Origin of the sequence: Brevundimonas diminuta 3F5N (assembly GCF_900163625.1) — a bacterium.
GTDB lineage: Bacteria > Pseudomonadota > Alphaproteobacteria > Caulobacterales > Caulobacteraceae > Brevundimonas > Brevundimonas diminuta_A.
In genome coordinates, this window is record NZ_FUIE01000084.1 from 1 (window position 1) to 56,569 (window position 56,569).

At 68.1% G+C, this 56,569-nt stretch carries 51 protein-coding genes, 2 tRNA genes and 1 pseudogene (1 of these 54 cut by a window edge); 38 read left to right on the forward strand and 16 right to left on the reverse strand.

Translation table 11 applies throughout. The annotated features are described in order from the left end of the window. Window positions 1–89: 89 nt before the first annotated feature. Together acs and FM111_RS14820 are read right to left on the reverse strand one after the other, a co-directional pair. Window positions 90–2,027, reverse strand: coding sequence for an acetate--CoA ligase (gene acs / locus FM111_RS14815; RefSeq protein WP_087141693.1), 1,938 nt, complete (start codon window positions 2,025–2,027; stop codon window positions 90–92). A gap of 35 nt (window positions 2,028–2,062) precedes the next feature. Then, on the reverse strand, window positions 2,063–3,415 hold the full coding sequence (locus FM111_RS14820) for a DcaP family trimeric outer membrane transporter (protein ID WP_087141694.1): 1,353 nt from the start codon (window positions 3,413–3,415) through the stop codon (window positions 2,063–2,065). A gap of 182 nt (window positions 3,416–3,597) precedes the next feature. Between FM111_RS14820 and FM111_RS14825 the strand changes: the two genes are divergently transcribed. The 3 genes from FM111_RS14825 (at window position 3,598) to FM111_RS14835 (ending at window position 9,532) form a co-directional block, all read left to right on the forward strand. After that, window positions 3,598–4,212, forward strand: coding sequence for a response regulator transcription factor (locus FM111_RS14825; RefSeq protein WP_087141695.1), 615 nt, complete (start codon window positions 3,598–3,600; stop codon window positions 4,210–4,212). 162 nt (window positions 4,213–4,374) lie between these two features. Further along, window positions 4,375–6,045 carry an MFS transporter gene (locus FM111_RS14830; RefSeq protein ID WP_087141696.1) on the forward strand — a complete coding sequence of 557 codons (1,671 nt, stop codon included), beginning with the start codon at window positions 4,375–4,377 and terminating at the stop codon, window positions 6,043–6,045. Window positions 6,046–6,157: 112 nt separating this feature from the next. Continuing rightward, window positions 6,158–9,532: a hybrid sensor histidine kinase/response regulator gene (locus tag FM111_RS14835; RefSeq protein WP_087141697.1), complete on the forward strand. Its 3,375-nt coding sequence runs from the start codon at window positions 6,158–6,160 to the stop codon at window positions 9,530–9,532. Between the two features lie 3 nt (window positions 9,533–9,535). Here the strand turns inward: FM111_RS14835 and FM111_RS14840 are convergent, their stop codons facing one another. The 3 genes from FM111_RS14840 to FM111_RS14850 all read right to left on the reverse strand — a co-directional run bounded on the left by FM111_RS14840 (window position 9,536) and on the right by FM111_RS14850 (window position 12,908). Beyond that, window positions 9,536–10,981, reverse strand: a complete 1,446-nt coding sequence (locus FM111_RS14840; RefSeq protein WP_087141698.1) for an NAD-dependent succinate-semialdehyde dehydrogenase — start codon at window positions 10,979–10,981, stop codon at window positions 9,536–9,538. A gap of 74 nt (window positions 10,982–11,055) precedes the next feature. Then, window positions 11,056–11,661 (reverse strand): response regulator transcription factor, encoded by a 606-nt coding sequence (locus FM111_RS14845; protein WP_087141699.1) that lies wholly within the window; start codon window positions 11,659–11,661, stop codon window positions 11,056–11,058. Continuing rightward, window positions 11,658–12,908: an ATP-binding protein gene (locus FM111_RS14850; RefSeq protein ID WP_087141766.1), complete on the reverse strand. Its 1,251-nt coding sequence runs from the start codon at window positions 12,906–12,908 to the stop codon at window positions 11,658–11,660. The genes FM111_RS14845 and FM111_RS14850 overlap by 4 nt, the downstream gene beginning before the upstream one ends. 416 nt (window positions 12,909–13,324) lie before the next feature. On the opposite strand from FM111_RS14850, the gene FM111_RS14855 reads away from it, so the two are divergent. From FM111_RS14855 to FM111_RS14915, 13 genes are read left to right on the forward strand one after another with little or no spacing between them, the layout of a single operon-like run. Next, entirely contained in the window at window positions 13,325–14,047 is a 723-nt protein-coding gene (locus FM111_RS14855) for a TorF family putative porin (RefSeq protein ID WP_087141700.1), read from the forward strand. Window positions 14,048–14,096: 49 nt separating this feature from the next. Beyond that, window positions 14,097–16,085: a methyl-accepting chemotaxis protein gene (locus FM111_RS14860; RefSeq protein WP_087141701.1), complete on the forward strand. Its 1,989-nt coding sequence runs from the start codon at window positions 14,097–14,099 to the stop codon at window positions 16,083–16,085. Beyond that, window positions 16,085–16,366: an STAS domain-containing protein gene (locus FM111_RS14865; RefSeq protein ID WP_087141702.1), complete on the forward strand. Its 282-nt coding sequence runs from the start codon at window positions 16,085–16,087 to the stop codon at window positions 16,364–16,366. The genes FM111_RS14860 and FM111_RS14865 overlap by 1 nt, the downstream gene beginning before the upstream one ends. Continuing rightward, window positions 16,363–16,728: a response regulator gene (locus tag FM111_RS14870; RefSeq protein WP_040346123.1), complete on the forward strand. Its 366-nt coding sequence runs from the start codon at window positions 16,363–16,365 to the stop codon at window positions 16,726–16,728. Before FM111_RS14865 ends, FM111_RS14870 begins: the two co-directional genes overlap by 4 nt. Window positions 16,729–16,740: 12 nt before the next feature. After that, window positions 16,741–19,059 carry a chemotaxis protein CheA gene (locus FM111_RS14875; RefSeq protein WP_087141703.1) on the forward strand — a complete coding sequence of 773 codons (2,319 nt, stop codon included), beginning with the start codon at window positions 16,741–16,743 and terminating at the stop codon, window positions 19,057–19,059. 4 nt (window positions 19,060–19,063) lie between these two features. Then, window positions 19,064–19,546, forward strand: a complete 483-nt coding sequence (locus tag FM111_RS14880) for a chemotaxis protein CheW (RefSeq protein ID WP_087141704.1) — start codon at window positions 19,064–19,066, stop codon at window positions 19,544–19,546. After that, complete coding sequence (locus FM111_RS14885) at window positions 19,543–20,409, forward strand: CheR family methyltransferase (RefSeq protein WP_087141705.1); 867 nt, start codon at window positions 19,543–19,545, stop codon at window positions 20,407–20,409. The genes FM111_RS14880 and FM111_RS14885 overlap by 4 nt, the downstream gene beginning before the upstream one ends. Then, complete coding sequence (locus FM111_RS14890; RefSeq protein WP_087141706.1) at window positions 20,406–21,443, forward strand: protein-glutamate methylesterase/protein-glutamine glutaminase; 1,038 nt, start codon at window positions 20,406–20,408, stop codon at window positions 21,441–21,443. The genes FM111_RS14885 and FM111_RS14890 overlap by 4 nt, the downstream gene beginning before the upstream one ends. 8 nt (window positions 21,444–21,451) lie before the next feature. Further along, window positions 21,452–21,841, forward strand: a complete 390-nt coding sequence (locus tag FM111_RS14895) for a response regulator (protein WP_003166009.1) — start codon at window positions 21,452–21,454, stop codon at window positions 21,839–21,841. Further along, window positions 21,838–22,383, forward strand: a complete 546-nt coding sequence (locus FM111_RS14900) for a chemotaxis protein CheD (protein WP_087141707.1) — start codon at window positions 21,838–21,840, stop codon at window positions 22,381–22,383. Before FM111_RS14895 ends, FM111_RS14900 begins: the two co-directional genes overlap by 4 nt. A 1-nt stretch (window position 22,384) precedes the next feature. Next, the gene (locus tag FM111_RS14905) at window positions 22,385–22,759 is read left to right on the forward strand and encodes a hypothetical protein (protein ID WP_087141708.1); all 375 of its coding nucleotides are present in this window, start codon (window positions 22,385–22,387) and stop codon (window positions 22,757–22,759) included. 3 nt (window positions 22,760–22,762) lie between these two features. Next, a complete protein-coding gene (locus tag FM111_RS14910) occupies window positions 22,763–23,350 on the forward strand; it encodes a response regulator (protein ID WP_087141709.1) in 588 nt (195 codons plus the stop codon). Continuing rightward, window positions 23,347–23,799, forward strand: coding sequence for a chemotaxis protein CheE (locus tag FM111_RS14915; RefSeq protein ID WP_087141710.1), 453 nt, complete (start codon window positions 23,347–23,349; stop codon window positions 23,797–23,799). The genes FM111_RS14910 and FM111_RS14915 overlap by 4 nt, the downstream gene beginning before the upstream one ends. Window positions 23,800–23,977: 178 nt before the next feature. On the opposite strand, the gene FM111_RS14920 is transcribed toward FM111_RS14915, so the two are convergent. Together FM111_RS14920 and FM111_RS14925 are read right to left on the reverse strand one after the other, a co-directional pair. Then, window positions 23,978–25,255: a D-amino acid dehydrogenase gene (locus tag FM111_RS14920; protein ID WP_373407982.1), complete on the reverse strand. Its 1,278-nt coding sequence runs from the start codon at window positions 25,253–25,255 to the stop codon at window positions 23,978–23,980. Window positions 25,256–25,408: 153 nt separating this feature from the next. Then, window positions 25,409–27,100, reverse strand: coding sequence for an MFS transporter (locus FM111_RS14925; protein ID WP_179205126.1), 1,692 nt, complete (start codon window positions 27,098–27,100; stop codon window positions 25,409–25,411). Window positions 27,101–27,297: 197 nt separating this feature from the next. Between FM111_RS14925 and trhO the strand changes: the two genes are divergently transcribed. Beyond that, on the forward strand, window positions 27,298–28,227 hold the full coding sequence (gene trhO / locus FM111_RS14930; protein ID WP_256968365.1) for an oxygen-dependent tRNA uridine(34) hydroxylase TrhO: 930 nt from the start codon (window positions 27,298–27,300) through the stop codon (window positions 28,225–28,227). Between the two features lie 267 nt (window positions 28,228–28,494). Further along, the gene (locus tag FM111_RS14935; RefSeq protein WP_087141713.1) at window positions 28,495–30,111 is read left to right on the forward strand and encodes an acyl-CoA dehydrogenase family protein; all 1,617 of its coding nucleotides are present in this window, start codon (window positions 28,495–28,497) and stop codon (window positions 30,109–30,111) included. Window positions 30,112–30,174: 63 nt separating this feature from the next. Here FM111_RS14935 and FM111_RS14940 read toward each other — a convergent pair. The 3 genes from FM111_RS14940 to FM111_RS14950 all read right to left on the reverse strand — a co-directional run bounded on the left by FM111_RS14940 (window position 30,175) and on the right by FM111_RS14950 (window position 31,011). Then, window positions 30,175–30,250 (reverse strand) — tRNA-Ala (locus tag FM111_RS14940). Window positions 30,251–30,342: 92 nt separating this feature from the next. Beyond that, window positions 30,343–30,418, reverse strand: a tRNA-Ala gene (locus FM111_RS14945). Between the two features lie 131 nt (window positions 30,419–30,549). After that, window positions 30,550–31,011 (reverse strand): TIGR02300 family protein, encoded by a 462-nt coding sequence (locus FM111_RS14950; RefSeq protein WP_087141714.1) that lies wholly within the window; start codon window positions 31,009–31,011, stop codon window positions 30,550–30,552. Between the two features lie 133 nt (window positions 31,012–31,144). Between FM111_RS14950 and aroA the strand changes: the two genes are divergently transcribed. From aroA to mscL, 7 genes are all read left to right on the forward strand, one after another. Beyond that, window positions 31,145–32,482: a 3-phosphoshikimate 1-carboxyvinyltransferase gene (gene aroA / locus FM111_RS14955; protein ID WP_256968355.1), complete on the forward strand. Its 1,338-nt coding sequence runs from the start codon at window positions 31,145–31,147 to the stop codon at window positions 32,480–32,482. Then, complete coding sequence (locus tag FM111_RS14960) at window positions 32,475–32,765, forward strand: hypothetical protein (protein ID WP_087141715.1); 291 nt, start codon at window positions 32,475–32,477, stop codon at window positions 32,763–32,765. The genes aroA and FM111_RS14960 overlap by 8 nt, the downstream gene beginning before the upstream one ends. Window positions 32,766–32,794: 29 nt before the next feature. After that, on the forward strand, window positions 32,795–33,052 hold the full coding sequence (locus FM111_RS14965; protein WP_087141716.1) for a hypothetical protein: 258 nt from the start codon (window positions 32,795–32,797) through the stop codon (window positions 33,050–33,052). Between the two features lie 39 nt (window positions 33,053–33,091). Then, window positions 33,092–33,742 (forward strand): (d)CMP kinase, encoded by a 651-nt coding sequence (gene cmk / locus FM111_RS14970; RefSeq protein ID WP_087141717.1) that lies wholly within the window; start codon window positions 33,092–33,094, stop codon window positions 33,740–33,742. Window positions 33,743–33,925: 183 nt separating this feature from the next. Further along, window positions 33,926–35,623, forward strand: a complete 1,698-nt coding sequence (gene rpsA, locus FM111_RS14975; RefSeq protein WP_087141718.1) for a 30S ribosomal protein S1 — start codon at window positions 33,926–33,928, stop codon at window positions 35,621–35,623. A 277-nt stretch (window positions 35,624–35,900) separates the two neighbouring features. Further along, window positions 35,901–36,191 (forward strand): integration host factor subunit beta, encoded by a 291-nt coding sequence (locus FM111_RS14980; RefSeq protein WP_087141719.1) that lies wholly within the window; start codon window positions 35,901–35,903, stop codon window positions 36,189–36,191. A 27-nt stretch (window positions 36,192–36,218) separates the two neighbouring features. Beyond that, on the forward strand, window positions 36,219–36,629 hold the full coding sequence (mscL, locus tag FM111_RS14985) for a large-conductance mechanosensitive channel protein MscL (protein WP_087141720.1): 411 nt from the start codon (window positions 36,219–36,221) through the stop codon (window positions 36,627–36,629). A 24-nt stretch (window positions 36,630–36,653) separates the two neighbouring features. On the opposite strand, the gene FM111_RS14990 is transcribed toward mscL, so the two are convergent. After that, window positions 36,654–37,820: a hypothetical protein gene (locus FM111_RS14990; RefSeq protein WP_087141721.1), complete on the reverse strand. Its 1,167-nt coding sequence runs from the start codon at window positions 37,818–37,820 to the stop codon at window positions 36,654–36,656. 202 nt (window positions 37,821–38,022) lie between these two features. On the opposite strand from FM111_RS14990, the gene FM111_RS14995 reads away from it, so the two are divergent. Then, window positions 38,023–39,789 carry a peptide MFS transporter gene (locus FM111_RS14995; protein ID WP_143276141.1) on the forward strand — a complete coding sequence of 589 codons (1,767 nt, stop codon included), beginning with the start codon at window positions 38,023–38,025 and terminating at the stop codon, window positions 39,787–39,789. Window positions 39,790–39,931: 142 nt separating this feature from the next. Here FM111_RS14995 and FM111_RS15000 read toward each other — a convergent pair whose 3' ends face one another. Continuing rightward, a complete protein-coding gene (locus tag FM111_RS15000; protein WP_087141723.1) occupies window positions 39,932–41,983 on the reverse strand; it encodes a TonB-dependent receptor plug domain-containing protein in 2,052 nt (683 codons plus the stop codon). Window positions 41,984–42,126: 143 nt separating this feature from the next. Between FM111_RS15000 and FM111_RS15005 the strand changes: the two genes are divergently transcribed. The 3 genes from FM111_RS15005 to mnmH are packed head-to-tail and all read left to right on the forward strand — an operon-like array spanning window position 42,127 to window position 45,255. Beyond that, window positions 42,127–43,116, forward strand: coding sequence for a TraB/GumN family protein (locus tag FM111_RS15005; protein WP_087141724.1), 990 nt, complete (start codon window positions 42,127–42,129; stop codon window positions 43,114–43,116). A gap of 31 nt (window positions 43,117–43,147) precedes the next feature. After that, window positions 43,148–44,203, forward strand: coding sequence for a selenide, water dikinase SelD (gene selD / locus FM111_RS15010; RefSeq protein ID WP_087141725.1), 1,056 nt, complete (start codon window positions 43,148–43,150; stop codon window positions 44,201–44,203). Beyond that, window positions 44,203–45,255, forward strand: a complete 1,053-nt coding sequence (gene mnmH / locus FM111_RS15015) for a tRNA 2-selenouridine(34) synthase MnmH (RefSeq protein WP_256968356.1) — start codon at window positions 44,203–44,205, stop codon at window positions 45,253–45,255. Before selD ends, mnmH begins: the two co-directional genes overlap by 1 nt. Here the strand turns inward: mnmH and tldD are convergent. The 4 genes and pseudogenes from tldD to FM111_RS15035 all read right to left on the reverse strand — a co-directional run. Continuing rightward, entirely contained in the window at window positions 45,252–46,682 is a 1,431-nt protein-coding gene (gene tldD / locus FM111_RS15020) for a metalloprotease TldD (protein ID WP_087141726.1), read from the reverse strand. The two genes, mnmH and tldD, sit on opposite strands and share 4 nt — an antisense overlap. 108 nt (window positions 46,683–46,790) lie before the next feature. Continuing rightward, window positions 46,791–47,570 (reverse strand): GIN domain-containing protein, encoded by a 780-nt coding sequence (locus FM111_RS15025; protein WP_087141727.1) that lies wholly within the window; start codon window positions 47,568–47,570, stop codon window positions 46,791–46,793. A 24-nt stretch (window positions 47,571–47,594) separates the two neighbouring features. Next, a complete protein-coding gene (locus tag FM111_RS15030) occupies window positions 47,595–48,161 on the reverse strand; it encodes a DUF1700 domain-containing protein (protein ID WP_087141728.1) in 567 nt (188 codons plus the stop codon). Between the two features lie 119 nt (window positions 48,162–48,280). Next, window positions 48,281–48,592: pseudogene (locus FM111_RS15035) on the reverse strand (PadR family transcriptional regulator); the annotation flags it as partial. Between the two features lie 264 nt (window positions 48,593–48,856). On the opposite strand from FM111_RS15035, the gene coxB reads away from it, so the two are divergent. From coxB to FM111_RS15080, 9 genes are all read left to right on the forward strand, one after another. Further along, window positions 48,857–49,828, forward strand: a complete 972-nt coding sequence (coxB, locus tag FM111_RS15040; protein ID WP_087141730.1) for a cytochrome c oxidase subunit II — start codon at window positions 48,857–48,859, stop codon at window positions 49,826–49,828. 23 nt (window positions 49,829–49,851) lie between these two features. Beyond that, window positions 49,852–51,498, forward strand: a complete 1,647-nt coding sequence (gene ctaD, locus FM111_RS15045) for a cytochrome c oxidase subunit I (RefSeq protein ID WP_087141731.1) — start codon at window positions 49,852–49,854, stop codon at window positions 51,496–51,498. Between the two features lie 65 nt (window positions 51,499–51,563). Continuing rightward, window positions 51,564–52,541 (forward strand): heme o synthase, encoded by a 978-nt coding sequence (cyoE, locus tag FM111_RS15050; protein WP_087141732.1) that lies wholly within the window; start codon window positions 51,564–51,566, stop codon window positions 52,539–52,541. Window positions 52,542–52,546: 5 nt separating this feature from the next. Next, window positions 52,547–52,807 (forward strand): hypothetical protein, encoded by a 261-nt coding sequence (locus FM111_RS15055; protein ID WP_087141733.1) that lies wholly within the window; start codon window positions 52,547–52,549, stop codon window positions 52,805–52,807. Window positions 52,808–52,812: 5 nt separating this feature from the next. Continuing rightward, a complete protein-coding gene (locus FM111_RS15060; RefSeq protein WP_087141734.1) occupies window positions 52,813–53,388 on the forward strand; it encodes a cytochrome c oxidase assembly protein in 576 nt (191 codons plus the stop codon). Between the two features lie 42 nt (window positions 53,389–53,430). Next, entirely contained in the window at window positions 53,431–54,309 is an 879-nt protein-coding gene (locus FM111_RS15065; protein WP_087141735.1) for a cytochrome c oxidase subunit 3, read from the forward strand. A 92-nt stretch (window positions 54,310–54,401) separates the two neighbouring features. Further along, entirely contained in the window at window positions 54,402–54,734 is a 333-nt protein-coding gene (locus tag FM111_RS15070; RefSeq protein ID WP_087141736.1) for a DUF983 domain-containing protein, read from the forward strand. Next, window positions 54,731–55,456, forward strand: coding sequence for an SURF1 family protein (locus tag FM111_RS15075; protein WP_087141737.1), 726 nt, complete (start codon window positions 54,731–54,733; stop codon window positions 55,454–55,456). The genes FM111_RS15070 and FM111_RS15075 overlap by 4 nt, the downstream gene beginning before the upstream one ends. 55 nt (window positions 55,457–55,511) lie before the next feature. Next, window positions 55,512–56,569 carry the 5' portion of a M16 family metallopeptidase gene (locus tag FM111_RS15080; RefSeq protein WP_087141738.1) on the forward strand. It continues 157 nt past the right edge of the window, so only the first 1,058 of its 1,215 coding nucleotides appear in the window; it begins with the start codon at window positions 55,512–55,514; the stop codon falls past the right edge of the window.

Consider the following 56,569-nt stretch of genomic DNA (forward strand, 5'->3'; position numbering starts at 1 on the left):
GAGCAACGCGCGCCGCGCCAACCGGCACGGTCGAGCCCTTGGCCAAAGCACTGGGTCCCGGCGTCCGCCGGGATGAGCGGGTATTGAAGTCAGGCCGCGCGGTTCTTCACCAGATCATCCACCACTGACGGATCGGCCAGCGTCGAGGTGTCGCCCAACGCGCCCAGTTCGTTCTCGGCGATCTTGCGCAGGATGCGCCGCATGATCTTGCCCGAGCGGGTCTTGGGCAGGCCTGGCGCCCACTGGATCACGTCGGGGGCGGCGATGGGGCCGATCTCCTCGCGGACCTGGGCGACCAGGGCCTTGCGCAGGTCTTCGGTGGCCTCGACCCCCTTGTTCAGGGTGACATAGGCGTAGATGCCTTGACCCTTGATGTCGTGGGGGAAGCCGACGACGGCGGCCTCGGCCACGTCGTCGTGCAGGACGAGCGCGCTCTCGACCTCGGCGGTGCCCATGCGGTGGCCCGAGACGTTGATGACGTCATCGACCCGGCCGGTGATCCAGTAGTAGCCGTCCGCGTCGCGGCGGCAGCCGTCGCCGGTGAAATACTTGCCCGGATAGGTCGAGAAATAGGTCTCGAAGAAGCGCTGGTCGTCGCCGTAGACCGTCCGCATCTGGCCCGGCCAGCTGTCGGTGATGCACAGATTGCCCTCGGTCGCGCCGTCCAGCACTGCGCCCTCGGCGTCGACGATTTGAAGCTCGACGCCGGGCAGGGGCTTCGTCGCCGAGCCGGGCTTAAGGTCGGTCGCGCCGGGCAGGGGCGAGATCAGGGCGCCGCCCGTCTCGGTCTGCCACCAGGTGTCGACGATGGGCAGGCGGCCTTCGCCGACGACCTCATGATACCAGCGCCAGGCCTCGGGATTGATCGGCTCGCCGACCGTGCCCAGCAGGCGCAGGGACTTGCGGCTGGACGCCTTCACCGGCGCGTCGCCGTCGCGCATCAGGGCGCGCAGGGCCGTGGGGGCGGTGTAGAAAATATTGACCTGATGCTTGTCCACCACCTCCCAGAAGCGGCTGACGGTGGGATAGTTGGGCACGCCCTCGAACATCAGGGTCGTCGCCGCATTGGCCAGGGCGCCATAGACTACATAGGTGTGGCCCGTGACCCAGCCCACGTCGGCGGTGCACCAGAAGACCTCGCCGGGACGGTAGTCGAACACCAGCTCATGCGTATAGCTGGCCCAGAACAGATAGCCGCCGGTGGTGTGCAGCACGCCCTTGGGCTTTCCGGTCGAGCCGGAGGTGTAGAGGATGAACAGCGGGTCTTCGGCGTTCATCGGCTCGGGCGCGCAGTCAGGCGAGGCCTTTTCCGTCTCGACGCCCCAATCCAGATCGCGGCCCGCGACGAAGGGCACGTCCGCGCCGGTGTGGCGCAGGACGACGACCGTCTTCACGCCCGCGACCTTTTCTAGCGCCTTGTCGACATTGGCCTTCAGCGGCACGCGCTTGCCGGCGCGGCAGCCTTCGTCGGCGGTGATGACGAAGGTCGATTCACAGTCCTCGATCCGCCCGGCGATGCTGTCGGGCGAGAAGCCGCCGAAGATGACCGAATGCACCGCGCCGATGCGGGCGCAGGCCAGCATGGCGTAGGCCGCCTCAGGGATCATCGGCAGATAGATGGTGACGCGGTCGCCCTTCTGGACGCCGTTCGCCTTCAGCACATTGGCCAGGCGGCACACACGCTCATGAAGCTGGCCGAAGGTGACGGCTTCGCTGTCGGTCGGTTCGTCGCCTTCCCACAAGATAGCGACCTCGTCCTTGCGGGCGGGCAGGTGGCGGTCGATGCAGTTGACCGAGGCGTTCAGCACGCCGTCCTCGAACCAGCGGATGCGGAAGTCTTCCTTCTTGAAGGAGACGTCCTTGATCTTGGTCGGGAAGGTCATCCAGTCGAGACGTTCGGCCTGTTCGGCCCAGAAGGCCTCGGGGGTCTCGCGCGCCTGCATCCGGGCCGCTTCATAGCCGGCGCGGTCCATGTGGGCGCGGGCGGCCAGTTCGGCGGGGACGGGATAGATTTCCGGATCAGACACGCGATTTTCCTCCAGGGTCTTTTTCTTTTTCGGCCTTAGAAGCCGTATTTGGCGAACAGGATCAGACGGGTCATGTCGCCGTCCAGTCCTGACTCGAGTTTGCGGTCAGCGAACATCACCTCGGCGCCCACATCAAACGCCGCAACCGGCGACCAGATCAGATTGGCGTGAAGGCTCTGGGCCGAACGGTTGGCGCCGGTTCCGGTCAGGGCTGTATCGTTGTCGACCTTCTGCGTCGACCAGATCAGGCTGGAGCGCCAGCCCGGCGCCCAGACGTGGCGATAGGCGGCGAAGCCCGCGATCACGCCGATGGCCTCCAGATCGCCCGAGGCGTCCAGCACGGCGTCGTTGGAGAAGTTCAGCCCGACATAACGGCCGATGCCTTCGCCGCCCGTCAGCATCAGGCGGATGTCGTCCTGCGCCCCGACCTTGAACTTGGCCGAGGCCGACAGGCCCCAGCCCGTGGCGGTGGAATCGATGTTCGTCGCCGGGTTCTGATACTTCAGCTGGCGCACCAGGCCGGACAACTGCACGTCGCCCCACGGACGGCTGAGGCCATAGCGGGCGGTCAGGTCGGGCAGGCTGTTGTCGTCGGCGATGATGCGGGCGCCGCCGCCGAAGGGGGTGACGGTGGTCTCGGGGTTCTCCAGCGCGATGGAGAAGGGGCCGCGCGTATAGCGGACCTGGGCCTGACGGGCGAAGACCGTGCCCTCGGCCGCGCCGACGAAGTCCGCCGACTCCGGCAGGACGGCGGTGTTCTGGAAGTTGGTCCACTCCTGGCCGATCAGCCAGTTGTCGATGGTGACGAAGGCGCGGCGCAGGGCGGGGTTCGAGCCGCTGGTCGTGCGTTGGTCGCCCGAGCCGGGTAGGGTCTGGAAGTCCATCTCCAGTCGCGTGCCGATCTTGTGGCCGCCGACCACGCCGTCGGTGGTCAGCCAGAAGCGGGTCTGGCGGGCGTTGAAGTCGGTAGCGACGTCCTCGCTGTCGCCGCCGACCGGGATGGAGCCTGGCAGATGATAGTCACGCAGGGCGTCGCCGTTGGCCGGGTCGCCGCCGGAATATTTTGACGCCGTGAAGTCGGTCTTGATGAAGCCACCGAACTTCACCGTGTGGTCGCCGATGCGGAAGCCTTCCTCGCGCGGGGCGCCGGAGACGGGCGTCGGCGCGGGCGCCGAGGCTGTGCGCGTCTCCAGGCGGATGATGTCCTGGGCCTGCGACGCCTGCTGCGTTCGCGCGGCGACGACTTCGGATTTCAGACTGTTCAGCTCGGCTTCGAGCTGGGCGATGCGGGCTTCCAGAGCGGCGCTGGCGTCCTGAGCCAGTGCTGCACCGGGCGCGAGCAGCAGCGCGGCCGCAGCCACGCCGCCGAACAAACGGCAGCTTCCCATGCGTGGTCCTCCCAGACCGTTGTTCCGGACCCGTCTGTCGCAGGCCTCAGAACGGCAGCATTCCGCGCGCTCCGGGTTTGCGGCCATTAGCCATTCGTCTAGTTTCGACCAAAGTCGAGGCGCGGCATGGTGTCGTCGCGACGCGGCCGACGAAACAAGAACCGCGCGTGGGAAGGACACTCATGGATCGCATCGTCGTCGCCGACGACCACCCCTTGTTTCGGGCAGCCCTGAAGTCGGCTGTCGAAAAGGCGTCCGAAGGCGCCCAGATCGTCGAATGCGCCAGCCTGGCCGAGGCTCAGGCCGCTCTGGGCGCGGGGCCGGTGGACCTGCTGCTGCTGGACCTGAAGCTGTCGGACGTGGACGGCATGACGGGCCTGACCCTGATCCGCGCCGATCATCCGGCCGTCCCGGTCGCCGTCGTTTCGGCCAGCGAGGAGGCGCCGACCATCCGCCGCGCCCTGGCGCTGGGGGCGGCGGGCTTCATCCCCAAATCGGCGGCGTTGCCCGAAATGGTCGAGGCCATCCAGGCCATTCTCGAAGGCGAGACCTGGGCGCCTGAGGTCGAGGCGGCGAGCGAGGACGAGGTCGATCTGCAGGCGCGCATCGCCAGCCTGACGCCGTCGCAGCTGCGCATTCTGGAAGGGTTGAAGATCGGGCGGCTGAACAAGCAGATCGCCTTCGACCTTGGCGTCACTGAGGCCACCATCAAGGCGCATCTGACCAGCGTCTTCCGCAAGCTGGGCGTCCAGAACCGGACCCAGGCGGTGATCCTGGCGCAGTCGCTGGAGCTCTGACGCTCTTTATTCGATAGGAAGCGGGCGGCCATTATTCGACCAAGGTCGCTCTGCGCAAACCACCGTTCCTGCTGTCACTCTCCCTTCCGACGCTCGGCGCAAAGCACGTCGGGCGCGAGGGAAACGCGCCGCACATCGCGGCCGCACAGGAAGGGACTGCCCATGACCGACCGCACCATGGGTGCGGCGGACGGCGGCGAGCACACGGTCGACAAGAACGACCGGCTGGTGATTCTCGCCTCCTCCGTCGGCACCGTCATCGAATGGTACGACTTCTATCTTTACGGCTCGCTGGCCGCGATCATCTCCGCCCAGTTCTTCTCGGGCGTGAACGAGACCACCGGCTTCATCTTCGCCCTGATGGCCTTCGCCGCCGGTTTCGCCGTGCGTCCGTTCGGGGCCATCGTCTTCGGACGCATGGGCGACCTGTGGGGGCGCAAGAACACCTTCCTGGTGACCATGCTGCTAATGGGCATTTCGACCTTCGTCGTCGGCCTGCTGCCGCCCTATGCCGCCATCGGCATCGCCGCCCCGATCATCCTTGTGCTGATGCGCCTGATCCAGGGCCTGGCGCTGGGCGGGGAATACGGCGGCGCCGCCACCTACGTCGCCGAGCACGCCCCGCACGGCAAGCGCGGCTTCTACACCTCCTTCATCCAGATCACCGCCACTGTGGGCCTGTTGCTCAGCCTGATGGTGATCCTGGGCGTGCGCTTCGCCGTGGGCGAGGAAGCCTTCGTCGAGTGGGGCTGGCGCATTCCCTTCCTGGTGTCGATCCTGCTGCTGGGCGTGTCCCTGTGGATCCGTCTGAAGCTGTCGGAGAGCCCGGCGTTCAAGCGCATGAAGGCTGAAGGCAAGGGCTCGACCACGCCTCTGAAGGACAGCTTCCTGAAGTGGCCGAACCTGAAGCTGGTGCTGATCGCCCTGTTCGGCCTGGCGGCCGGTCAGGCCGTAGTCTGGTACACGGGTCAGTTCTACGCCCTGTTCTTCCTCGAGAAGACGCTGAAGGTCGATCCGGCTCTGGCTAACATCCTGATCGCCGCCGCCCTGGCGCTGGCGACGCCCTTCTTCGTCTTCTTCGGCTGGCTGTCGGACAAGATCGGGCGCAAGCCGATCATCCTGGTCGGCTGCCTGCTGGCGGCCCTGACCTACTTCCCGCTGTTCAACGCCCTGACCGGCGCCGCCAACCCGCGCCTGGCCGCCGCCGTGGCGGAGTCGCCGGTGACCGTCTACGCCGATCCGGCCGACTGCCACTTCCAGTTCGACCCCGTGGGCAAGACCGTCTTCAACAGCTCGTGCGATCTCGCCAAGACCCATCTGGCCAAGGCGGGCGTCACCTACATCAACGAAGCCGCCCCGGCCGGAACCGTGGCCCAGGTGCGCATCGGCGATCAGGTCGTCGACAGCTTCAACGGCAAGACCATGCCCAAGGCCGACTTCGACGCCCAGAAGAAGACCTGGGACGCCGGCCTGACCGCCGCCCTGACCCAGGCCGGATACCCGGCCAAGGCCGACAGCGCCCTGGTCAACAAGCCTATGGTGATCGGCATCCTGTTCCTGCTGGTGCTGTATGTGACCATGGTCTACGGCCCGATCGCCGCCGCCCTGGTCGAAATGTTCCCGACCAAGGTGCGCTACACCTCCATGTCGCTGCCCTATCACATCGGCAACGGCTGGTTCGGCGGCTTCCTGCCGACCACGGCCTTCGCCATGGTCGCCGCTACGGGCAACATCTACTACGGCCTCTGGTACCCCATCGCCATCGCCGTGCTGACCCTGATCGTCGGCGTCCTCTTCGTGAAGGAAGGCAAGGACGTGGATATCCACGACTGATCGGGCGGCCTCGTAACAACTGACTTTCGCCAACCTGCGGGCGGTCCGGCTTCGGCCAGGCCGTCCTCTTTTTCACTTGCCCGCGTGATCGCGCCCGGCCCAGATGACGCCCATGTTCAGCCTCGCCACCCTGGCCCTGACGGCCTTCTACATGGCCGCCCTGTTCGGCATCGCCTGGTGGTACGAGCGGCCGCAGATCAAGGCGCGGCGCGGGATGTTGGGGCCGTCGCTCTACGCCCTGTCGCTGGCCATCTACTGCACCTCCTGGACCTATTACGGGGCGGTGGGCACCGCCGCGCGCGACGGATGGGAGTATCTGCCCATCTATGGCGGTCCGATCCTGGGGCTGACCCTGCTGCTGCCGCTGTGGCGGCGCATCGCCTCGGCCGCTCGCCGCGAGAACGTCGGCTCGATGGCCGACTTCATCTCGTCCCGCTACGGCAAGAGCCCGGCGCTGGGCGCGGCGGTGGCGGGCGTCGCCATCCTGGGCTCGGTCCCCTACATCGCCCTTCAGCTCAAGTCGCTGTCGATGGCGGGCGAGATGATCACGGCGGGCACGCCCGTCGCCGGATCCGAGAGCCTGACCGTCCTGGTCATGGCGGCGGTGCTGGCCGGGTTCGCCATCCTGTTCGGCGCGCGAAGGCCCGACCTGACCGAGCACAACCGCGGCCTGATCCAGGCCATCGGCATCGAGTCCATCGTCAAGCTGGCCGCCCTGTTGGCTGTCGCCGTCTTCGCCGTCGTTCTACTGGCCGCCTCGCCGTCGCGTCAGGCCGTGACCGACAGCCTGGGCCAGTTGGGCGGCTGGCCGCATATCGACGCCCGCTTTATGGCCATCACCCTGGTGGCGACCCTGGCCATCTTCTGCTTGCCGCGCCAATTCCACGTCGCCTTCGTCGAGGGCGGCGATCCGGCCCAGGTGCGCCGCGCACGTTGGATATTCCCGCTGTATCTGATCCTGACCACGCTGGCGGTCCTGCCGCTGGTGGCGGCGGGCGGGCTGTTCCGGCCCGAGACCAACCCCGACCTGCTGGTGTTGGCCCTGCCGTTCGGCGCCGGGCAGAGCCTGCTGACCGCCGTGGTCTTCGTTGGGGGCTTCTCGGCCGCCACCGCCATGGTCATCGTCGAGGCCGTGGCCCTGTCGGCCATGGTGTCCAACAACCTGGTCCTGCCGTTGATGGGGGCGGGGCGGCGGCGCGGCGCGGTCCAGCCGGACATGGCGCGGACCCTGCTGAACATCCGTCGCCTGGCCATCGTCGGCCTGCTGCTGCTGGCCTGGCTTTATTATCTGGCGATGGACCGTTCCAGCGGACTGGCGGCCATCGGCCTAGTGTCCTTCGCCGCCCTGGCCCAGTTGGCGCCGTCGCTGTTCGGGGCGGTGCTGTGGCGCGGCGGACGGGCCAGCGGCGCTCTGGCGGGATTGGCGGCGGGGATGGCGGTCTGGGCCGTCATGCTGGCCGCGCCGCAATTGGCGCCCGGCTTCGGCCTGAACGTTCCCGCCATGCTGGGGCTGGAAGACCCGTTCGCGGCGGGGGTCTTCCTCAGCCTGTCGCTGAACCTCGGCGTCTTCATCCTGGTGTCGCGGGCGCGGCCGCCGCGCCTGATCGACCGGGTGCAGGCCCGCGCCTTCGTCGACCGGCTCGGCCCCGACTGGATGGAGGGGCGCGGCGGCTCGGCCGGGGCCTCGGTCGGCGACCTGCGCGCCCTGGTCGCCCGCTTCATCGGCGACGAGCGGGCCGAGCGGGCCTTCGCCGCCTGGGCGCGCGAAACCGATGTCAGGCTGAAGGACGCCGACCCGGCCGACGCGACCCTGGCCCGCGCGGCCGAGCGGATGCTGGCGGGGGCCGTCGGCGCCGCCGCCGCCCGCCGCGTCCTGGCCGCCGCCCTGGCCGCCGGAGGCCGCGCGCCCGAGGACGTGGTGCGGATGCTCGACGAGGCGTCCCAGGCCGTCCAGTTCAACCGCGACCTGTTGCAGACCACGCTGGACAACATCGATCAGGGCGTCAGCGTCGTCGACGAAGACCTGCGCCTGACCGCCTGGAACCGCCGCTATGTCGAGATGTTCGGCCTGCCCGCGGGCTTCGTCCACGTCGGCCTGCCCATCGCCGCCGTCTATCGCCTGAACGCCGAGCGCGGCGAGGCGGGCGTGCCGGATCACGAGATCGACGCCTGGGTCGAGCGGCGGCTGGAGGCTCTGGCCCGCCGCATCCCCCACGACCACGAGCGCGAACAGCCCGACGGCCGCATCCTGCGCTCGTCCGGCGCGCCCATCCCCGGCGGCGGCTACGCCACCAGCTACACCGACATCACCGCCCTGCGCCGCGCCGCGCGCGAGCTGGAAGAGGCCAACGAACGGCTGGAGGCCCGCGTCGCCGACCGCACCGAACGGCTGGAGGAGGCCCGCCGCACGGCCGAGGACGCCACCGCCTCCAAGACCCGCTTCCTGGCCGCCGCCAGCCATGACCTGCTGCAACCGCTGCACGCCGCGCGCCTGTTCATCGCCGCCTTGCGAGAAGACGCCGATCTGGCCGGATCGCCCGCGCGCGGCCTGGCGACCAACGCCGACCGCGCCATCGACAGCGCCCACCGCCTGCTGACCGCCCTTCTGAACCTGTCCAAGCTGGAGGCGGGCGGCGTCCAGCCCGCCGTGGCGCCGCTGGCGCTCGGCGGCCTGTTCGACGAACTGGCGCGAGAGTTCGCCCCGGTCGCCCGCGCCAAGGGGCTGACCTTGAAGGTGGCGTCATCGAGTCTGTGGATCGCATCGGACCGCGACCTGCTGCGCTCCATGCTGCAAAATCTGGTCGGCAACGCCATCCGCTACACCGACCGGGGCCGAGTGCTGATCGGCGCCCGGCGTGACGGCGAGCGGGTGCAGATTCTGGTCAGCGACACCGGACGCGGCATCGCCGAGGCCGACCGCCAGGCCGTGTTCGGCGAGTTCGTGCGCCTGCCCGGCGCCCCGGTGGACGAGCCGGGCGCCGGCCTGGGCCTGGCCATCGTGCAGAAGCTGTCGGACCTGCTGGGCCACCCCCTGTCCCTGGCCTCGCGCGTCGGACGCGGCACGACCTTCCGCGTGGCTGTCCCCCGCGCCGCCGCCCGGCCCGAGCCGGAGGTCACGACCGACGACCGCCGCTTGCCGCTGGCGGGCCTGCGGGTGCTGTGCGTGGACAACGAACCCGCTATCCTGGACGCCCTGACGGCCCTGCTGGATCGCTGGGGCGCGCAGGCGGTGACGGCGCGCTCGGTGGCGGCCACGCGGGCGGCTGCGGGGCCGTTCGACGCGGCCCTGGTTGATCTGCACCTGGGCGACGACGAGCCGGACGGCCTCGCCGCCGTGGATTTCCTGCGCGCCCGAGGGGTTCGGCGCATCGCCCTGGTCACCGCCGACACCCGCGACGGACTGAAGGAGCAAGCGGCGGCTGCGGGCGCCATCCTGCTGCCCAAGCCGGTCAAGCCGGCGGCGTTGAAGGCGTTCCTGAGAAGCTGAGGCTTACAGGCCCATGCAGAGGTATTTGATCTCCAGATAGTCCTCGATGCCGTGGCTGGAGCCTTCGCGGCCGAGGCCGGATTGCTTGATGCCGCCGAAGGGGGCGACCTCGGTGGAGATCAGGCCGGTGTTGATGCCGATCATCCCCGTCTCCATCGCCTCGGCCACGCGCCAGACGCGGCTCAGGTCGCGGGCGTAGAAATAGCCCGCCAGACCGAAGATGGTGTCGTTGGCCAAGGCGATCCCTTCCTCTTCCGTCTCGAAGCGGACGACGCCGGAGACGGGGCCGAAGGTCTCCTCGCGGCACATCTTCATGTCCTGGGTCACGCCCGACAGGACGGTCGGCTGGAAGAAGGTCATGCCTAGCTCATGGCGGGCCCCGCCGGTCAGCAGGGTCGCGCCCTTGGCCAGGGCGTCGGCGACGTGTTCCTCGACCTTTTTCACCGCCTTCTCGTCGATCAGGGGGCCGATCTGGACGCCGTCGTCCAGGCCGTTTCCGACCTTCAGCGCCTCGCTCGCCTTGGTCAGCTTGGCGACGAACTCGTCGTGGACGGCGGCCTGCACATAGAAGCGGTTGGTGCAGACGCAGGTCTGGCCCGCGTTACGGTATTTCGAGGCCACCGCCCCCGCCACGGCGGCGTCCACATCGGCGTCGTCGAAGACCAGGAAGGGGGCGTTGCCGCCCAGTTCGAGGCTCATCTTCTTGATGGTGTCCGATGACTGCTTCATCAGCAGGCGGCCGATCTCGGTCGAGCCGGTGAAGCTGATCTTGCGCACCGTTTCATTGGACGTCAGCTCGCCGCCGATGGCCGAGGCCGAGCCGGTGACGACGTTGAACAGACCGGGCGGCAGGCCCGCTTCTTCCGCCAGAACGGCCAGCGCCAGCGCCGTCAACGGCGTCTGGCTGGCCGGTTTCAGCACCACGGCGCAGCCGGCGGCCAGGGCCGGGCCGACCTTGCGGGTGATCATGGCGGCGGGGAAGTTCCACGGCGTGATGGCCCCCACCACCCCGACCGGCTGGCGCAGGGTTACGAGGCGTTTGGCGGCGTCGTAGGTCGGAATGACCTCGCCATAGGTGCGTTTGCACTCTTCGGCGAACCACTCGATGAAGCTGGCGGCGTAGGCGATCTCGCCCTTGGCCTCGGTCAGGCTCTTGCCCTGCTCGCGGGTCAGCAGGCGACCCAGCGCCTCCTGCTCGCTCATCATCAGGTCGAACCAGCGGCGCAGGGTGCGGGCCCGCTCGCCCGCCGTCTTCGCGGCCCAGAGCTTCATCGCGGCCCCGGCGGCGGCGACGGCGCGGCGGGTCTCAAGGGCGCCCATGTCGGGAACCGTCGCTAGCACCTCGCCGGTCGCGGGGTTGGTCACGTCGATCGTCCCGCCGCCGTCGGCGTCGATCCAGCGGCCGTCGACATAGGCCTGATGGCGCAGCAGGCGGGCGGGGTCGGGCATGGGGCGGCTCCTTGGCGCGGTCGGGGGACCGACATAACGCGCCGCAAGGGCGGCGGCTGCAAGGAAGTGAACGTCTAGCTGAGCATCAGCCCCATGCGGACCAGGGCCGGCAGGCTGTCGGCCTCCATCTTGGTCATGACCTTGGCGCGGAAGACCTCGACCGTGCGCGGGCTGATCTTCAGGTCCAGAGCCATCTCCTTGTTGGAGGCGCCGGCGACCAGGGCGTCGAAGACCTGGCGCTCGCGCGGGGTCAGGCGTCCCAGGCGCAGGCGGGCCTGCTGGCGCGCCTGCTGGCGGACGTCCAGATCGCCGAGTTGGGCCAGGCAGCCCTTCACCACCTCGACCAGGCGGGCGGGGTCGAAGGGCTTTTCGATGAAGTCGACGATGCCGGTCTTCATCATCTGCACCGCCATGGAGACGTCGGCGTGGCCGGTGATGACGATGACGGGCCAGGTCTCGCCGCGCAGCTCGGCTAGGCGGCGCACGATCTCGGCCCCGTCCATGCCGGGCATCCGCACATCGGTGATGACGCAGGCCGAGGCGTCTTCCGGCAGACTGGCGAAGAACTCGGTTCCGCTGGCGAAGCCGCGCGCACGCACGCCGCGTCCGCGCAGCACCCGAAGGAGGGCGTCGCGCACGGCCGGATCGTCGTCGATGACGAAGACGGAATGATCGCTCACGCGGTCGTGGCCTCCTGGTCCAAGGGCAGGGTGAAGAAGAAGGCGGCGCCGCCCAGGGCCTGGCTGCGACCCACGTTCAGGACGCCGCCGTGCCGCTCGACGATGGTGCGGGTGACGGACAGGCCCAGGCCCATGCCGCCGGGCTTGGTGCTGGTCATGGGCTGGAACAGGCGGTCGCGCTGATCGTCAGCGACGCCCGGGCCGTTGTCCTCGATGCTGATGCTGTAGCCGTCGGCCTCAGTGCGGCCCAGGATGCGCACCTGAGCGTCGTGGCGCCCGGCCGCGGCTTCGACGCCGTTGCGGACCAGATTGACCACCGCCTGCTGGAACTGGATGCGGTCAGCTCGCACCCGGTCGGAACCCGCGGCCATGTCGATGCGCAGGGCGACCTTCTGGGCCTGGCCGACACGCGTCAGGATCTGCTTCATGTTCTCGATCATGTCCGAGGCGCTTTCGCCGCCCAGGACGCCGGCTTCCTGTGTCAGGAAGGCGCGGATGCGGCGGATGATCTCTCCGGCGCGAAGAAGCTGGCCTTGAGCCAGGTCCAGGGTGCGGCAGGCGCTGTCGCCCAGGGAGCCGGCCTTCTCCATGTCGGCCCGGCTCGCGTGCATATAGCCGCTGGCCGCGCTCAGGGGCTGGTTCAGCTCATGGGCCAGGGTGGCGGCCATCTCGCCGAGGGAGTTCAACCGCCAGACGGTGTTCAACTGGGCGTGCAGTTCGCGGGCCTGCGCCTCGGCGGCGTAGCGGAGCGTCAGGTCGGCCAGGCCGAGGGCCACATGGTCCTTGTCCGATCCGCCGGGCGTCATGCCGAACTGAATGCCGACTGGAAAGGTCGATCCGTCAGGGCGTTGCCCGATCCAGTAGCCGGAATCGGCCTCCAGCAAGCCGGACTGCATCCCGGTGGCGGCGAGGGCGGCGATGTCGAAGCCGGGAACAATCTCGGCGAATGGCCGTCCCAGCGCCTCAGCCTCTGTGACCTTCAGCATGGCGAGAGCCGTGCCGTTGAGCCGTGAGATTGCGCCTTCGCGCGTCAGCATCAGGGTCGGCGTCGACAAGAAGGCGACGTTCAGCATGGCGTCGCGCGCCGCCAGGGCGCCTGTAAGTCTGGAGGCCCGCCGCCAGACAAGGACCAGAGCCGCCGAAGCCGTCAGGGTCAGTATCAAGGCGATCAGAGCCAGGCTGCGCGAGAATGACGGCGCCGCGAGCGCCAGCATCAAAGCCGCAATGGCGAACAGGGCGCACGCCAAGGCGATAGCCGCCGCCCAAGGGCGGGGGGACGGCGTGACGTCAGGGGAGCGGCGGTCCAATACTGAGTAAATCGAACTTGTCCTCACTTCCCGTTAGATCAGGAGGCGAGCCCTTCCGTGTCGTCGTCGTCATGGGGGCAGGTAAGGGGGGCTTATTAGATAGGTCTCGCCTAACATGCAATTATCGCTTGCAGTTCTTTGTAAGCTGAAAAAACGGACATTTCTGTCGTAACGTTGATATGTATGATCTTCGGCGTCATGGTTACTGTCGCATTAATAATTATGACGACGTTCCGCCAGAAGAAACCTGTGCGACGAGTGCGGGCGTCGTGAATTGCGGATTTCTACGTACGGACGAATTTACGATTGCCTACCGTTGTTCCACGCAGAAGGGGATCAGTCTCAAAGAGGTCTGAATGTCCTTCCAAGTTATCGCTCGACGCCAGAAGGGCGTTCGTGCGCTCCGTAACCCGCTCACGGGCGGCTTGATTATTGTTCTGTCAGCGGTGTTTGCGGCGCCTGCGGCGGCCCAGTCCATCGGCGGTCAGTTGGGCGTCGCCAGCGAATACGTCGGCAAGGGCCTGGGCAAGAGCGCCGGCGATCCCAGCCTGAACGCCAGCCTGGAAGCGTCGTACGGCGACTTTTACGGCAGCGTCTTCGCCTCGACAGCCAAGCTGTCACAGGGTTCCGACGCCGAGATCGTGACGGCCTTGGGCTGGCGGCCCAAGGCTGCAGGCGTCGCCTTTGATCTGTCGCTGGTGAACCGCGACCTGCCCGGCACGCGGTCGGGCGTCGACGCCAACTATTGGGAATATCAGGCCGACGCCGCCCGAAAGTTCGGGCGCGTCTCCGCGCGATTGCGGGTCAACTACACGCCGGACGGCTTCGCCGCGACCAAGGAGGCCTGGTGGATCGAGGCGCAGGCGTCGACGGCCCTGGGGCCGCGCACCAAGGCGTCGGCGGCCTTCGGCGTGCGCTCGGCGGACGGCGGGGCCGACTACAACGCCTGGAATCTGGGCGTGAAGCACAACCTGAACGAGCGATGGGCCGTCGACGCGCGCTGGTACGACACCGACAGCCACGAGCTTGGCGACAACTACGACGGGCGCCTGGTGGGGGCGCTGAGCTTCAACTTCTGATCGAAAGCCGGTTCGGCTCTCAAGAGAATCTTCACGGGGGGTGAGTTAGATGGACGCCATGCTGAGCGACCTTAAGATCGAAAAGAAACTGATGGCGGCCTTTGCGGTCGTCATCCTGGCCATCGTCGCCATGGGGCTGACGGTGTTTTTGCAGATCAACGCCCTGGATGCGGCGCGGGCGGATCGATCACGCGCGGGCGTTGTCCAGCGCGAGGCCGAGGCGGCGCAGTTCTATCTGGCGCGGCAGGAGGCCAGCTATCGCGGCTTCCTGGTGTCGCGCGACCCCTACTATCTGACGCGGCTGGAAGAGCACCGCCAGAGCTTCAACAAGAGCCTGGACCGCGTGACGCAACTGGACCGCGCCAGCGCTGCGCAGGTGCGCGCGGCTCGAACCGCTGCGGATGAGTGGAACAAGCAGGTGGTCCAGCGCGGCCAGGCCCTGGTCGTGGATCAGGCCGGCTGGATGCAGGCCATCGCCATGGTCGGCCGCAACGGCGAGGCCGACAAATTCATCGACCCGGCCGAAAGCGCCCTGAACGGCCTGATCGAGAAGAAGGTCCAGGAAAGCCGTATCTATGGCGAGACCCAGGTGTCGGTCGCCAGGACGGCCCGCCTGGTGTTGATCGGCGGCCTGGTGCTGGCGCTGGCGCTGGCGGGCGGCATGGCCGTGATGCTGACCAATATCCTGGCCAAGCCGCTGACGGCGATGACGGCGGCCATGCGTCGTCTGGCGTCGGGCGACACCTCGGTGGCCGTGCCGGCCGCCGGCCGCAAGGACGAGGTCGGCCAGATGGCCGCCGCCGTCCAGACCTTCAAGGATGCGGCCATCGCTAAGGATCGTCTGGAGGCCGAAGCCGTCGCCCAGCGTCAGGCGGCCGAGGACGAGCGCGCGCGCGTCGAGGCGGAGAAGGCCCGCGAGGCTGAAGATGACAAGGTGGCCATCACCGCCCTGGCTCAGGGTCTGGAGGCCATGGCCAACGGCGACCTGACCCATCGCATCGATGTCGCCTTCGCACCCAAGGCGGCGCAGCTGAAGACCGACTTCAACGCCGCCATCGCCCAGCTGGAGAAGGCCATCGCCGCCGTGACGGCCAATGTCGCGGCCATCCGCTCCGGCTCGGGCGAGATCAGCCAGGCCTCCGACGACTTGTCGCGCCGCACCGAACAGCAGGCCGCCAGCCTGGAAGAGACCGCCGCCGCCCTGGACCAGATCACGGCCACGGTGAACCGCACCGCCGACGGCGCCCGCCAGGCCGCCGGCGTGGTGCAGCAGGCGCGCGGCGAGGCGGAAGCCTCGGGCGCGGTGGTCAGCGACGCCGTCGCCGCCATGACCGCCATCGAGCAGTCGTCCGACCAGATCGGCGCCATCATCGGCGTGATCGACGAGATCGCCTTCCAGACCAATTTGCTGGCGCTGAACGCGGGCGTTGAGGCGGCGCGCGCGGGCGACGCCGGCCGCGGTTTCGCCGTGGTGGCTTCGGAAGTGCGGGCCCTGGCCCAGCGCTCGGCCGGCGCGGCCAAGGAGATCAAGGCTCTGATCACGGCGTCCGGCCGTCAGGTGGAGCAGGGCGTGGCCCTGGTCGGCCAGACCGGCGAGGCGCTGGGCCGCATCGTCGCCGGGGTGGCCGAGATCGATGGTCTGATGTCGGAAATCTCGGCCTCGGCCCAGGAGCAGGCGACCGGCCTGCAACAGGTCAATGCGGCCGTGAACCAGATGGATCAGGTCACCCAACAGAATGCCGCCATGGTCGAGGAATCGACCGCCGCCAGCCACTCCCTGACTCAGGAAGCCGACGTGCTGGCCGCCTCGGTGGCGCACTTCAAGGTGATCCAGGCGGCGCCGTCGCGTCCGGTCGCTGCGCCCCGTCCGGTTGAGCCCCGTCGGGTTGAGCCCAAGTCCGCGCCGGCCGCCGCCGAAGCTGCGCCGGTTCGCACGCCTCAGCTGGTGTCCGAAACGGTCGCCGCCCTGAAGACCATGGGACGCGGCGGCGCCGCCCTGAAGCCTGAAGCCATCGAAGACGGCTGGGAGGAGTTCTGATGACGGCCACGGTCGTTCTGGCCCCGGTTCTGGACCTGCGTGCGGCCGAGCCGCTGAAGGGCGAACTGCTGGCGGCGCGCGGTCAGGCCCTGACGCTGGACGGCTCAGCCGTCGAGCGGTTGGGCGGGCTGTGCCTTCAGTTGCTGTTGTCGGCGATCCGCACCTGGCGCGCCGACGGCCAGGCTTTGACCTTCGTCAATGCGTCCGAGGCGCTGACGACCCAATGGAGCGCCTTCGGCGCTTCGCCCTCCGAGCTTTCCGCACAGGACGCCCTGCAATGACCAAGACCGTTCTGACCGTCGATGACTCGCGCACCATGCGCGACATGCTGATGCTGGCGCTCAAAGACGCGGGCTATCGCGTGGTTCAGGCCGAGGACGGCGTCCACGGGCTGGAGGTGCTTCAGGCCGAAAACCCGGACATCGTCATCACCGACATCAACATGCCGCGCATGGACGGTTTCGGCTTCATTGAGGGGATGCGGGCGGACCCAGCGTTCAGCGCCGTGCCCGTTCTGGTCCTGACGACCGAGAGCGACGCCGCCAAGAAGCAGCGCGCCCGCGAGGCCGGGGCCACCGGCTGGATCGTCAAGCCGTTCGACCCCGTGCGTCTGGTCGACGCCGTGCGCCGTGTGGCGGCCTGAGGATCTGAGACGATGAGCGACGATCCGTTCGAGGCGATCAAGGCGACCTTCTTCCAGGAATGCGAGGAACTGCTCGCCGATCTGGAAGGCAATCTTCTGACGCTGGAGTCCGGGTCGACGGATATCGAGGTCATCAACGCCGTGTTCCGCGCCGTCCACTCGGTGAAGGGCGGGGCGGGGGCCTTCGGGCTGGAAGACCTTGTGCGGTTCGCCCACGTCTTCGAGACGCTGATGGACGAGCTGCGCTCGGGCCGCAAACCGTGCGACGAGCCGACCGTGAAGACCCTGCTGCGCGCCGCGGACGTGCTGGCCGACCACGTCGCCGCCGCGCGCGGCGCGGGCGCGCCTGTCGATCCCGTGCGCTCGGCGGGCCTGGTCGCTGAACTGGAAGCCCTGACTTATGGCGGCGCCGCGCCGGTCGCGGCGGTAGAGCCGGAAGAGGACGACTTCGGCTTCACGCCCGTCGCCATGGATATGGGCGCGTTCGACGCCCCGGCGGGCTTGCCGGATCTGGCCGCCCTGGCGCCGCTGGCTGAGCTGGCGCCGCTGCCCGATCTGGCGGCCTCGGCCGTTTCGAGCGGCTGGAAGGTCGTCTTCCGTCCGCATCCGCGCCTCTACGCCAGCGCCAATGAGACGGGCCTGCTGCTGCGCGAACTGGGCCGCCTGGGCCCGACGCGGGTGCAGATGGACGACAGCGGCCTGCCGCTGCTGGACGCGTTGGAGCCGACCGACAGCCACCTGATCTGGACCATCGAACTGGACGCCGACGTCAGCGAGGCCGAAGTGCGCGAGGTCTTCGACTTCGTGGAGATGGATTGCGACCTGAGCGTCACGCCATTGGGCGATGCGGCCTCGGGCGAGGCCGCGCCCGCCGTCATGGCCGACGAGGATGACAGCGACGCTTCGGCCCTGGCCCGCGCCGCGTCGTCGGAACTGGACATCGCCGCCCTGCTGGCCTCGGTCGGCGCCGCGCCGACGGAAGCGCTTGCGCCTGTCGCTGTCGGGCCTGTCGCCGCCGCGCCTGTGATCGCTCCGACGGTTGCACCCGTCGCGCCGCCGCCGGTTGCGGCCAAGCCTGCGTCGGCCGCTCCGGCTCCTGCGCAGGCGGCGGCCCCGGCTGCTGCGGCGCCCGTGACCATCCGCGTCGATCTGGAGCGGGTGGATAGGCTGATCAATGCGGTCGGCGAACTGGTCATCCAGCAGGCCATGCTGGCCCAGCGCGTGACTGAAAGCGGCCTGGCCCGCTCGTCCGACATCGGCCTGGGTCTGGAAGACCTCGAACTGCTGACGCGCGAGATTCAGGACAGCGTCATGGCCATCCGCGCCCAGCCGGTGAAGTCGGTGTTCCAGCGGATGCCGCGCCTGGTGCGCGAGGCGGCCGAGGCCACCGGCAAGAAGGTGAAGCTGGTCACGTCCGGCGAGGACACCGAGGTCGACAAGACCGTGGTCGAACGTCTGGCCGAGCCGATCACCCACATGCTGCGCAACGCCATCGACCACGGGCTGGAAAGCCCCGAGGAGCGTCTGGCGGCGGGCAAGCCGGCCGAAGGCGCGGTGCGCCTGGCGGCCCTGCACCGCTCGGGTCGGATCGTCATCGAGATCTCGGACGACGGCAAGGGCATCAACCGTCCGCGCGTGAAGGGCATCGCCGTCGAGCGCGGCCTGATCGCCGAGGATGCAGTGCTGTCGGACGACGAGATCGACAACCTGATCTTCCTGCCGGGCTTCTCGACCGCGACCGAGGTGTCGGACCTGTCGGGCCGTGGCGTCGGCATGGACGTGGTGCGCCGCTCGATCCAGTCGCTGGGAGGGCGCATCTCCATCAGCTCGATTCCGGGCAAGGGCTCGACCTTCACCCTCAGCCTGCCGCTGACGCTGGCGGTGCTGGACGGCATGGTGGTCGGCGCCGCCGAACAGACCCTGGTCGCGCCGCTCGCCGCCATCGTCGAGAGCCTGACCCCGAACGAAGCTGACATCCACTATGTCGGCGGCGTTGATCCCGTGCTGCGTTTCCGCGAGGCCTTCGTGCCCTTGGTGGATGTCGGTCTGGTGATGGGCTTCCGCGACGCCCCGACCGAGCTGAAGGGCGGGGTGGTGATGATCGTCGAGACTGAGAGCCGCCAGCGCGCGGCCCTGTTGGTCGACGCCATCCACGGCCAACGCCAGGTCGTCATCAAGAGCCTGGAAACCCACTACCGCCACGTCGAGGGCGTGGCCGCCGCCACCATTCTGGGCGACGGCTGCGTGGCCCTGATCCTCGACATCGACGCCCTTGTGACCGCCAAGCGTTCCCGAACCCCGTCGCGTTCCGACCTGCAAATGGCGAGCTGAGACCATGACCCCGATTGAACAGACCCTGACCCCGAACGTCGCCGGGACCGACCGCGAACTGATCGCCTTCCGTATCGGCGAGCAGGAATTCTGCGTCGACATCATGAGCGTGCGCGAGATCCGCGGCTGGACGCCGGCCACGCCCCTGCCGCGCTCGCCCGCCTATATGAAGGGCGTGATCAACCTGCGCGGCGTGGTGCTGCCGATCATCGACCTGGGCGCCCGCTTCGGCCTGGTCACGAACGAACCGACCGAGCGCCACGTCATCATGGTGGCCCATGTGGGTTCGCGCCTGGTCGGCCTGCTGGTCGATGCGGTGTCGGACATCGTGCAATTGTCGGACGCGGCCATCCAGCCGACGCCGGACGTGGCCAGCGACCAGGTGAAGTCCTTCGTGAAGGGCATCTTCGCCGTCGAGGGCGGCCGCATGATCAGCCTGATCGACCTGGACCACGTCCTGCCGGAAAGCGAGGCTGCAGCGGCATGACGACCGTCGCCGGGCGGGAGGCTCTGGTCGAAGGCGAGTTCGTCTTCACGGCCGAGGATTTCCGCCACATCGCCCAGACCCTGCACGCTCATGCAGGCATCGCCCTCAGCGAAGGCAAGGCGGCGCTGGTCTATTCTCGCCTGGCCAAGCGGCTGCGCGTGCTGGGACTGCGCAGCTTCCGCGACTACTGCGCCCTGATCGACGGCGCAGAGGGCGTGGACGAGCGCCAGGCGATGATGGCGGCCCTGACCACCAACGTCACCCGCTTCTACCGCGAGCCGCACCACTTCGATCACCTGCGCGACAAGGTGATGCCGGAGCTGGCGGCCAAGGCGCGGGCGGGCGGGCGCGTGCGCCTGTGGTCCGCCGCCTGTTCGAACGGGCAGGAGCCGTATTCCATGGCGATGACGGTGCTGGACGCCCTGCCGGAAGCGGCGGAACTGGACGTGCGCATTCTGGCCACCGACATCGACCCGAACATGGTCGCCGAGGGCGCGGCGGGCGTCTATTCCGACGATCTTCTGGCCCCGGTCCCGGCCGCGTCGCGCAAGCATTTCGCGCCGGTCGCAGGCGCGCCCGGCCGGTTCAGCGCCGATGCGACGCTGCGGCGTCTGGTGACGTTCAAGGAGCTGAACCTGATCGGCGACTGGCCGATGCGCGGCCGCTTCGACGTCATCTTCTGCCGCAACGTGGTCATCTATTTCGACGACGCGACCCAGGAGCGGGTTTGGGGCCGGTTCACGCCGATCCTGAACCCCGGCGGCGTCCTCTACATCGGCCATTCTGAGCGGGTGACGGGCCCGGCGGCCCACCTGCTGCAGCCCGCGGGCCTGACCACCTACGTCAAGGGGGCGGGAGCATGAGCGCGGTCTCGGTCCTGGTGGTGGACGACAGCGCCACCATGCGCAGCCTGATCAGCGCCGTCCTGCGCCGCGATCCCGAGATCAATGTGGTCGGCACGGCCGCCGATCCGCTGGAGGCGCGCATGAAGATCAAGGAGCTGAACCCCGACGTCATCACCCTGGACGTCGAGATGCCCAATATGAACGGGCTGGAGTTCCTGGAGAAGATCATGCGGTTGCGGCCCATGCCGGTGGTCATGGTCTCGACCCTGACCCAGGCGGGGACTGACGTGACCCTGGCGGCGCTGGAGGTCGGGGCGGTCGACGCCGTGGCCAAGCCCGCGCCGGGCGTTCCGGCCCAGGAAGCCTTCGGCGACCTGGCCGAGAAGGTGAAGGTCGCCGCGCGGTCTCGTGTTCGCCCGCTGGAAGATCGCGCCGTCCGGGGGCACGAGGGCGTCTATCACGCCGACCCCAACCATGTGCTGGCGATCGGCTCGTCCACCGGCGGGGTCGAGGCCTTGCTGACCATACTGTCGGCCTTCCCGGCAGACTGTCCGGCGACGTTGGTCACCCAGCACATGCCCGCCAGCTTCACCAAGAGCTTCGCCGCCCGCCTGAACAAGGTCTCGGCCGCCACGGTCAGCGAGGCCGAGGACGGCGCGCCGTTGAAGCCGGGCCATGTCTATATCGCCCCTGGCGGCGAGGCTCACCTGGTCGCCTCGGGCGGGCGCTGCCGCCTGGTCGCCGCCGATCCGGTCAACGGCCACCGCCCCTCGGTCGACGTGCTGTTCGGCTCGGTCGCCCAACTGGGCCGCCCGATGACGGGCGTCATCCTGACCGGCATGGGCAAGGACGGGGCCAAGGGCCTGCTGACCATGCGCCAGGCCGGCGCCCGCACCCTGGGCCAGGACGAGGCGTCCTGCGTCGTCTACGGCATGCCGCGCGCCGCCTTCGAGCTGGGCGCTGTCGAGCGTCAGCTGCCCCTGTCCCGCATGGCCCCGGCCATTCTCGAATCCTGCGCCGCCCGAACGGCCGCGCCTCAGTCTGTCGCGTAAGGACGTTCATGCCCGCCGCTTCCGCCATTCGCACTCTTGTCGTTGATGATCAGCTGACGATGCGCTCGCTTGTTCGCGCCAGTCTGCAGCAGATCGGGGTGCGCGACATTGAGGAGGCCCCCGACGGCGAGGCGGCCCTGCGCTCCCTGCTGGTGCAGCCGGTTCACCTGGTGATCTCGGACTTCAACATGCCGAACCTGGACGGCCTCAGCCTGCTGCGGGCCATCCGGGCGCACCCGCCGATCTCCAAGACGGCCTTCATCATGCTGACCGGCCGGGCCGACCGCGAGCTGGTCCAGCGCGCCGTGCAGTTCGGCGTGAACAACTACCTGGTCAAACCCTTCACCACCGCCCAGCTGAAAGAAAAGCTGGAAGCGGTCTTCGGCACGCTGACGTGATCGGCGCGGCCGCTCAGCAGCCGGTCGAGCGGCGCGTGCACGTGGGGCAGGGCGATCATCATGTGTCGTCCGATCCCGACGTCGTGCTGACGACGGTTCTGGGCAGCTGCGTGGCCCTGTGCCTGCGCGATCCGGCGGCCGGGGTGGGCGGCATGAACCACTTCCTGCTGCCCGAGGGTTCGGGTTCGGGAACGGACGCCAGCCGCCGCTACGGCGCCTATGCGATGGAAGTCCTCATCAACGACGTGCTGAAGGCGGGCGGTCGGCGTGAGCGGCTGGAGGCCAAGCTGTTCGGCGGCGGCCGCATGTTCGACAGTCTCAGCGACGTGGGCGCCGCCAACGCCGATTTCGCCGAAAAATTCCTGGCCGACGAAGGGATTCCCGTCGTCAGCCGTAGTCTGAGAGGCGCGGGCGGGCGCCGTATTCACTATTGGCCGGTCAGCGGTCGGGCGCGTCAGCGCGTGGTGACGGACGGCGCGACCCTGCCGCCCGCGACGCCGCCGCCGCCGTCCGTCGCGACCGGCGATCTGGAGCTCTTCTGACATGGGCGAGAACGACAACCGCGACCTGTTGGCCGCCGTGGCGGCGGAACTGGCGGACATCCGCGTCGAGATCGAGGCGGCGGGCGGCCTGGTGTCGGAGGTCCTGCGCCAACTGCCGGCCGAGGCGCGGCTGGGCTATCTGACGCGCAGCCAGAGCTTCGACGTCCTGTCCCAGCGCATCGAGGCCCTGTCAGGCTTGGCCCAGGCCGTGGCCGACGATCAGCCGATGGACACCGCCCTGGCGGCTCTGCCCCTGGCTGAGATGGCGGAGCGGATGCAGGAGACGGCCCACCGCGCCCGGCCTGGCGCGACGCACGCCGCCGACGCGGACGACACCGAGCCCGCCGCGGCGGCGGGCGTGCTGCATCTATTCTGAACCATGGCCGACGACCGCATCAATCTGGAGCAATCGACGGTCCTGCTGGTGGATGATGCGCCGCAGGCGCTCGACATGCTGGGCTCGATCTTCCAGGGCTTCGGCGTCAAGGAGCAGATCAAATGCCCCTCGGCCGTCGAGGCGGTGAAGATCCTGCAGCAGCGCCCGGTCGATCTGGTCGTTATCGACTGCGGCGATCCGGAGATGGACGGCTACGCCTTCACCCGCTGGCTGCGGCGCGAGACGCCCGCGCCCCTGCGCTACACCCCCGTCATCCTGGTGACCGGCCACGCCTCTCAGGCCAAGGTGCAGGAGGGGCGCGACTGCGGCGTCAGCTTCGTGGTCGCCAAGCCCCTGACGCCTGCCGTGCTGCTGAAACGCATCCTGTGGCTGGCGGGCGACGAGCGCGAGTTCGTCGAGTGCGAGACCTACGTCGGCCCCGATCGGCGCGTGCGCAACTTCGGCCCGCCGGTCGGCATGACCGGGCGCCGCAAGGGCGATCTGTCGGCCCATGTCGGTCACGCGGTTGAGGAAAACATGGATCAGGCCGACATCGACATGCTGTTGAAACCGCAGAGGGTGTCGCTGTGAGCGAGGTCCGGACGCAGAAGATCCGGACGTCTCTGGCGCAGCAGATGGCTCAGCCGGGCGGGCGGACGCTGGCGGATGTCGAACGCCGCGCCAATGAGCGTTTAGGCCGTCACAAGACCGAGGTCATGGCTGAGATCGAAGCCGCCGTCGCGGGGCTGGAAGGGCTGTGCGCCGCACGGTCGGAGGCGTCGGCCGCCGAGGTCTATCGGCTGGCGTCGCGCATTCTGGATCTGGCGGGTTTCTTCGACACCGGACCGCTGTTTGACGCAGCCTACAGCCTCGCCGACGTGTCGGACCGCATGGCGGCGGCCGACGCCTGGGACTGGCCGCCGGTTCAGGTGCACGTTCAGGCTCTGCGGCTGATCCTCAAGGCCGGCTGCGAACGCAACGCGGCCACGGACCATCTGCTGGCCGGGCTGAAAGCCGTCGCGGCGAAGACGCGCGCCTGAATCCCTTCTCCCCTTGAGGGAGAAGGTGGCTCGCGGAGCGAGACGGATGAGGGGTGTCGATGCGACGCCTGAAAATCAATGACCCAAGGGGGCGCCGTGTTCGGATACTGAGGCGCTGACACCCCTCATCCGAGCGCCTCTGGCGCCCACCTTCTCCCTCAAGGGGAGAAGGAAGCCGTCAGCCGTAGCGGGCGATGCCCAGGTCGGCGGTTTCGATGTCGGGGGTCTGGCCGCTGATCAGGTCGGCGATGACGCGGGCCGAGCCGCAGGCCATGGTCCAGCCCAGCGTCCCGTGGCCGGTGTTCAGGAACAGGTTGTCCAGCTTGGTCTTGCCGATGACCGGGGTGCCGTCCGGCGTCATCGGGCGCAGGCCGGACCAGTAGCTGGCTGCCTTCAGATCGCCCGCGCCGGGGAACAGCGAGCCGACCGAATGCTCCAGCGTGTTGCGGCGCTGTTCCGGCAGGACGTTGTTGTAGCCCGAGATTTCCGCCATGCCGCCGACGCGGATGCGGTCGCCCAGGCGGGTGATCGCGACCTTGTAGCTCTCGTCCATGATGGTCGAGACGGGGGCGGCGGGCTCGTCGATGATCGGGGCGGTGATCGAATAGCCCTTCACCGGATAGACCGGCAGGGTCATGCCCAGCGGCTTGACCATCTGCGGCGAGTACGAACCCAGCGCCAGCACATAGGCGTCGGCCGTGACCACGCCCTTGTCGGTCTTCACGCCGGTGATGCGGCCGCTTTCGGCGATCAGGCCCTGAATGGTCGTGCCGTACTGGAAGGTCACGCCCTGCGCTGTCGCATGATCGGCCAGGGCGTTGGTGAATTTGAAGCAATCGCCGGTCTCGTCGCGCGGCAGGCGCAGGCCGCCGACGAACAGGTCGCGGGTGGCCTTCAGGCCCGGCTCGGCGCGGATGCAGCCGTCCTGGTCCAGCACCTCGAACGGGACGCCGCCTTCGCGCAGGACTTCGGTGTCCTTGTAGATGCCGTCCAACTGCTTTTGCGTGCGGAACAGTTGCAGCGTGCCCTGGGTGCGGTGGTCGTACTCAAGGCCCAGTTCTTCGTTCAGGGCGGTCTGCACCACCTGGCTGTAGTCCGCCAGGCGCACCATGCGCGCCTTGTTCAGCGCATAGCGGCTCGACGTGCAGTTCCGCAGCAGGGCCAGCAGCCAGCGCACGGTCGGGGCGTTGATCTGGGGGTGCAGGATCAGCGGGGCGTGGCGCATGAACAGCCACTTCACCGCCTTGGCCGGAATGCCGGGCGCGGCCCAGGGCGAGGAATAGCCGGGCGAGATCTCGCCGGCGTTGGCGAAGCTGGTCTCCAGCGCCGGGCCGCTCTGGCGGTCGATGACGGTCACCTCATGACCCTGGCGGGCCAGGTAGTGGGCGGTGGTCACGCCGATGACGCCGGCGCCGAGGATTGCGATCTTCATGGGTCTTGACCTTACGCGAACCAGACGCGTGGCTCCCTAGACCAGATTTTGCGCCCGTCGCGCAAGTCGCAGTTTGTGTGCGCCGCAATATCGACAGGGTTGATAAGGACTGCCTGTGTTCGGCCGATCACGGTTGATTATTTGCTCGTTATATCGGTCAGGCGCGACAAGCTTGCTCTACGACGACCGGGTCGGGTCGGTCAGCGGCTCGCCGTAGTGGCGATCGCCGTGCAGATTGGCGGCCAGAGGCGCGGTGGTGCGCTCGATCATGCGGTGGACGACCGGCTTGTCCGGTCCCTGGTGCAGAGCGCGGATGCCCTCGTTGATCGAGGCGTCGGCGTGGGTGATCCGCTGGTTGTGGCGGATGTAGTCCAGCCAGGTCGGCGTCTGGTATTTCTCGACCCAGACTTGGGGCTCGGCCAGGTCGCGCATCAGGTGCCACTGGCGCGCGCCGTCGCGGCGGCGGATGCGGCGCCGCTCGTCCATCAGGGCCAGGAAGGCGTCGATGTCCTCCTCGCGGATGCGATAGGCGATGGTGACGACCACGGGGCCGCTGCGCGGCTCGATGGCCAGGGCGGTCTGCGGCTCGGTCCAGCGACGCAGCAGGTCCATGTTCAGATTGGCGGTCGAGGGCAGGGGCACTTTCAGGCCGATCAGCACGCACAGCACCAGCACGCCCGCCGAGATCCCCAGGGCGACGTCGACGCCATAGGTCTGGGCCAGGCTGCCCCACAGCCAGCTGCCGCCCGCCATGCCGCCAAAGGCCGCCATCTGATACAGCGCCAGCGCCCGCGCCACGACCCAGCGCGGCACCGACATCTGCACCGTGACGTTGAAGCTGGACAGCACCAGCACCCAGCCCGCGCCCGCCAGCATCAGCGCCGGCAGGGTGACGGCCAGCCAGGGGATGTAGGCCAGGCCCAGGGCGGCCGCGGCAAAGACCAGGGCGGCGACACGGACGATGGTCTCGGTCTCGTATCTGGCGCGCAGCCGCCCGACGAACAGGGCGCCGCCGACCGCCCCGACCCCGAAGGCGCCGAGCAGCAGGCCGAAGATCAGCGGGCCGCCGCCGCCCTCGCGCGCGACGACGGGCATCAGGGCCTGGACCGCGCTGGCGCCGATGCCGAACACCAGGGCGCGCAGCAGCACCGCCGTCACGCGCGGCGACAGGAAGGCGTAACGCACGCCGCCCGCCATGGCCGCCAGCAGGCCTTCGCGCGGCAGGGTCTGCGCGGGCCGTTCGGGCTTCCAGCGGAACAGCACGACCAGCAGGCCGACGTAGCTGAAGGCGTTGACGGCGAAGGCCGCCGCCGCGCCCGCCGCCGCCACGATCAGACCGCCGATGGCCGGGCCGACGCTGCGGGCCATGTTGAAGCCCATGGAGTTCAGGGTCACGGCGCCGGCCAGATCCTCGCGCGGGACCATGTCGCCGACCGACGCCTGCCACGCCGGGCCGTTGAAGGCCGTGCCGCAGCCGATCAGGAAGGTGAAGGTCAGCAGCACCCACGGCGTGATCCACCCCATCCAGGTCATGGCCGCCAGACCGGCCGAAACCAGCAGCATGAAGGTCTGGGCCGCCAGCATGATCTTGCGCCGGTCCACCGTGTCGGCCAGCGCCCCGGCCGCCAGCGACAGCAGCATGATCGGCAGGGTGACGGAGGCTTGCACCAGGGCGACCATCTGCGCCGAGGCGATGGAGGTCATCATCCACGCGGCGCCGACCGACTGGATCAGGCCGCCGAAGTTGGTGACCAGGCTGGTGATCCACACCGCCCGGAAGATCGGGTGCCGCAGCGGCGCCAGAGCCGAGGGGCGCTCCGGCGGGACGGACGGCGGATTGGAAGGAGAGGCGTCGGCGGTCGAACTCATGCGGGGCGGCCCCTCGCATGGACGATACGGAACAGGCGGGAACCGACGACGACCATGCGGGCAGTCCACACGGCTTCGGCGGGGGAAGCAAGACGCGAAGCGGTCACTCTGAGTTCCGGATTATTGGCGTCGCGGGGGCGGCGTCGGGACGCTATAGGAAGGCCGTGACCGTCCCAGCCGTTCCCCCGATGTCGCCCTTGGCCCCCTTCACCGTCGCCGCCCTGTATCGTTTCGCGCCTGTGGCCGATCCGGCGGCGCTGCGCCTGCATCTGCTGGATCTGTGCGGGACCGAGGTGCGCGGCACGCTTCTGGTGGCGCATGAGGGGATCAACGGCACCATCGCCGGGCCTGAGGGCGCCGTCGCCCGCGTGATCGACGGCGTGCGCGCCTTGCCGGGCTTTGAGCGGCTGGAGCTGAAGTATTCGACGGCGCAGGCCATGCCCTTTCACCGCATGAAGGTGCGGGTGAAGGCCGAGATCGTCACCATGGGCCAGCCCGATATCGACCCGGTCGAGGGCGTGGGGACCTATGTCTCGGCTCAGGACTGGAACGCCCTGATCGCCGATCCGGACACCGTCATCATCGACACCCGCAACGACTATGAGGGCGAGATCGGCGCGTTTGCGGGCGCGATCCAGCCCAACACCCGCACCTTCCGCGAGTTCGCCGACTGGTTCAGGACCGAGGGCCGCGCCCTGCTGGACCGTCCGACGCCGCCCAAGGTCGCCATGTACTGCACCGGCGGCATCCGCTGCGAAAAGGCCACCGCCTTTCTGAAGGCCGAGGGGGTGCGCGACGTGCATCACCTTGAGGGCGGCATTCTGAAATATCTGGAGACGGTGCCGGAGCCGGAAAGCCTGTGGCGCGGCGAATGCTTCGTCTTCGATGAGCGGGTGGCCGTGGGGCACGGCCTGATCGAGGGCGACCATAGCCTGTGCCGGGCCTGCCGCATGCCGGTCAGCCCCGAGGGGCGTCGCTCGCCCCGCTATGTCGAGGGCGTGTCCTGCGACCGCTGCTGGGACGACCGCGATACGGCCCAGCGCGAGGGTTACGCTGAGCGGCAGAAGCAGATGGAGATCGCCCGAACCAGGGGTGTGGCGCATGTGGGGGCGACGCAGAAGGGTTAAGAGGCGCTTCTCTCTCTTCTCCGCCGTCATCCTCGGGCTTGACCCGAGGATCCAGCCTTGCCTCAAGCTGTCGTCGTATCGTGGCGCGCATTGATCGATCCCACATCGGCTAACCGGCGCGGGTCTGGATCCTCGGGTCAAGCCCGAGGATGACGGCATGTGTGGCGGTGGGGGGGGCGTATGTGGCGACGGACCAGTTGGATAGGGTCGCGGGCGGCGCCTGCCCATGTCATCCTCCCGGCCTCGCTTCAGTCAGGAGGCTCGCCCATGTCCGCCTTTCGTCCCGTCGAGCGTCTCGACACCCATGAGGTGGTCAATCAGGTTCCGCCGCTGGAGGACGTCGACCTGTTCGCCGGCGACAAGGCCCTGCATGACGCCGTACGCCATTGGGGCGGGGCGGGGCATGTCGAGCGACTGACCGATCTGGGCCGTCGCTGCGGCTCGGCCGAGGTGATCGATTGGGGCGTTCAGGCCAATCGGGTGACGCCGGTGCTGGACACCCACGACCGCTATGGCCGGCGTATCGACGAGGTGACGTTTCATCCCGCCTATCATCAACTGATGGATCTGGGGCTGGGCGCAGGCTTCGCCGCCGGCGCCTGGGGCGGGACGCCGAACGGACACCTGCTTCATGCTGCGATCCTGTTTCTGACGGGACAGGCGGACTCGGGGACCAGTTGCCCCATGACCATGACCTACGCCTCGGTCGCAGCGCTTCAGGCCGATCCGGCGGCGGGCGAGCCGTGGATCAGGGGCGTGCTGTCCGGCCGCTACGACCCGGCCGTGCGCCCGGCGGAGGACAAGGCGGGCGTGACGCTGGGCATGGCCATGACCGAGAAGCAGGGCGCCTCGGACGTGCGCGCCAACACCACCCGCGCCGAGCCGGTCGGCGAGGACGGCTGGTATAGTCTGACCGGGCACAAGTGGTTCTGTTCGGCGCCGATGTGCGACGCCTTCCTGACGCTGGCCTATGCGCCGGGCGGGCTGACCTGCTTCATCCTGCCGCGTTGGCTGCCGGACGGGACGCGCAATGCGGGCTTCCGCGTCATGCGGCTGAAGGACAAGATGGGCGACCGTTCCAACGCCTCGTCCGAGGTCGAGTATCATGGCGCCCTGGCCCAGCGGCTGGGTGAAGAGGGGCGGGGCGTCGCCACCATCATCCGCATGGTCCAGCACACGCGGCTGGACTGTGTGGTCGGCTCGGCGCTGCAGATGCGCGGGGCGCTGGCGCAGGCGGTGTGGCACGCCGCCCACCGCACCGTCTTCCAGAAGCGGCTGATCGACCAGCCGATGATGGCCGCCGTCCTGGCTGATCTGGCGGTCGAGAGCGAGGCGGCGACGGCGCTGTCGATGCGGCTGGCGGCGACCTTCGACGCCGACGACGCCGTGGGCCGCCTGCTGACGCCGGTGGCCAAATACTGGGTCTGTAAGCGCGCGCCGGGCATGGTCTATGAGGCGATGGAGGCGCTGGGCGGCGCCGGATATGTCGAGACCGGGCCGATGCCGCGCCTGTTCCGCCAGTCGCCGCTGAACGCCATCTGGGAAGGCTCGGGCAATGTCATCGCGCTGGACGTGCTGCGCGCGGCGGGACGCGAGCCGGATGCGGTCGAGGCCCTGCGCGACTGGCTGGCGTCGCAGGCCGGGAAGTCCGCCGATTACGACCGCTTCATCGCCGGGTTGGACGTGGCGACGAACGAGGCGGGGGCGCGGCTTGCGGTCGAACGTCTGGCGCTGGCGGCCCAGGCGGCGGCCTTGCTGGAGATGGACAGCCCCTCGGCCGAGGCCTTCATCGCGCTTCGTCTGCGCCCGCGCGGCATGGCCTACGGGGCCTATGAGGCGCAGGTGGATCAACGGGCGGTGCTGGAACGGGCGATGCCTGCCTGAGCGTCGAGAAAAAAGAGCGCCGGATAGGACGAAGGCCTCGCGGGGGCTCCGCGAGGCCTTCGGTGGTGGAGCTTAGCGGAGTCGAACCGCTGACCTCTTGCATGCCATGCAAGCGCTCTACCAACTGAGCTAAAGCCCCAGGCCGTATCGGCTTGGTCATGTCGTCGACCGGATCAGACCGAGGCGTCTGGAAAGGACGAAGGCCCCGCGGGCGTTCCGCGAGGCCTTCGATGGTGGAGCTTAGCGGAGTCGAACCGCTGACCTCTTGCATGCCATGCAAGCGCTCTACCAACTGAGCTAAAGCCCCGAACCTTTCGGTCGGTCCCGCCGGGGAGAGAATGTCGCCCCCCGGCGAGGCGCGGAAACTAGGTCAGGCCGTTTTGAAGATCAAGCGGGTCTGACACATTTTTTTCCGCTTATTTTTCCGAACCTTGACCCTTAGTCGTCGTCACGCGACGGCTTGGCCAGCTCTTCGTCGAGGTCATCGTCGTCTTCGTCTTCGATGAAGGGCACGGAATCATCGTCGTCGTCGTCCAGGACGTCGTCATCGTCGTCGCCGTCCGATGAACCCATGCCGGCGTCGTCCGCACCCGGTTCGCCGTCGTCGTCGTCCGGCGTCAGGATCGGCTCGTGGCCTTCCTGATCGATTTCGGGGGTGGAGCCTTCGGCGTCCTCTTCGTCCTCGTCGGCGTCGGCGGACTTGTCGGCGACCTGATCTTCGGCCTCCTCGTCAGCGGCGTAGCCGGCGCCGCGACGCACGCGGCGGCTGCGGACGGCTTCTTCCATCGGATCGAACTCGGTGTCGCACTTGGGGCAATGAGCCGGGCGACGGTTCAGATCGTAGAATTTGGCCTGGCAGTTCGGGCAGACCTGCTTTTGGCCCAGTTCGGGATTGGCCACGTGATTAGACCTTCGGCGGGTTTAAGGGAAAATTGGAAATCGGGCGGCTCCCTTGCCACCGGCGGGGGCCGCTGTCAAAAGCCTTCTTTTCCGCGCCTGCGCGGCTTTCCTGACATTCGGAGCCTGCATCAGGGTGAGCACTCCCCAGACCTTCACCGCGTCCGGCGTTTTCGACCTCGACTCCGGCCTTCGGGGCGTGGTTCGCGCGCCCGGCGACAAGTCGATGTCGCACCGGGCTCTGATCTTCGGCGGCATGGCCGAGGGCGTCACGGAAATCGAAGGCCTTCTGGAAGGCGACGACATCCTGGCCACCGGCCGCGCCATGCAGGCGCTGGGCGCCTCGGTCGAGCGGATCGGCGAGGGGCGCTGGCGGGTCGAGGGGCGCGGGCCGTTGCGCTCGCCCGCGACCGTCATCGACTGCGGCAACGCCGGGACGGGCGTGCGCCTGCTGATGGGCGCGGTCGCGGGCTATGATCTGACGGCGACGTTCGACGGCGACGCCTCCCTGCGCAAACGGCCGATGAAGCGCGTCACCGGGCCGCTGGCCGACATGGGCGCGCGCTTTGACTGGAACGCGGCCGAGGACCGGGTGCCTCTGACCCTGCACGGCGGCGGGCTGAAGGGCGTGACCTTCGTTCAGAGCGTGGCCTCGGCCCAGATCAAGTCGGCGATCCTGCTGGCCGGGCTGAACGCGGCGGGCGAAACCGTCGTGGTCGAGCCGGAAAAGAGCCGCGACCACACCGAACGGATGCTGCGCGCCTTCGGTATTGAGATTGAGGTGAGCGAGGAGGGCGCCGGATGGCGCATCCGTCTGCCGGGCGGTCAGACGCTGAAGGGAACGCACGTCGCCGTGCCGGGCGATCCGTCCTCGGCGGCCTTCCCCCTGGCGGCGGCCCTGGTGGTTCCGGGCTCCGAGGTGACGGTCGAAGGGGTGATGCTCAATCCCCTGCGCACCGGCCTGTTCCAGACCTGGATCGACATGGGTGCGGACCTGACCATCGCCAACCGCCGCATGGCCGGCGGCGAGGAGGTCGGCGACATCACCGCCCGTCATTCGGCGTTGAAGGGCATCGTGGTCCCGGAAGATCGCGCCGCCTCCATGATCGACGAATACCCGATCCTGGCCGTGACCGCCGCCTTTGCTGAGGGCGAGACCGTCATGCGCGGCATCGGTGAGATGCGCGTCAAGGAAAGCGACCGCATCGCCCTGATGGCGGCGGGCCTGACGGCCTGCGGCGTCCAGGTCGAGGAGGAGCTGGAGGGCTTCATCGTCACGGGAGGGCGCGTGAAGGGCGGCGCGACCGTCGACACCGCCCACGATCACCGCATCGCCATGAGCCATCTGGTGCTGGGTCTGGCCGCCGAACAGCCTGTCTCGGTCCGCGACCCCGAGATGATCGCCACCAGCTTCCCCGGGTTCGTCGAACTGATGAACGGACTGGGGGCGGACATTCAGACGAACCGTGACTGAAATCGCCCGGAAGTCAGGCTTCTGGTCCGGCGTCCAGTTGATGCTCATCGCCGTCTTCGTCGGCTGGTGCAGCTATAAGGGCGGGTCGGAGATTTGGCGTGCGCTTGAGACGGGGCTGCTGCGCCACGGCAAGGGGCCGGACGTGGCGCTCAGCGACAGGCCGCTTGTCTTCTGGGCGTTGAACGGCTTCTACGGGCTCTCGGTTCTGGCGGGCGGCGGTTTCGCTGTCTTCTGCCTGGCGTTGGCCTTTCAGGAAATGCGGAAGCGGGGCGCGCGGCGATGACAGTGCGGCCTTCTCTCCCGCGGCATGTCGTGTTCAAGGCGTTCGGCGCTGGTCTGCTGGTTCTGGCCGCGAGCTTCCTGTTGTTCGCGCTCGGCTTTTTCGCCGAAGGCATGCTGGATCTCGCCGACGGCCGCATGGACGGCCACGCCGCCCTGAACCTGTCGGAGGTGGTTGCGACCCATCTGTTCTGGCGCCGTATAGGAATCATGCTGGCGTCGAGCGCGGTTCTGCTGGTTTTCGGGCTCGGATGCTTCTGGGTCGCTTGCGTCCTGAAGCCGAAGCCGTGAGAAGCACGGGGCGCGGCAGCGCTGTGAAGGAATCCTGATTTGAACAAGAACCTGGTCATCGCCGTCGACGGCCCCGCCGCGTCCGGCAAGGGCACCATCGCCGCGCGCCTGGCCGCTCACTACGGCCTGCCGTATCTGGACACCGGCCTGCTGTATCGCGCCGTGGGGCTGGCGGTGCTGGATGCGGGCGGCGACCTGGGCGACGCGGAAGCAGCGGCCGAGGCGGCGCGGGCGCTGGATCTGGCTGCTCTGAGCGATGACCCGCGTCTGACCGATCGCGGCGCGGGCGAGGCGGCCAGTCGCGTCGCCAGCCATCCGGGCGTGCGCGCGGCGCTGTTGAAGCTGCAGCAGGACTTCGCCGCCCAGGCGGGCGGGGCGGTGCTGGACGGACGCGACATCGGCACGGTGATCGCGCCGGACGCCCCGGCCAAGCTCTATATCGCCGCCAGCCCCGAAGTGCGCGCCGAGCGCCGCTGGAAGCAGCTGACCGCGCGCGGCGAGGTCATCGCCTTCGAGGACATGCTGGAGGATATCCGTCGCCGCGACGCTCGCGACGCCGGTCGTGACGACGCCCCGATGGTGCAGGCGGACGACGCCGTCTTGCTGGATACGACCGATCTGGGTATAGAGGCCGCCTTCGATGCGGCCCGCCGTATCGTCGAGGCGGCGCGAGCCAGGGCCGGGATCTGATCCCGCCGGGCGAATCCAACGCTCCGATCTCCTCGACGGCCGCGGGCGTTCTGGCTTTTACGTATGTGCGCTTTCCCGCGCGCCTGGCCTCGTCTCGTGACGACCTGACTTCCTCTTCTTCACCCTTTCGCGCGCGTCCGCTCGGCCGTGCGCGTTCCCTTTTCATCAACCCCAAGAGTTTCCATGACTGAAACCCTCAACCCCACCCGCGACGATTTCGCCGCCCTGCTCGACGAACAGCTGCAAGGCCGCGACCTCGGCGAAGGCCAGGTCGTTCACGGCCGCGTCGTCGGCATTGAAAAAGACATCGTCATCATCGACGTCGGTCTGAAGACCGAAGGCCGCATCGCCATGCGCGAGTTCGGTCAGGGCGAAGGCGCTGTCCTGCCCAAGGTCGGCGACAACGTCGAAGTCTACCTGGAGCGCGTCGAGAACGCCCTGGGCGAAGCCGTCATCAGCCGCGACAAGGCTCGCCGCGAAGAAGCCTGGACCCGTCTGGAAGCCGTGTTCGCCGAAGGCCACCCGGTCAACGGCGCCATCGTCGGTCGCGTCAAGGGCGGCTTCACCGTCGACCTGGGCGGCGCCTCGGCCTTCCTGCCCGGCTCGCAAGTCGACATCCGCCCGGTGCGCGACGTCGGCCCGCTGATGGGCAAGGAACAGCCCTTCGCCATCCTGAAGATGGACCGTCCGCGCGGCAACATCGTCGTCTCGCGTCGCGCCATCCTGGAAGAAGCCCGCGCCGAACAGCGCACGGAGCTGGTCGGCCAGCTGCAAGAGGGTGAAGTCCGCGAAGGCGTCGTCAAGAACATCACCGACTACGGCGCGTTCGTCGACCTGGGCGGCATCGATGGCCTGCTGCACGTCACGGACATGTCGTGGAAGCGCGTGTCGCATCCGTCGCAAGTCCTGGCCGTCGGCGACACCGTCAAGGTCCAGATCGTCAAGATCAACCCGGACACCCAGCGCATCAGCCTCGGCATGAAGCAGCTGCAGTCGGATCCGTGGGACGGCGTCGAAGCCAAATACCCGGTCAACGCCAAGTACACCGGCCGCGTCACCAACATCACCGACTACGGTGCGTTTGTTGAGCTGGAAGCCGGCGTCGAAGGCCTGGTCCACGTTTCGGAAATGTCCTGGACCAAGAAGAACGTCCACCCGGGCAAGATCGTCTCCACCTCGCAGGAAGTGGACGTCATCGTCCTGGACGTCGACAGCGCCAAGCGTCGTATCTCGCTGGGCCTGAAGCAGGCTCAGAACAACCCGTGGGAGGCCTTCCTGGAGGCTCACCCGGTCGGTTCGACCGTCGAAGGCGAAGTCAAGAACGCCACCGAGTTCGGCCTGTTCGTCGGCCTGGACAACGACATCGACGGCATGGTCCACCTGTCGGACCTGGACTGGAACGTGTCGGGCGAAGAAGCCATCCAGCGTTACCGCAAGGGTGAGACGATCAAGGCCAAGGTCCTGGACGTCGACATCGAGAAGGAACGCGTCTCCCTGGGCGTCAAGCAGCTTGGCGGCGACCCGATGGAAGGCGACACCTACAAGCGTGGTCAACAGATCACCGTCACCGTTTCGTCGATCGAAACCGGCGGCATCGAGGTGAAGTTCGGTGAAGACGACGCGCCGGTCACGGCCTTCGTCCGCAAGTCGGACCTGTCGCGCGACCGCAACGAGCAGCGCACCGAGCGCTTCGCCGTGGGCGACCGCGTCGACGCCATGATCACGGCCGTCGACAAGGCCACGCGCCGCGTCTCGATCTCGATCAAGGCTCTCGAGATGAAGGACGAACAGGAAGCCATCGAACAGTTCGGGTCGTCTGACTCGGGCGCCTCGCTGGGCGACATCCTGGGCGCCGCGCTGAAGAACGCGTCGAAGGAATAGGTTTCTCCGTCTAACGGGAAACCAGGGGCGGCCGGAGCGATCCGGCCGCCCTTTTTCTTTGTGCGGCGCATCCGTGGGCGGCGCTCGGCCCGAGCCGTTCTGGGAATCGATCGCAGCGCAGGTCGGCTTTTTCTCTCACCGCGAGCCCCTTGCGCGGCGAAACCTGTCCGCGTCGAAAGCAAGAAACCTTCACGACGATACGTTTTGTCTCTTTCTTCCTGTGGCGACAGACGGTTAGGGTGTCGTCCCGGACGGTGAAGCCAAGGCGGGGGCCTGAATGATCAAGTCTGAACTGATCGAGAAACTGGCGGCTGAGAACCTGCATCTCACCCATGCTGAGGTGGAGCGGGTCGTGAACGTGATCCTGGGCTGTATGACAGAGACCCTGTCGGACGGCGGACGGGTCGAGCTTCGCGGTTTCGGCGCCTTCTCTGTACGTAGCCGCCCGGCGCGGACGGGACGCAATCCCCGCACCGGCGAGACGGTTGAAGTCCCGGCCAAGGCCGTGCCCTTTTTCAAGAGCGGCAAGGAACTGCGCGAGCGTTTGAACGCTTCCGGCGACGCCTGACCTCTAATCGAAAGACTGAAAGATCCCATGAGCCTGCTGACCGAGTTTCGGGAATTCGCCGCGCGCGGCAACGTCGTCGACCTGGCGGTCGGCGTCATCATCGGCGCTTCGTTCGGCAAGATCGTCACCAGCCTGGTGGATCAGGTGGTGATGCCGCCGATCGGCCTGCTGCTGGGCAAGGTCGATTTCTCCAAGCTGGAATGGGTCCTGGTGCCCGAAAATCCGGCGACCGAGGCGGTCGAGAAGGTGGCCATCCAGTACGGCGCCTTCATCAACACCCTGATCCAGTTCCTGATCGTGGCCTTCGTGGTCTTCCTGGCGGTCAAGGCGATCAACAAGATGCGCCGCGAGCAACCGGCCGAGCCGGAAGCCGCCGGCCCGACGCCGACCGAAGCCCTGCTGGCTGAAATCCGCGATGAACTGAAGGCGCGTCCCTAAGGGGACTTCGCTGCGAGGGCCGTGTCAGGCCCTCGCTTCCATCGCCTGACGGTGTGCGGGCGCCGGCGCCAGCCGCAGGGCGGCGCTGGCCCGCGTAGGCAGCGGCCGCAAACAGAACGAATAGTCGCCGTCATAGGGGGTGGGCCGCCAGCCCGCGTCCTGCATTCCTGCGTCGAAAGCGACATGGCAGTGGCCCCAGCCGCCTTCGCGCCGCGCGCGTTCCCCTAACCGGCCCAAGGCGCGCTGAAGCTCGGATGAGGCGACCTGCAATCGCATCTTGGCGGCGCCCAGGGCCGGCGCCAGGCGACGCAGGCTCTCGCACAGGGTCTGAATGGCCGTTCCGTCATTCTCCAGCGCAATCAGATCGATGATTTCGAGGATGGGCGGCTCCAGCGGAGTCTGTTTGTTCAGCATGGCGACGGCGAAGCCCGTGATGCGCCCGCCTTCCCTGTACGCCAGCGTCAGCGGCGGCACGGTCAGATCCGGATCCGACAGCCGCCATCGCATGACCGAGGGGCTGCGGTCGGCGGTCAGGCGTCCTTCGGCCAGCAGGGCCTGCCAGAAGCGCGCATAGTCTGATTGCTCGGACAGGTCGGGGTTCAGGCTCACCGTGGAAGGCAGGCGGCGCTCGGCCTGGCGCAGACCGCGCCCGCTGAGCAGGCGGGGCAGGGGCGACAGCTGCTCGCCCAGCAGTTGCGCCATCGCCGGGGCGTGCTCGACCACGCTGCGCAAGGCGCGCCCGCTGAGGCAGGCGGCCGGATCGATCATCCAGGACAGCTTCACCGCATGGGCGTCGGGAGGCCAGGGGATCATGCCGTGTCGCCTGTAGAGGGGGCTGGAGCGGGCGTTGGCGTTCAGCGTGTACCGGGCGAAGCAGGCGGGCTGGTCGAGGAAGGCGTCGATCAGGGCGCGACTGCGGCCCCGCTGCGCCGGAGGCACGACGATGGAATAGCCGGTGGCGCCGTGCAGGGCGCGGCCGTTCCACCAGAATCGCTGGATAAAGTTGCCGATGACGGCTTCAGCGCCCGCGCCGTGGTCGATCACCCAGCCATGCGGGGCGTCGATCTCGGGCGCCGCCGGATTGGCCATCAGCCAGCGCCAACCCGCTATCGAGCGTTCCGGCCACCAGACGCTGCGGTGCAGCCGATTGACGGCTTCCAGATCGGACGCATTCAGCGGTCGCAGCGGCATGGAGCGGCTCCTTGTGCAGGCTCAAGGAGTATTCTCGCAAAAAGTGTATAATGATATAATTGCTCTCTGTGCGAGAAGTATTTGGCCTTTGTGCGACGACCTGACGGCCGGATTTCGCCGTTAACGCTTGTTTGCAATCCGTGACCGTGCTGTTTCTGCACGCTTCCGCGCCCGTCGGGGGCGCAAGAGATGGAGCTTGCCGTTGAGCACGACGGACGCAGGGGGCGCGCTCGAAGCGCCACGCAAGACCTTTTTGGGTCACCCGCGGGGGCTGGTGATCCTGTTCTTCACGGAGATGTGGGAACGCTTCTCCTATTACGGAATGCGGGCGCTGCTGGTCATGTACCTGACCCAGCACTTCCTGTTCGGACCGGCCGAGGCGCAGGGTATCTACGCCGCCTACGCCGCCCTCGTTTATCTGATGCCGGTGCTGGGCGGCATGATCGCCGACAAATACCTGGGCGCGCGCAAGGCCGTGGTCATCGGCGCCGTACTGCTGGTGGCCGGTCACTTCACCATGGCCTTCGAGGGCTCGGGCGGTAAGGAAAGCCTGACCATCGGCGAGCGCACCTATCAGATCGAGGTCGTTGGCCGCGATCAGAACCGCACCATGTTCGCCGTCAACGGCGACGAGCGGGTCCAGATCTCCATCACCCCGGAAGGCGTGTCCAAGGTCGGCGCCGAACCGGCGGCGGCGCTGGCCGCCGACGCTGCGGCGGTCGCCGCGGCCGGCGAAGGCTTCCCCGCCTTCACCCCGACCAGCGGCTACAAGGTCGAGACCAAGCGCGACACCGCCTTCGGCGAGCCGGTCCTGTTCCTGGCCCTGTCGCTGATCATCATGGGCGTGGGCTTCCTGAAGGCCAACATCTCGACCGTGGTGGGGGCTCTGTATGAGCAGAACGACCCGCGTCGCGACGGCGGCTTCACCATCTTCTACGTCGGCATCAACCTGGGTTCGCTGCTGGCCACGGCCGCCTGTTCCTACCTGGGCTTCACCTACGGCTGGGCCTACGGCTTCGGTCTGGCGGGCTTCGGCATGCTGTTGGGGCTGTTGACCTTCCTGATCGGCGCGCCGTGGCTGGAAGGTCGCGGCGGACCGCCGGTTCCGCTCAAGGGCCGCGCCATCTTCGGCGTGCCGGTCGAGGCCTTCTTCTGGACTGCGGGCATCGTCGCCGTCTTCCCGATCTGGATGCTGATGCAGCGTCACGAGATCGTTCAGACCATCCTGATCCCGATCGCCCTGGTCACCTTCGTTTCGGTCGTCGGCTACACCGTCTTCCGTCTGAACGGCGCTGAGCGTTCGCGGATGCTGGTCGCCCAGGTGCTGATCTTCTTTTCGGTGCTGTTCTGGGCCCTGTTCGAGCAGGCGGGTTCGTCCCTGACCCTGTTCGCCGACCAGTCGACCCAGATGCCGAGCTGGTTCAACGCCGGCTACACCCAGATGTTCAACCCCGGCATCATCGTCATCGGCGGCCCGATCATGGCGGCCCTGTGGGTCTGGCTGGGCAAGCGCAACCGCGAGCCCTCGACCCCGGTCAAGTTCTCGGTCGCCCTGGTCCTGGTCGGCGCGGGCTTCCTGCTGCTGTCGTGGGCGGCGGCGAACAACTTCAATGAGTCGTTCCGCGTCCCGTTGATGATCCTGTTCCTGACCTACGCCTTCCACACCGTCGGCGAGCTGTGTCTGTCGCCGGTCGGCCTGTCGATGATCACCAAGCTGTCGGTGGCGCGCGTGGTCGGCCTGATGATGGGCGTGTGGTTCCTGTCGTCATCGGTGGCCCACATCGTCGCCGGCTGGATCGCCGCCGCCACCGCCACGGACACCGTGGCCGGCGTCGTCACCAACCCGGAACTGGCGCTGCAGACCTATGGCTCGATCTTCGGGACCATCGGCTGGACCGGCGTCGGCGTCGGCGTGGTGCTGCTGGCCCTGTCGCCCATCCTCAAGAAGGGCATGGCGGGCATCCACTGATCGCCTGATCGGTTGCTGACACAAGGAAAGGGCGGCGTCTCGCAGGAGGCGCCGCCCTTTTCAGTTGGTCCGGGATCGCCCGCCTGGCGCCGCCTCGCGTTGGGGGGACGAGACGCCGACCGGAGGGTTCTCTTCTTGTGGCTCAGAAGGTCTTGCGCAGGCGGATCTGATAGAAGGTGCGCGGGTCGATGAAGCGGTTTTCGACGAAGGCGATCGGCCGGCTCTCACGGTCGCCGAAGATGGTGCGCTCGACGTTGAAGTCGTCCCAGAGGTTCACCTGCCCCCGGATCGCCAGGGTCGGCGTCGGCTTATATTCGGCCCACAGCTCGTAATAGTCGTGGCCGCGCCAGCCCGAGATCTGGTCCGGTTGATAGTCCTTCTGACCCAGAAGGGGGATCCAGGCGCCGCCCCACTGCAACTTCCAGCTGGTGATGTCCTGTTGGAAGGTGATGGTCGCCTGGCTGGCGCGGATGCCCGAGATGGGGCGGATCTCGCCGGTCGTGGGATCCGTGACCTCGGTGTGGTTCCAGGTGTTCTTGAAGCCGAACTTGCCGCCCGAGAGACCCAGCTTGTCGGTCGGGACGGTGACGTTCAGCACCAGCTGGTCCAGCGTGCCGTCGCCGATATTGCCCACGGCGGCCAGACCGCCGTCCAGCGGGATCAGGTCGATGGCGTCGGTGATCTCGTCGTGACGCAGGCCGACGCTGACGATGCCTTCGCCCCAGAACCGCTTCTCGAAAGTCAGTTCGCTGACCCAGCGCTGTTCAGGCTGCAGATTGACGTTGCCGCCGAAGACGTTCTCGTCCTCCAGCTCGGCCGAGGCGGCGAAGTCGCCGAAGTCCAGCTGGCCGACCGTCCGCTCGATGCGCAGGCGGACCTGGGTGTCGGCCATCGGCGTCCAGGTCGTCAGCAGGCGCGGCTTGGCGTAGAAGAAGCTCTTCTCCTGTTCGGCGTCGCCCGACTGGCTGATGGTCGAGGATTCCAGCCGCAGCCCCCCCTCGAGCGTCCACTTGGGGTTGATGCGCCAGGTGGCCTTGCCGAACAGTTCGCCGCGCGTTTCCTCGACCTTGACCGAGGCTGAGGGCAGGGGCTTGTCCACCCCGCCGATGGAATAGGCCTGCTCGACCTCCAGCATGTTGTAGGCGATCTCGCCCCCGCCTTCGAACTCCAGGGCGGCGGACCGCTCGAAGCGCAGCAGGCCGCGCAGGATGGTCTCGGACGAATCGCCGGTCGCGGCGAAGCGCTGGATCGGCTCCTCGGTTCCACGTTCGCGCGTCAGGGAGGTGGCGACGTTGTCGAACTCTTCGAACTCATGGATGAAGCGCGTCTCCAGCTTCAGCCGCTTGGACAAGGGGCGGGTGTAGACGACGCCGACTTCGCCGCTCGTGGTGTCCTCATCGGACAGGCTTTCGCGCAGCACGTCCGGCGCCGTCTGGCGGTTGATGTTGTGCCAGTCGTTGATGCCGTAGCGCGCCGTCAGGTCGATCTTGCCGCCCATCAGCGGGCCGGCGTAGGTGCCCCGGATCGAGTTCCCGCCGCCGTAACCGTCGTTGTAGTAATCCTCGGCGCGCAACAGCTCCCCATTCGGCCCGACGCGACGCAGGGGGCCCGCGCCGTTGGAGTCGCTGTTGGAGATGCCGTCGCTCAGCGTCACGCCCCAGGTGCGGTCGCCCTTGCGCTCGGTGAACTGATAGGTGCCGCCGAAAAGGTCCTGGCCGCCTTCGAACAGGAAGGCGTTGCCGGTCAGGATGTGCTCGCGGCTGACGGTGTTCTTCAGGATGACGTTGGCGACGACCGAATAGCCCTGCATCTCGATGCCCGGCGCGCCGCCGCGGATCAGCTCGATACGCTCGACCTGGCTGGCGATGGTGCGGCCCAGGACGTTGGAGCCGGTGTCGTTCTTCGACGCCGGGCGCGAGCCGTTGATCAGGACGTTGCCGACCGCGCCTTCGAAGCCGCGCGCCCCGTCGCCGTCGTTGACCGAGAAGCCCGGCACCCGGTTGACCATGTCCAGCGCGGTGTTGGGACGGGCGTCCGCGAAGAAGTCGGGGGTGAAGACCAGCACGGCCTGATCGCCAGGAACAGCCGCCTGACGGGCGGGCGCGGCGGACGCATCGGCGGCGAGCGCCGCAGCCGGAGCGGCCGCGGTCAGCAGCAGGGCGGTGGTCGCCAGCAGGGCGCTCTTGGTGTTCATCTCGTCCTCTCCCTCGGTGTCGGCAGAGGTTTGGCGGCGTAGAGGCTTGATCTCCAGTTACAAGCCCGACAGGTGGATTAAATCGCTGACAGCATTACGGAATAGTCACGTGCGGCGGATTTCTCAGGCTTTAGGGTGAGGACATGAAAGCTCCTCTTCTGTCCGTGGCTCTGGCCGCTCTTCTTATTGCTTCGGCGGTTCCCTCCTCGACCTTCGCCGCTCGGGGGCAGAGCGAGGCGGCGACCCGCGTGGACGAGGTGGTCGTCACGGCGCGGCGGGCGGGCGCGCCCATGTGGACGGTGCGGCGTGACGGCGAAGGGGTGATGATCCTGGTCGGCGCCATCGAGGAGGCGCCGCGCGATTTCGAATGGCGCGCCCAGGCGCTGGAAGACGCCGCCGCCCGCGCCGATCGCATCCTGTTTCCGCAGCGCGGCCGCGCCTCGCCCGCCGACGTCCTGCGCCTGATGTGGCGCATCCGCACCATCGGCTGGCTGCCCGAGGGCACGACGACCGCCGACTATCTCGCTCCCGAGGATCAGGCGCGGCTGGAGGCCGTGATGGCGGACGAAAAGACCGATCAGTGGCGGCGGTACAGTCTGTTGATGCTGGCCATCGACCTGTTCAAGGACAAGGCGGGCGAGAAGGACGCCCGGCCGGTCGGCGCCGACGAGGCCGTGCGCCGCGCCGCCCGCAAGGCGCGCGTGCCGATTCGCTCGATCGGCGTGGTGCGCGGCGCCGATCTGGTCGAGAGCCTGATCTCCGCTCCGCCCGAGACGCACCGGGAATGCCTGCGCGCGGCTCTGTCGGCGGCCGAACTGGGACCGGACGCCGTGCGTCTGCGGGCCGAGGCCTGGCGCGGGCTGCGGGTGGCCGAGGTGCTGGCCTCGCCCGTCGATCAGGCGGCGGACCGCTGCTGGCCGTGGGGCGATCCGCAGATCGGGCCGCAACTGCGCACGGAATGGACCGACGCCATCGCCGAAGCCCTGACCCAGCCGGGCCTGACCATGGCCGTCGCGCCCTTGCGTCGTCTGGCCGAGCCGGGCGGCGTGCTCGATACGCTGGAGGCCCAGGGCTTCGAGGTGGACGGTCCGGAATGGCGCGCCGCATCCCCCGTCACGCACGAAGCCGGTTGACGCCCGGCGTGCGAAGGCCGACGCCGGGGACATGAGCGACATCGAACCCAGACTCACTTCCTTGGCCCATGGCGGCGGCTGCGGCTGCAAGATCGCGCCTGACGTGCTGCAGTCCATCCTGGCTTCGACGCCGCGCACGGCGGTTTTCGCCGATCTGATGGTGGGGACCGAGACCTCGGACGACGCGGCGGTCTGGCGGTTGAACGAGCAGCAGGCCCTGGTGGCGACGACCGACTTCTTCATGCCGATGGTGGACGATCCGTTCGACTTCGGACGGATCGCGGCGGCCAACGCCCTGTCGGATGTCTACGCCATGGGGGCGACGCCGATCTTCGCCCTGGCCATCGTCGGCATGCCGGTCGGCAAGCTGTCGCCGCAGACCATCGGCCGGGTGCTGGAAGGCGGCGCGGCCGTCTGCGCCGAGGCGGGCGTTCCTGTGGCGGGCGGCCATTCGATCGACAGCCTGGAGCCGATCTACGGCCTGGTCGCCCTGGGTCTGACGCACCCCGACCGGGTGCTGACCAATCGCGGCGCGCGCGCGGGCGACGTGTTGATCCTGACCAAGGCGCTGGGCGTCGGCGTGCTGAGCGCGGCCTATAAGCAGGGGCGGTTGGAGGCGGGCGGCTATGAGGCGCTGATCGGCTCGACCACCAAGTTGAATACGCCGGGGCCGAAACTGGCGGCGATGGAGGGCGTCCATGCGGTCACCGACGTGACCGGCTTCGGCCTGCTGGGTCATGCGCTGGAGATGGCGCGCGGCGCGGGTCTGGCGGTCGAGATCGACGTTGACGCGCCGGTGTTCCTGGACGGATCGCCCGCCTTGGCCCAGGCCGGGGTGCGGACCGGCGCCTCGGTGCGCAACTGGGCGGCCTATGGGGAGGCGGTGACGCTGGATGCGGAGCTGCCGGAATGGCGGCGCGACCTGCTGACCGATCCCCAGACCTCGGGCGGCCTGCTGATCGCCGTCGCGCCCGAGGCGGCGGATGGCGTGATGGCGCTGGTTCAGGACATGGGCTTCGCCTCGGCGCGCCGCGTCGGCCGGGTGCGCGAGGGCGAACCGGCGGTGATCGTGACGGCGGCCGGCTGATGGCGCGGCTGGCGGCGGACGTTTCGCTGGCGGCGCTGGCGCGCTACGACGCCGTCATCGACGTGCGCAGTCCGGGCGAGTTCGCCGAGGATCATCTGCCCGGTGCGATCAACCTGCCGGTGCTGGACGACGCCCAGCGCGCGGAGGTGGGAACCCTCTACGTCCAGACCTCGAAATTCCTGGCCCGGCGCCTGGGCGCGGCCCTGGTGGCGCGCAACATCGCCGCGCATCTGGAAGGGGCGCTGGGCGCCCGCGACGGAAGCTTCCAGCCGCTGGTCTATTGCTGGCGCGGGGGGCAGCGGTCGACGGCCATGACTACGGTGATGGAGCAGGTCGGCTGGCCCGTCACACGGCTGGAGGGCGGCTATCAGACCTGGCGCCGGACGGTGGCCGCCGCCCTGCATGACCTGAAGGCGGCCCCGGCGTTGAAGCTGGTCCTGCTGGACGGCCTGACCGGCAGCGGCAAGACCGAGGTGCTGGCCCGCCTGGCCGATCACGGCGCCCAGAGCCTGGATCTGGAGGGGCTGGCGGCGCATCGCGGCTCCCTGTTCGGGCGCACCGAGGAGGAGCAGCCGTCGCAGAAGCTGTTCGAGAGCCGTCTCTACGCCGCCCTGTCCGCCCTCGACCTGACCCGCCCCGTGGTGGTCGAGGCCGAGGCCAGCCGCATCGGCCGTCTGACCGTGCCGCCGTCGCTGTGGGCGGCGATGAAGGCGGCGCCCGCCTTACGCCTGTCGGCCCCGTTCGAGGCGCGGGTCGAGCGGGTGCTGCGTGATTATCAGGCGGCGACCGATGACGCGGCCGTGCGCGATGCGCTTCTGGCGCGGATGCCCAGCCACCACAGCCGCGAGCAGGTTGCGCAATGGCGTGCGCTGTCGCAGGCGGGCGACCTGCGCGCTCTGGCGACGACCCTGATGCGCGACCACTACGATCCGGCCTATCGCCGGGCCTCGGCCGGATCGCGCGACCTGGGCGAGATCATGTTGGACGGCGGCGCCGACGCCGATCTGGATCGCGCCGCTGAGGCTGTGGCGACGCGGGCGGCCGCGCTTTAAACCGCCGTGCCGCCCACCGTCAGGCCGCCGATCTTGAGGCTGGGCTGGCCGATGCCGACGGGGACGCCTTGCCCCGCCTTGCCGCAGGTGCCGACGCCGGGATCGAAGGCGAAGTCGTCGCCGATCATCTGGATCTGTGTCAGGGCGGTGGCTCCGTCGCCGATCAGGGTGGCGCCGCGCACAGGCGCAGTGATCTTGCCGTCCTCAATCAGATAGGCCTCGGTGCACTGGAAGACGAACTTGCCGTTGGTGATGTCCACCTGACCGCCGCCGAAGTTGGCGGCGTAGAGGCCGCGCTTGGTCGAGGCGATCATGTCGGCTTGGCTGTCCTTGCCGCCTTCCATGAAGGTGTTGGTCATGCGCGGCATGGGCGTGTGGGCGAAGGACTGGCGGCGGCCGTTGCCGGTGGCGTTCGCGCCCAACTGACGCGCCGACAGCCGGTCGTGCATCAGGCCGACCATGATGCCGTCTTCGATCAGCACAGTGCGCGAGGTCGGGGTGCCTTCATCGTCGAACGACAGTGAGCCGCGACGCCCGGCGATGGAGCCGTCGTCCACGACCGTCACGCCCGGCGCGGCCACCCGCTTGCCCATCATGCCGGTGAAGACCGACGAGCCCTTGCGGTGGAAGTCGCCCTCGAAGCCGTGGCCGACCGCTTCGTGCAGCAGGACGCCAGGCCAGCCCGCGCCGAGCACCACATCCATCTCGCCCGCCGGGCAGTCGACGGCCTCCAGATTGACCAGGGCCTGACGCAGGGCCTCGTCCACCTGGGCCTGCCAGCGTTCGGGCGCGACCCATTCTTCAAAGCCCGCGCGGCCGCCCGCGCCGGACGAGGCGCTCTCGCGCTTGCCGTCCTTCTCGACGGTGACGGAGACGTTCAGCCGGACCAGCGGACGCAGGTCGCTCAGCAGCCGCCCGTCGCCGCGCAGGATGTCGATGGCGCGCCGTTCGCCGACCAGAGAGGCCGAGACCTGCACCACGCGCGGATCGCGGGCGCGGGCCCAGGCGTCGATCTCGGCCAGCAGGGCGATCTTGTCCGAGAAGGCCGGGGCCAGCAGCGGATCGACCGGATCATAGAGGCGCTGGTTGGTGGCGCGCGGCGCCTCGGCGGCCGTTCCGTCATAGCCGCGCTTGGCGAGCGCAGCGCTGTCGGCGGCGCGGCGAATGGCGGCGGCGGAGATCTCATTGGCGTGGGCGTAGCCCGCGGTCTCGCCCGCCACCACGCGCAGGCCGAAGCCCTCCACCGCATCATAGGAGGCGCCCTTCAGCCGCCCGTCGTCGAAGACCAGGGATTCGCTCTCGGTCTTTTCGAGGAACAGCTCCCCGTCGTCGGCGCCCGCCAGGGCGGTCTGCAGGATCGACAGGGCCTCGTCGGGGGCTACGCCCGCGGCGTCGAGGATGGGGGAGGGGGAGGCGACAGTGCTCATGGACGCTAGATAGGGGCTGCGCGGCCCGGCGTCACGGTCTGCAAAAGCAATCGGCCCCTCCCGCGGTGCGAAAGGGGGCCGATGTCGTTTGGCGCGTTCAGACGCGGCTCAGTCCTGCGATACCTCGCCGGAGCCGCTGACCGACTGGCGCAGTTCGGCGGGGCGGCGGGTCAGGCGGACGTCGCCGCTGCCCGAGACGTCGACCTCGGCCTTGCCGCTGGGGCCGACGCGGACCTCGCCCGAGCCGCTGACTCGGACCTTGGCGTCGTCGACGATCAGTTCGTCCATGCGGGCGTCGCCGGCGCCGGAGACGTCGACCGTCACGGTTTCGGCGCGACCCTGGACCCGCACGTCGGACGAGCCGGTCAGCGTCAGGTCCAGCGACGGCTGGTCATAGCCGCGGATCTTCAGCTCGGTCGGGCCCGATAGGTCGAAAGCCTTCACCGAGGGCGCCTTGATGATGATCTTCAGGGCGTCGGTCTCGCTCCAGCCGCGGATGCCGGTGCGGGTCCAGCGGACATAGCTGCGGTCGCCGCGCGGGGCCTCGTCCAGCGTCAGGCGGCCGTTGGAGAAGCGGACGCGCTCGACCACGCTCTGGGCGCCCGAGACGGTGATGCCCGGCGTATCGGCCTGCTGGTCGTAAACGACGTCAGCGGGGATGTTGATGGCCAGGCGGTCGCCGCCCGTCCATTCGATCGTGCGGGTCGTGTCGGGCGAGACCTGGCCGCGCTCGACGGTGAAGCCGCTGTCGCCGGCCTCGTCGTCGGTGATGACCCAGGTCCAGTCGTGGCGGGCCAGATCGCGGCCCCCGATGGCGAAGGCGCCGCAGATGCCGACGATGGCTAGGACCAGGCCCGCGCCGGAGATGATGAGCAGATTGCGGATCATGACTGTGTTCTCCTCTCTCTGGCTTTAGGCCTGGGGTTCCAGGGCGGGTTTGACGACGCGGTAGTGCAGACGGGCGTACCAGACGGTGGCGTCGATCAGCCACTTGGTCAGCAGGGCCATGGTTCCGACCATGAAGATGCCCAGACCCATCAGGCCGACGCCCAACAGCGCGGCGGCCAGCGCTCCGCCCGGCAGGCCCATGAAGGCGCCCGCCACCATGACGAAGCCGCCGGCGATGAAGACGCCGACGCCGCCCAGCAGCAGGGACAGCACCGTGCCGAAGACGGGCAGGGCGATGGGCAGCAGGATCAGGATGTCGATCGCGCCCAGGCCCAGGATGCCGAATACGGCCCCGGCGGCGGACGACGCCGACGGCTCCTGACGCCAGCGCTGGGCGCCGGCCTCGGCCTTCAGTTCGCGGGACAGGCGATCGGGGTCGCCCAGGGCCTCGGCCACCTCGGCCTCGCTGCGGCCGGCGGCGGCGCCGTCGGCGAAGTGGGCTTCATAGTCGGCCACGATCTCATTGGCGGTGGCGGCGGGCAGGCCCACCAGGCCGCGTCGCAGTCGCGCCAGGAATTCCGCGCGGTTCATTGCTTCTCTCCCCTGTCCTCAGCTTGGGCAGTCGATTCGGTTTGGGCGCTCTGATCGAGCAGGGCGGGCGTTTCGGCCGGGGCCTCGGCGACAATGACGCTGTCGTCGTCATCGCCCGCGATCAGGGCCTCGACGGCGCGGGCGAAGGCCCGCCACTCGCCGGTCTGGCCGTCCAGGGCGCGGCGGCCCGCGGCGGTCAGGCGATAGTATTTGCGCGACGGGCCGCTGGATGATTCGACCAGATAGGTCTCGACCAGGCCGTCGGTCTGCATCCGCCGCATCAGCGGATAGATGGTGCCTTCCCCCATGCCGATGGCGTCGGACAGGCGGCTGGCGATCTCATAGGCGTAGCTGTCGCGTCGGGCGAGCAGCGCCAGGACGCAGAGCCCCAGCACGCCTTTCTTCAGTTGGATGTCGATGGTGTCGGGCATTGCGTCCCTCTTGGGCGTCCCTCTCTAGGGTGCTTAAGGGGTATCGCAAGGTATCTTGCCGTGCAAGGTAGCTATCGAAACATGACAGCGATTTAATCGACCGCATTTTGTCGAGAGGGCGCCATAGGTGCGCTTGATCGCTTGGCAAGGGCGGTTCGAGCCGATAAGGACCGGCCATGACACGCCGAGGTCCGTCTGGGCCCGGCGACGCTTGCGAATTGCTCGCAAACGTCTGCTGCAGAACGGTTTATGAGGACTTCTCGAATGGGGATGGGCATGCGAGCCATGGCGCGGTTGGGGGGCGGTATCGCCGCGACCGCCCTTGCCGCCATTTTCGCCGCGCCGGCTATGGCGCAGGATGTTTTGGGCCAGCCGAAGCCGGCGGGCATCGGTTTCCAGACGGCGGCCGCGCCGCTGGCGCACGAGGCTCACTTCTTCCACAACGTCGTGCTGATGCCGGTCATCACCGTGATCTGCGTGCTGGTGCTGGCGCTGCTGGTGTGGATCGCGATCCGCTACAACAAGCGCGCCAACCCGACCCCGGCCAAATGGAGCCACAACACGGTCATCGAGGTCATCTGGACCGTGGTGCCGGTGCTGATCCTGGTCGGCATCTCGCTGTTTTCGTTCCGCCTGCTGTTCGCCTATCACGACTATCCGGACTCGGACGTGACGGTGAAGATCACCGGCAACCAGTGGAACTGGGGCTATGAATATCCGGACCAGGGCGTGGCCGAGTACATCTCGAACATGCTGCCGGAAGACAAGGCGCCCAAGCATCTGTACCGCCTGGCCGCCGATGAGCCGATGGTGGTTCCGGTCGGTCAGAACGTCCGCCTGCTGATCACCGCCTCGGACGTGATCCACGCCGTCGCCGTGCCGGCCTTCGCCATCAAGGTGGACGCTGTTCCGGGCCGCATGAACGAGACCTGGTTCCGCGCCGAAAAGGAAGGCGACTACTACGGCCAGTGCTCCGAGCTGTGCGGCGTCGACCACGCCTTCATGCCGATCCACGTCAAGGTGGTGAGCCAGGAAGCCTTCGCCGCCTGGGTCGCCTCCAAGGGCGGCTCCATGACCAAGGCCGCCGATGACGCAACGGCCGCCGCTGCCGCGGCTGCGCCCGCCGCCGCCGAAGCGCCTGCCGCTCCGGCTGCTGACGCCGCCGCCGCCCCGACCGACGCCGCGCCTGCGGCCCCCGCAACCGCCGCCGCGCCCGCCGCGCCGGCCGCTCAGTAAGAGAGACGCGAGAGCCCAGACCCATGGCCACCGCTGCTGTTCACGATTCACACGACCATAAGCCGGGCTTCTTCACCCGCTGGTTCCTGTCGACCAACCACAAGGACATCGGGATTCTGTACCTGGTGTTCGCCATCTTCACCGGCCTTGTCGGCGGCGCCCTGTCGGGCCTGATCCGCTGGGAACTGGCCGAGCCGGGCATCCAGCTATTCAAAGAAGGCACGATCATCCAGCAATTGGGGATCGTCGAGGCTTCCAAGCACGGCTACAACGTCACGGTCACGGCCCACGCCCTGATCATGGTGTTCTTCGTCGTCATGCCGGCGACAATGGGCGGTTTCGGCAACTACTTCATCCCGATCATGATCGGGGCGCCGGACATGGCCTTCCCGCGCCTGAACAACATCTCGTTCTGGCTGATCTTCTTCGCCTTCGTGCTGCTGGTGCTGTCGATGTTCGTCGACGGCGGGCCGGGCCGCGGCTTCGGCGGGGGGTGGACGTCCTATCCGCCGCTGTCGACCATGGGTCACACGGGGCCGTCGTTCGACCTGGCGATCTTCTCGCTGCACGTCGCAGGCGCTTCGTCGATCCTGGGCGCGATCAACTTCATCACCACCATCTTCAACATGCGCGCGCCGGGCATGACCCTGCACCGCATGCCGCTGTTCGCCTGGGGCGTGCTGATCACGGCCTTCCTGCTGCTGCTGTCGCTGCCGGTTCTGGCGGGCGCCATCACCATGCTGCTGACCGACCGTAACTTCGGCACGTCGTTCTTCGATCCGGCCGGCGGCGGCGACCCGGTGATGTACCAGCACCTGTTCTGGTTCTTCGGCCATCCCGAAGTGTACATCATGATCCTGCCGGGCTTCGGCATGATCTCGCACATCGTCTCGACCTTCTCGAAGAAGCCGATCTTCGGCTACCTCGCGATGGCCTACGCCATGGTCGCCATCGGCTTCATCGGCTTCATCGTGTGGGCGCACCACATGTACACGGTCGGTATGAGCGTGAACCTGCGCGCCTACTTCGTGGCCGCGACCATGATCATCGCCGTGCCCACGGGCGTGAAGATCTTCAGCTGGATCGCCACCATGTGGGGCGGCTCCATCACCTTCAAGGCGCCCATGCTGTGGGCGATGGGCTTCATCTTCCTGTTCACCGTCGGCGGCGTGACCGGCGTGGTCCTGTCGAACGCCGGCATCGACTACAGCCTGCACGACACCTACTACGTCGTGGCGCACTTCCACTACGTGCTGTCGCTGGGCGCCATCTTCTCGATCTTCGCGGCCTTCTACTACTGGTACGAGAAGATGTTCGGGGTGAAGTACAACGAGTTCCTGGCTCAGGCTCACTTCTGGATCATGTTCGTGGGCGTGAACCTGGTGTTCTTCCCGCAGCACTTCCTGGGCCTGCAGGGCATGCCGCGTCGCTACGTCGACTATCCGGAAGCCTTCACCTACTGGAACCACGTCTCGTCGGTGGGCTATCTGATCACCATCATCGGCGTGGGCGTGTTCTTGGTGCTGCTGCTGGAATCCGCCATCCGTCGCCGCAAGGCCGAGGCCAACCCGTGGGGCGAAGGCGCCACCACGCTGGAGTGGACCCTGTCCTCGCCGCCTCCCCACCACCAGTTCAACGAACTGCCGGTGGTCAAGGCGGACAACCACTGATCCGTATCGGATAGACCCGGAGAGGCCGCCCTTCCGTAACTGGAAGGGCGGCCTTAACGCTTTTTATGACCATGACCGAACGCCCAGCCCAAGAAACGCCCCTCGTCACCACGGCCCAGCCGGAAGACTTCTTCCAGCTGCTGAAGCCGCGCGTCATGTCGCTTGTGGTGTTCACGGCGGTGACGGGACTGGTCGTGGCGCCGGGCCAGCTGAGCTGGGTCAACGCGATCATCGCCATTCTGTGCATCGCCGTCGGCGCAGGGGCGGCGGGCGCGCTGAACATGGCGGTCGAGGGCGAGACCGACGCCTTGATGCGCCGCACGCGCGGCCGCCCCGTCGCGGCCGGACGCGTGCGAAAGAACGACGCCATCGCCTTCGGCATGGTGCTGTCGGTCTTCTCGGTCATGCTGCTGGGCATGACGACCAACTGGCTGGCGGGCGGCCTGCTGGCCCTGACTATCGTCTATTACGCCTGGCTCTACACCCTGGTGCTGAAGCGCCGGACGCCTCAGAACATCGTCATCGGCGGCGCCGCTGGCGCGCTGCCGCCCGTGATCGGCTGGGCGGCGGTCACGGGCGATGCGCCGTGGCAGGCCTGGCTGCTGTTCCTGATCATCTTCATGTGGACGCCGCCGCACACCTGGGCCCTGACCCTCTATTCGGCCGGCGACTACGCCAAGGCCGGCATTCCGATGATGCCGGTGGCGCGTGGGGCCAAGTCGACCCGCCTGCAGATACTGCTCTACAGCCTGGCCTTCGTGCCGGTGGCGATCGCGCCGGCCTTCACCGGCCTGGGCGGCCCCATCTATCTGATGGTGTCGGTCGCGGGCGGGCTGGGCTTCCTGGCCCTGGCCTTCCGCCTGTGGCGTTCGCGCGCGGGCGATCAGCCCGACAAGGCCGAGGCCGTGGGGCGAGAGGCCGCATTGTATGACGTCCGGGCTGAGGCCAAACCGGCCCGCAACCTGTTCGCCTTTTCGATCTTGTACCTGATGGCGTTGTTCTCGGCCCTGCTGGTCGAGCATCTGTCGGGCGTCGGAGTCTGAATCCCATGTCCAATCCCGAGTTCCTGAAGCTGAACGATGAACAGGTTCGTGCGCGCAAGCGTCGCAACGTGGCCATCGCCCTGGGCCTGCTGGCCTTCATCGCCCTAGTCTACACCGTGACGGTGTCGCGCATGCACGCCAACAACAAGGCGCGACATGAAGCCGAGGCGGCGGCCCTGGCCACGCTGGAGAGGGCCGATCCGGCCCTGCCGGCGCCGGTCCAGCCGGACGCGCCCGTTCCCGCGCCCGCAACCCAGGAGCCTTGAGGGCTGTGAAGAACAAGAATTCGGTCGCGCTGCTGTGCGCGGCCCTGGTCATCCTGATGACGGGCGCGGCCTTCGCCGCCGTGCCGCTGTATCGGCTGTTCTGCCAGGTCACGGGCTTTGACGGCACGACCATGAAGGCCGAGGCGGCGCCGACCACGATCCTGGACCAGGAAGTCCTGATCCGCTTCGACACCAACGTCCGCGACCTGCCCATGACCTTCAAGGCCGAGCAGTTCAGCCAGAAGGTCCGCATCGGCGAGACGGGCATGGCCTATTTCGAGGTGACCAACACCTCGAACCAGACGATCCACGCGACGGCGGCCTACAACGTCGTGCCCGAACGGGCCGGACCGTACTTCCAGAAGCTGCAGTGCTTCTGCTTCGAGGGGCAGGAGATCGCGCCGGGCGCGACCGTGTCCTTCCCGATGCAGTATTTCGTCGCGCCCGAGATGGCGACCGACGCCGAGGTGAAGGGGGTGCGCGAAATCACCCTCAGCTACACCTTCTTTCCAACCAAAGGCTTTCAGCAGGCCGTTGCGAACGACTCTGCTGTTGGCAAAGCCGGAGAGCGGGGGCTATAGCCCTCTTCAAACGACTCTCGCCTTAATTCAGAGACCTTGGGAATGGCTGACGCTCACGCGAAACCGCAACACGACTACCATCTGGTCGATCCGAGCCCCTGGCCGCTGATCGCCTCCTTCTCCGCGTGCATCATGTTCGTCGGCGCTGTGATGTGGATGAAGGGCCTGTTCGGCATGCCCGAAGGCACCAAGTGGCTGTTCTTCGCCGGCCTCGCGGGCGTGCTGTTCACCATGTACGGCTGGTGGGCTGACGTCATCAAGGAATCCAAGAAGGGCGACCACACCCCGGTTGTGGGCATCGGCCTGCGCTACGGCATGGTGCTGTTCATCGCGTCGGAGGTGATGTTCTTCGTCTCCTTCTTCTGGATGTTCTTCGACATGGCGATCTTCAACGAAGCGCGCGCGATCATCCCGGAAGTCGGCAACTGGGCCGACACCGCCGCCGCCTGGCAGACCTGGCCGCCCAAGGGCGTCGAGCTGCTGGACCCGTGGAGCCTGCCGCTCATGAACACGGTCATCCTGCTGCTGTCGGGCACGACCCTGACCTGGGCGCACCACGCCCTGATCGGCGGCGACCGCAAGGGCGCCAAGCTGGGTCTGCTGATCACCGTCCTGCTGGGCGTGCTGTTCACCGGCGTTCAGGCTTATGAATATTACCACATCCTGCACGGCCACCTGTTCTTCAGCGAAGAAGCGGCCCAGTCGAAGCTGTACGGCTCCATCTTCTTCATGACGACGGGCTTCCACGGCTTCCACGTCCTGGTCGGCACCATCTTCCTGGCTGTCTGCCTGCTACGCCTCTACGCCGGTCAGATGACCCCGCAGAAGCACTTCGGCCTCGAAGCCGCCGCCTGGTACTGGCACTTCGTCGACGTGGTGTGGCTGTTCCTCTTCGTCTTCATGTACGTCGTCTTCGGTTGATCGAACGCGACGGACAAGTTGAGCTTTCGTCGGCGCGGGGCCCCAAGCCCCGCGCCGATTTGCTTGTCTGGCCCGCCGTACGCGCGGGGCTCATGGGGCGCTGCCCGGCCTGCGGGCGCGGGGCGCTGTTCGAGGGCTTTCTGAAGCGTCGCACCGCTTGCGAAGCCTGCGGCTTCGACCTGGGCGCGGTCGAGACGGGCGACGGCGCGGCCACCTTCATCATGCAGATCGCCGGCTTCCTGGTCGGCTTCTCGGCCCTGGCCGTCGAGATCGCCTGGAGCCCGCCGATCTGGCTGCACCTGATCATCTGGCTGCCGCTGGTCGCGGTTCTGGCCGTGGCCTTGATGCGGCCGGGAAAGGGGCTGATGACAGCCCTGCAGATGCTGCGCCAGAACAGCGCCGATTCACACGGAGAGACCCGATGACCGTCGCCGCCCGGCCTCGCTTTCCCATCATCCTGACGGCCGTCGCCGCCCTGCTGCTCGGCGCCCTGCTGACGCTGGGCGTGTGGCAGGTGCAGCGGCTGCAATGGAAGCTGGACCTGATCGACAGGTCCGAGGCCGCCGCGGCCCAGGCGCCGGTTCCCCTGGCCGAGGCTCTGGCGCTGGATGATCCCGAGTTCCGTCAGGTGGTTGTGACCTGCCGCGGCCTGAACACGGCCCTCTTCGTCGAGCTTCAGACCATCGAGGACGGCGACGCCGGAGTGCGCCTGATCTCGGCCTGCCCGGTCGAGGGGCAGGGGACGGTGCTGGTCGATCGCGGCTTCCTGCCCGCCGAGACCCTTGAGCGTCCCGCGGTGCAGGCCGAGGCGGCCATGCCGGTCGTCGTCGCGGGCGTGGTGCGCCAGGCGCCCGGCCCCAACGCCATGACGCCGCCACCGTCAGGAAAGGTCTTCTATGGCCGCGACCGGACGGCGATGGCTCAGGCTCTGGGCGTGACGGGGGAGGTGTCGCCCTACACCGTCTATGCGACCACCTCGGCCAATCCCGAACTGACGGCTTTGCGGCCGGTGTCGCCGCCTGCCGCTTTCAGCAACAACCATCTGGGCTACGCCCTGACCTGGTTCGGCCTGGCGATCGCCCTGGTCGTCTTCTACGCGGCCCTGCTGCTGCGTCGCTATCGCCCCACGCCTTCCAAGGATCGCTGACCTGACTGCTCGCCTTCACACCCTGTCCAACGGCGTACGCGTCGTGTGCGACCCCATGCCCGGCCTGCGCACCATCGCCGTGACCGTGGCCGTCAACGGCGGCGCCCGCATGGAGGACGAAGCGCGTTCCGGCTGGTCGCACCTGCTGGAGCATCTGGTCTTCAAGGGCGCGGGCGACATGGGCGCGCGCGAGATCGTCGAGCGCATCGAGGCCGAGGGCGGCTCGATCAACGCCGCCACCGGCTATGAACGCACCAGCTTCGACGTGCGCGCGCTGAAGGGCAGCCTGCCGCTGGCCATGCAGGTGCTGTCCGACCTGGTGTTCCGCCCGACCCTGTCGCCCGAGGAGATCGAGCGCGAGAAGGACGTCGTGGCCCAGGAGATCGCCGAGGCCTTCGACACCCCCGACGACCATGTGTTCGAGATGGCCCAGACCCAGGCCTTCGCCGGCCAGGCTCTGGGACGTCCGATCCTGGGTTCGATCGCCAGCCTGGCGCCCGCTGATCGGGCGGCCGTGGCCGACTGGCGCGCTCGCCTCTATTCACCCGACCACATGGTGGTTTCGGTGTCCGGCGCGGTCGATGAGGCCGAACTGCTGACCTTGGCAGAGGCCTGGTTCGGCCAAGCGGTCGCCGCGCCCCATGAACCGACGGCGCCGGCCGTCTTCACGGGCGGCGAAGCGCGGCTGGCGCGCAAGATTGAACAGGCCAATCTGGTTTTCCAACTGCCCAGCCTGGGCGTGGGCGATCCGCGCCAGCCCGCCCTGCGCCTGTTCACCGAAATCCTGGGCGGAGGCATGGCCTCGCGCCTGTTCCAGAGCGCGCGCGAGGATCGCGGCCTGGCCTACGCCATCGACGCCTATCACGAGACCTATGACGATCTGGGCGTGCTGGGCGTCTACGCCGGAGCGGCGGCTGAGCGCTCGCTGGAGCTGGCCGAACTGTGCGCCGCCGAAATCCTCGACCTGGCCGACAAGGGGCCGACGGAAGCGGAGCTGGCGCGGGCCAAGGCCGTGCTGAACGCCAGCCTGTGGATGGCCGACGAAAGCCCGGCCAGCCGCTCGGGTCGCCTGGCGGGGCAGACCTTGGCGTTCGGCGCGCCGGTTTCGTCCGA

Excerpts from the sequence above, each read along its gene's own strand:
- FM111_RS14820 (WP_087141694.1), bottom strand. The coding sequence starts at position 3,415 with ATGGGAAGCTGCCGTTTGTTCGGCGGCGTGGCTGCGGCCGCGCTGCTG.
- FM111_RS14825 (WP_087141695.1), top strand. The coding sequence starts at position 3,598 with ATGGATCGCATCGTCGTCGCCGACGACCACCCCTTGTTTCGGGCAGCC.
- FM111_RS14830 (WP_087141696.1), top strand. The coding sequence starts at position 4,375 with ATGACCGACCGCACCATGGGTGCGGCGGACGGCGGCGAGCACACGGTC.
- FM111_RS14835 (WP_087141697.1), top strand. The coding sequence starts at position 6,158 with ATGTTCAGCCTCGCCACCCTGGCCCTGACGGCCTTCTACATGGCCGCC.
- FM111_RS14840 (WP_087141698.1), bottom strand. The coding sequence starts at position 10,981 with ATGCCCGACCCCGCCCGCCTGCTGCGCCATCAGGCCTATGTCGACGGC.
- FM111_RS14855 (WP_087141700.1), top strand. The coding sequence starts at position 13,325 with ATGTCCTTCCAAGTTATCGCTCGACGCCAGAAGGGCGTTCGTGCGCTC.
- FM111_RS14860 (WP_087141701.1), top strand. The coding sequence starts at position 14,097 with ATGGACGCCATGCTGAGCGACCTTAAGATCGAAAAGAAACTGATGGCG.
- FM111_RS14865 (WP_087141702.1), top strand. The coding sequence starts at position 16,085 with ATGACGGCCACGGTCGTTCTGGCCCCGGTTCTGGACCTGCGTGCGGCC.
- FM111_RS14870 (WP_040346123.1), top strand. The coding sequence starts at position 16,363 with ATGACCAAGACCGTTCTGACCGTCGATGACTCGCGCACCATGCGCGAC.
- FM111_RS14875 (WP_087141703.1), top strand. The coding sequence starts at position 16,741 with ATGAGCGACGATCCGTTCGAGGCGATCAAGGCGACCTTCTTCCAGGAA.
- FM111_RS14880 (WP_087141704.1), top strand. The coding sequence starts at position 19,064 with ATGACCCCGATTGAACAGACCCTGACCCCGAACGTCGCCGGGACCGAC.
- FM111_RS14885 (WP_087141705.1), top strand. The coding sequence starts at position 19,543 with ATGACGACCGTCGCCGGGCGGGAGGCTCTGGTCGAAGGCGAGTTCGTC.
- FM111_RS14890 (WP_087141706.1), top strand. The coding sequence starts at position 20,406 with ATGAGCGCGGTCTCGGTCCTGGTGGTGGACGACAGCGCCACCATGCGC.
- FM111_RS14895 (WP_003166009.1), top strand. The coding sequence starts at position 21,452 with ATGCCCGCCGCTTCCGCCATTCGCACTCTTGTCGTTGATGATCAGCTG.
- FM111_RS14905 (WP_087141708.1), top strand. The coding sequence starts at position 22,385 with ATGGGCGAGAACGACAACCGCGACCTGTTGGCCGCCGTGGCGGCGGAA.
- FM111_RS14910 (WP_087141709.1), top strand. The coding sequence starts at position 22,763 with ATGGCCGACGACCGCATCAATCTGGAGCAATCGACGGTCCTGCTGGTG.
- FM111_RS14925 (WP_179205126.1), bottom strand. The coding sequence starts at position 27,100 with ATGAGTTCGACCGCCGACGCCTCTCCTTCCAATCCGCCGTCCGTCCCG.
- FM111_RS14935 (WP_087141713.1), top strand. The coding sequence starts at position 28,495 with ATGTCCGCCTTTCGTCCCGTCGAGCGTCTCGACACCCATGAGGTGGTC.
- rpsA (WP_087141718.1), top strand. The coding sequence starts at position 33,926 with ATGACTGAAACCCTCAACCCCACCCGCGACGATTTCGCCGCCCTGCTC.
- FM111_RS14980 (WP_087141719.1), top strand. The coding sequence starts at position 35,901 with ATGATCAAGTCTGAACTGATCGAGAAACTGGCGGCTGAGAACCTGCAT.
- mscL (WP_087141720.1), top strand. The coding sequence starts at position 36,219 with ATGAGCCTGCTGACCGAGTTTCGGGAATTCGCCGCGCGCGGCAACGTC.
- FM111_RS14990 (WP_087141721.1), bottom strand. The coding sequence starts at position 37,820 with ATGCCGCTGCGACCGCTGAATGCGTCCGATCTGGAAGCCGTCAATCGG.
- FM111_RS15000 (WP_087141723.1), bottom strand. The coding sequence starts at position 41,983 with ATGAACACCAAGAGCGCCCTGCTGGCGACCACCGCCCTGCTGCTGACC.
- FM111_RS15005 (WP_087141724.1), top strand. The coding sequence starts at position 42,127 with ATGAAAGCTCCTCTTCTGTCCGTGGCTCTGGCCGCTCTTCTTATTGCT.
- selD (WP_087141725.1), top strand. The coding sequence starts at position 43,148 with ATGAGCGACATCGAACCCAGACTCACTTCCTTGGCCCATGGCGGCGGC.
- mnmH (WP_256968356.1), top strand. The coding sequence starts at position 44,203 with ATGGCGCGGCTGGCGGCGGACGTTTCGCTGGCGGCGCTGGCGCGCTAC.
- tldD (WP_087141726.1), bottom strand. The coding sequence starts at position 46,682 with ATGAGCACTGTCGCCTCCCCCTCCCCCATCCTCGACGCCGCGGGCGTA.
- FM111_RS15025 (WP_087141727.1), bottom strand. The coding sequence starts at position 47,570 with ATGATCCGCAATCTGCTCATCATCTCCGGCGCGGGCCTGGTCCTAGCC.
- FM111_RS15030 (WP_087141728.1), bottom strand. The coding sequence starts at position 48,161 with ATGAACCGCGCGGAATTCCTGGCGCGACTGCGACGCGGCCTGGTGGGC.
- coxB (WP_087141730.1), top strand. The coding sequence starts at position 48,857 with ATGGGGATGGGCATGCGAGCCATGGCGCGGTTGGGGGGCGGTATCGCC.
- ctaD (WP_087141731.1), top strand. The coding sequence starts at position 49,852 with ATGGCCACCGCTGCTGTTCACGATTCACACGACCATAAGCCGGGCTTC.
- cyoE (WP_087141732.1), top strand. The coding sequence starts at position 51,564 with ATGACCATGACCGAACGCCCAGCCCAAGAAACGCCCCTCGTCACCACG.
- FM111_RS15055 (WP_087141733.1), top strand. The coding sequence starts at position 52,547 with ATGTCCAATCCCGAGTTCCTGAAGCTGAACGATGAACAGGTTCGTGCG.
- FM111_RS15065 (WP_087141735.1), top strand. The coding sequence starts at position 53,431 with ATGGCTGACGCTCACGCGAAACCGCAACACGACTACCATCTGGTCGAT.
- FM111_RS15070 (WP_087141736.1), top strand. The coding sequence starts at position 54,402 with ATGGGGCGCTGCCCGGCCTGCGGGCGCGGGGCGCTGTTCGAGGGCTTT.
- FM111_RS15075 (WP_087141737.1), top strand. The coding sequence starts at position 54,731 with ATGACCGTCGCCGCCCGGCCTCGCTTTCCCATCATCCTGACGGCCGTC.